Raw genomic sequence first — 57,671 nt, 5'->3', positions numbered from 1 at the left:
TACCTGCTCATTCCATTCCCCGGCAGTTAACCCCGGAATCCGTAGAAATGATCTTGAACCAAACCATAGATGCTGATGTTGTTGCATTTGATGAAGTACAATTTTTTAGCAGTGCCATTATGGAACTGGTCTCGGAGCTAGCCTATTGTGGCAAACATGTTATTGTGGACGGACTTAATATGGATTACCGTGGTAAGGAATTCGGATATGTCGGCGGTCTGCTCGCCATGGCAGATGACATTGAGAAACTCTCCGCTTTCTGTGCGGTATGTGGCAGCCCGGATGCTGCCTTTACACAACGTATCGTCAATGGTGAGCCCGTTACCTTGGGTCCGGTTGTCATGATCGGCGATTCAGAAGCTTACGAGCCTCGCTGTCGTTGCTGCTTCATTCCTCCTCACAAAGTTGAATGCTCTTCATAATTTCTAGGAGATCTCTGAGATCTGCAAAAAGCCCTTATGGGCTTTTTTTGTTGTAACTGAGCAATCGTACAAAAAAGCACCGCTTCTCAGCGATGCTTGCAGGGTCACTTCCCACTAATCCCGGGAAACAAAATATTTGTTGGTCATGTAGTAAGCGTCACCGCGTGACGTTTCCACCATTCCTTTTTTGGCATCCAAAAATACAATCTCTTTACACTTTGTGCAGTACCATTTCGTACGCTTATATGGAGATTCCGTCACGTAAGCCGTGCCGCATTTACAATCAATCTTCATTAATAACTCGGTTGATTTGTAAGCACTAGACAAGCGTTCCAGGTTATCCTGCTGCTGTGTAGGCATAATCGTCTGCTGATAATCCGATAAATGATTCTGAACCTTGAAATCTGCAACCAATCCTGCATTCAATCCAAAAAACTCCTTGCCAATTTCGGTCACGAAGCGCTTCTCATTTCTGTAGCAATCCAGCCACTCAATAATCTGCTTATTAGACAGTGGAACCGTACCCTTGATACCGCTGTTTAAGGTGTAGGTCATGATGTATAAAGTATCGTCTTGTCTACCTGAGTACATTAGAATCCTCCTTCGAATACATTTGCTAATGTACTACAAAAACGCGCATAAATCAAAGCAATGTTATTTCCTGAGCGCATCTCTTCTTATCAAATGGGGAACATTCCTCGTTCATCCGCCAAAGACTTACAAGAACTGCATACACCTGAAACATTTCCCTGTGGGGCCGCATAATGCACGACCGATTTAACATTTTTCTTGCATATGGAACAGTAGTGCCTCCTTTCCTTTTTTGGGGTGTAGTCCGATAGCTTCACTACGTTTTTGTTCAGTCGGAATCGGCGTAAGAAGCCCGGCCATTTCATCTCGCTTCACTCTTTCTTGTTCGCCTACTTTTGTAGTCGTTTTTTCGCTCTGGGCTAAAAATTATCGCGCCTTTTTTATGTATACGATTCCAAGTTGTGCATGTCTATCTCATAATCTATTCGACGTTTTGAGCGTTTTTCCTGTTTTTAATCTCTACACATATAAAAAAAAACCGACAGAACCTGCTCTCCTTATTATAGGGAGAACAGCATTGTAGTCGGTTTCCAACCTCATTTATAAAAAGTTCCCAAAACGTCCAGCTCTGGTGAGCGCTCAATTCGAAAAGGATAGATGTAGCCCTGCTTCATTCGGGTAAATTTGCGACTCCACAGGTCCAGTCCGGATGTAAACTGATAGGCCTGATATATAAACTTGGAACAGTAATTGCGCTCAATACTATGCAGATTGGTCTGCAAACGGTAGAATTTCACCTGCTTGTAATGGTCCTGTACCCACCCAGCTGCCTTCATGCCTGCCTCATTCAGTCTGGAACGGAATACAATGAACCGATCGCCTTCATAGAAGCGGGTGATATACCAATCCAGTGAATCAGCAAATACAGGCCCATAAGGGTGTACATGATATACTTTGCCGTCGAGCCCGATAATGCCCATATGTCCGGCGTAATACGTTGATTCCGAGCTTGGTGTATACACGATATCCCCTGGCTCCAACTTCATCTCGCCCAATGCGTTAATTGGCAAATCCTGATGTAACCGTTTGGCTGCTGAACGTTCACGCCGACCTTCAACCAACAGACGATGAAGCGCACCGGCAAGTGCGAGATAAATTTCAGACCATTTGATTTTTTTCTTATCAGGTTGTTTAAACCAACGCTGAATGAAGGTGAAACCTCGTTGTGGTTGTGAACCCTTTTTCATACGCCGCACTCCACTCTGATCTAGTTATTGTATCTATATAAGTGAATTAAAGATTATTTACACTGACACTACGATGACAGAACAATCTTCCAATCGCTGTTATCCCCAGATTTTTTCGATTCCCTTTTCCTAAGGGAAAATCCGGTGATAAAAGTGCCGCTTCGCTTTTTCAGATTTTTTCTGTCCTCTCCGTTATTGTGTAAATGATTATTTCAATTTATATAGTCGACATTCTACAGTTTCTCAGGCTTATTATAGACATTTGGTAGTGTATATTCAATTCGGTAACCATTGTATCTGTTGAAATTATGCCTTCTTATTACCCATTTTATGCAAAAAAAGATGACTTCGGAATGAATCCGAAGTCATCTTAATATAACCCATCGCAGACCTTTATTCTTCTACAACACCCAAGGCTTTATTTTTCTCCTTAAAGCGGCTGTTATGGGAAGAAACATAAGCCACTTTCTCCGCTTCAGGGTCCATGTAAAGCTTCGCACTGTTTACTGCGAGGGCTGCATCAGTGAAAGTACCCGCAATCAGGTACAGTTTGCTACCATAATCTACAAAATCACCTGCGGCAAATACGCCAGGAATATTGGTTTGCAATCTCTCTGTGGTAGTGACATGCCATTCCCCAAGATCAAGTCCCCAATCCCGGATTGGACCAAAATCACTCTTCATGCCGTGGTTTACAATGACAGCATCTACTTCAAGCAGTTCAGTTTCACCTGTGTCCACGTGTGAAATGGTCACCTGCTCAATCACATCGCCACTCAAACTATGCAGTGTCTCTACTGCATACGGTGTACGGACATCGACCGAGGATTCTCTCATGCGCAGTACATTACGCTCAAGCCCGCCGAAACGGTCACGTCGATGTACAACCGTAACTTGCTCTGCCAGTGCTTCCAGTTCATTCGCCCAATCCACAGCAGAGTCGCCTCCACCCGAGATCAGCACGCGTTTACCACGGAACGGCTCCAATTCCTGCACGGTATAGTGCAGATTGCTTACCTCGTAACGGTCTGCACCTTCAAGCTCGAGTTTGGCCATTTTATAAATACCATATCCGATTGCCAAAATGACGGTACGTGTCCAGTGTTGTTCACCTGTTGCAGAAGTTAACAGAATCGTGCCATCAGGTTGACGCTCGAATCCTTCGATCTGTTGTTCAAACACAAGGGTTGGCTCGAAAGTTCGAGCCTGTTCTTCCAATTGTTTGATCAGATCCTCACACAGAATTGGCGTCACACCTCCAACATCCCAGATCATTTTCTCCGGATAAAAGAGCATGCGACCGCCCAATCTGTCACGCGCCTCAATCAACTTGGTCTTCATATCCCGCATGCCGCTATAAAAGGCAGAGTACATGCCCGCAGGGCCACCGCCGATAATGGTTACATCATAAAGTTCCAACTGCTGATTCATATTAAAAATACCTCCGTTAATTCGATCCAGAACATCGAGTATTTGATATCGATTCTCATTATCACTTAAATCCTAGTTTAATGGTAATCTTATCAAATTACAATGACTAAAAAACAAACATTTCTTGTACAAAAATTCTGTCGAACATCTCCGCTCTTTTCTATTGCGCTCTTGGCGCCGCCAATAGCTTTTCTACGACAAAATCAAGTTGTTTATTGATTGAATAGATATCCGAATAATAGAAGAAATCGAAATCAATCTCAATCAGACGACCTTCTTTAATCGCTGGGATGCTGCTCCATATTGGATTATCCGTCAAGTTATCTGCCCCTTCATACACAGAGCGAAACACATAGTCTCCGATATATTCAGGAAGGACTTCCATGGAGATCGTGGAGCCTGCAGCGTCCGAAACTACATCAATTTTCTTCTGTACAACTTCAGGTGCTTTCATTCCCAAGTACTCATATACCGCCTGAGATCCCCGGCCAAATTGTTTACTCTCTACAATGACCATCCCTTTCAAACCACCCTCCACAATGGAGATTGTTTTGTCCAGTATGCCTGCATCTGCAAGAGTTTTCTTACTCTCTTCAACTTTGGTGTTGAGATTGGTGATTAACGTCTCGGCTTCCTGCTCTTTGCCAAAAATACTCGCTATACTATGGAGTCTTTCCTCTGTAGACAATTTCTCATACGGGATATATACCGTAGGTGCAATATCTTTTAATAACGTATACGTCTCTTCTGAAGGAACAATGATCAGATCCGGATCAAGATCAATGACAGCTTCGGGATTCGGTTCGAACCAGGTACCCAGTGCATTTACACCTTCAAGCTCACTCTTATATGCAGCCCCGTCGTATACATCTGAGGTAGCGATTGGTTTAACTCCAAGTGCAACGACATCCCCCTGGAGATACAATACAACAACCCGTTTGGGATTCGCTGGAACAACCACGTCACCTTTAACCGTTGAGACTGTGCGTGTTTCATTGTCTTTGTTCGTCTGGCTTCCTGTGTCCGATGACACGGCCGTACTGCTGCTATTGGAACTGGCACCCGTTCCTTCGCCAGCTGCTGGTGTTGTTGCTGTACCTGAAGAGCAGGCTGCAAGGAGCATCGTTATGCTCAATAATGCAACCATGATCATACTGGAACTTGTTTTTCTTCTTTTCATTGGTGTAGACCCTCCGTCTATATATTGATAATGATTCTCATAATCAATATATCCCGACTTCCATCTTCGGCCAATGGACGATTCAGAGATTTGCAATGGACGATCCTCTGTTCGAGCTTCTTCTCTCATCTTTCGCTGATACAGAATCGGAGAGATCCCCACATGTTTTTTGAAGATTCGACTAAAATAATACACATCCGAATAACCCACTTCGGCTGCAATTTCACTCAGCGTTGCATCCGATCGTACAAGCAGATTGCGCGCCTTGGCGATTCGAGTCTGAATTAAATAATCGATGGGACTGTAACCCGTCTGTCGTTTGAATTGCATGGATAAATGCCGGGAGCTATAGTTGAATTGTTCGGCCAGAAAATCAAGCGTGACCTGTTCCCTGTAATGCTTTAGTATATAACGAAGTGTTTGTTTCACCGGGTCAGCAAGCTCAGTTTTGATCTCCTGCTCTGCCAACTGAACCATCATTTCATGAATGAATTGGTAAAATAAACTTTTCGTATGAAGCAGATCCAGACTGCCAGACTGCACCCATGCATTCTCAAGCTCGTCAAGGTAACGTAACAGCCCAAGTGGACTACTTGGCGCAAAGCCATATTGCAATGAGAACGGTGTAACCTCAGGTTGTGCCATTAACCACTTTTTACGATAATTAGGAAAGGCAAGAAATGCTCTGTAATAGAGCAGAATATACTCGAAATCTTCGTTGGTTTGGATATCCAGTGAAGATCCTTTCGCCCCATGAAGCATGTAAAATCGCTCTGCCTTGTATGCTTGCCCATCCAATCGTAGTACAGCAGATCCTCGAATCGTATATATAAAACCATTTGCCGGAAGTATGTAGGACTCCAGTTGTGCCCCTGCCTCCATAACAATCCGGCGTATATCCAGGACCTTAACAGCGGCATGATTCCAGCATTTCATCTGTTCGTCTAATTGCATCGAATACTCTCCAATCCCAGCCTCACCCGCAACAAAGACCTTGCAAGGTCATCATTCTGCCACCCATCCTTGTAATACATGCGTAGTAGCAGAGGTTCACTAATATTCCTTACATTATAGATGATAATAATTTTCATTATCAACTGTAATTCTAGGCTGAAATTGCATTTCATCTTATCATACAGTACTCGTTACTTTATTGTTGTTCAGAGACCTTTGTAAACCACGCGGCCAATTCCTCCGTCTGATCTTAACGGCATCCAGTGAACTCCAGACCCGTTTGGAGTTCACATCTAGGCCTACGTAAATGAATCCATTCTAACGAAGCAATTGATCTTCAATTACTTCTCTTAACATCCGATATATGTAAATAGACTCACAATTAAGTGTATAAGGAGAACAGGATATGAATTCAATCTCATCTGTAACCAAAAGCAGTTTCACTCCCGGGAACCAAGTCCCCAATCGGGATAAAGAAATTCAGGGGCTCATGCAGCAGAAGATCAGACTTAATGAAGAAATCCAGAGTGTAAAAGCCAATGACGAGTTGGATACCAAAACCAAAGCTGAACGAATTAAATCCTTAACAAACTCCATATCCCAAGTCGACAGCCAAATTGCCCAAATTAAAGCAGAAGAATTGCAGGAAAAGAACAAATTAAAACAGCCCGAAAAGACTCCTCAGCAACAGCCCAAACCAACCGACGAGGCACAATCCCCTTCACTGGATCACCTGATCAAGAATAGTCAGACTTATGATCAATTGGGTAAGCTGGTCGGTATGCGTGATCGCATGCAGGGCTCCATACAGACTACCGAGGGAGAAACCCGCTTCGACCGACTTGTCCTGGAGATCAACCCTCCGGGAAATGATCTCGATCTCGGCAAATCAATGATGCTGGAAAATGCAGAGCGCACGGTCTTCCAGGCAAAACGAGAAGTAGTTCAGGACATCAACGCTCAGTTGAGCAAAGTCAATCAGAAGATTGGGGAACTGGTGGAAGAGATCCATCCATCCGCGCCTAAAGAAGCGGTCCAACCTCCCAGATCTGCAGCATCTGGGGAAGAAGATAATGAAGTAAACGAAGATAATAAAACTGGAAATACGGAGAAGCTACCGGATGGCGAAAACACAGATCAGGTATCCGGAAACCGGATGCAAACTCCGGCTGGTGCATCTCCTGCTGCTTCATATCCATCCGTTGATATTCGAATCTGAGTACGTACTGATCCTACATTCTTATATGTATACATAATGAGATTAAAGTGTTTTCGTTACACAACTTTCGACTCTTAGGCAAGGATAGAATAACCGCTATGACAGGTGACTAACGCCTGATACGTAGCGGTTTTCTTGCATCTTGCACGTTAGCTGCATCTATTATAGGTAATTCTTACTCTAGCATGGATTACTAGCGCTATCATTTGCACAGATGATACTGCCGACAATCGCTTTACAACTTTTTTTGATGCGTGTGGCCTCATCGATAATCTGATCTATGTTTTCATATTTTTGCTTCCTATTGGTCACAACAGCGATGGATACCGACACTAGAGGAATGGGCCGATTCAACCCGGAGCGTCCTTCCCCCAGAACATATTGATGACTCCAATCATGTTCGTTGTAGAACGTCCTCTTCATGTCCTCAAAGCCTGAAATGACTTCCTCACTAATATGCTGATAATTATGATGATTCAGGATTGCGATAAAATCATCACCCCCGATATGTCCAAGAAAAGCTTCCGGAAAAACAAAAAGCTTGCGAAGCAAGTTAGCTGTTGCCTGAATAAGCTGATCCCCCATCTTGAAACCATAGCTATCATTGTAGGATTTGAACTGATCGAGATCCACGTAAAGCACGCTAAAATGATCCATCTGAAGCGCCTGATATAACCGTTCGTTTATGATATGATTCCCTGGAAGACCTGTCAGCGGGTTCATAAAAATCGCCATTTCAGCCCGTACATCAGCTACAGCAAGCAGTAAACGGCGAATACTCACAGCACCAAAGAAACTGTCGCCCGAGGTGATCAGCACAAGGTCATATAAATCCCCTTCGTCTCGATCCATCGCAAGAACACTTACATCTGTAATCTGTTCCGAATAATCCACGACCAGTGCCCGCGTATTCATCACGAGTTCTACAGGACGTCCCATATACAGATTATAGCCATATTGTGTGCCAATCTGTTGGAAGAATCGGGCTCGCATCATCAATGACACACCCTTGTCCCCCATAACAGCTATACCTTCCAGACTGGGAGTAGACTTAAACAGATGATAGACGATATCGCATTTTGTATCAGATCGTACTACAGGAATTGGTTCAGCAATCTCACCTATTTGCGTAAACATACCACTCTACCCCTCTATTCGTAGCATCCAATCCAAGCGTTCTAATTATATAGTGGGTCTTTGTCAATGGTCACATCGTACCACTTTCTAACTAAAAAAGCGTTAACTCAAGGTAAAAAGTTTATAAAATATTTCCTTTTTCTAAAATGGTACTAAGAGGTAGGTTTTTCCTCAATGATCGGAAGTAACGCTGTAAAAATAGGTATCATCATCATCATCTCCGTTATTTCGTAATGCAAAATACCGTCATCTATTGGATGATCTTCAATCCAATAAATAACGGTATTCGTTAGCATATATCACCCAAGTTTATCGCCATAAAAAATTTGCAGGCTCACTACTCCTGACCCTTTCAGCTAACCTTGTGCTCAATTCTCAGCTTGTCAGCGACCATCGCGATGAATTCTGAGTTTGTCGGTTTAGACTTGCTGATGTTGATCGTATAGCCAAACAAGTGGCTGATGCTGTCGATGTTACCACGCGTCCAAGCTACCTCAATGGCATGACGGATCGCACGTTCGACGCGGGACGGCGTTGTTTTGAATTTTTCGGCAATGGCCGGATACAGTGTTTTGGTGATGGCTCCCAAAATTTCGATATTGTTGTACACCATCGTAATGGCTTCGCGCAAATACTGATATCCCTTAATATGCGCAGGAACGCCGATTTCATGTATGATGGACGTGATGCTGGCATCCAGATTTTTGTGTTTGCCCATTGGCACGACATTTGATTTCATGAACATGGATGATCCGCTGCTTGTGGACATCGCGGTCTGTGTTCCCACCAGTTGGCGTACACGATTCGCGAGCACTTCCATGTCAAACGGCTTAAGAATGTAGTAGGAAGCTCCGAGTTGCACGGCACGCTGTGTGATATTCTCTTGTCCGAATGCCGTAAGCATAATGACTTTAGGCTGTGGAGACAGGTTCAGGTTGCGCAAGCGCTCCAGCACACCCAGTCCATCCAGATGTGGCATGATGATATCCAGAATCAGTACATCCGGCACATCCCGGGTTTGCTCCAGCAATTGCAGTACTTCTTCTCCATTGTATGCAATACCGGTTACTTCCATATCTTCCTGTTCAGATATATATTCGGCAAGCAAATTCGTAAATTCACGATTATCATCGGCCAGCAATACCTCAATTTTTTGCAAAACGGTATCCTCCTTTAAATTAAACATCGTTTCGTACATTTCCTTACAGGTTAAATTTTCGACACAGCAGGTTAAATTCCTCCTGTCGAAAATTATTTTTCTTTATTTTTTTTTCTTGATCCTATATAATAAATAATTTATTTCATTATCCGATATATTATGTTTGCTTTCGACAAAAAAGAACCTCAGGGCTGTTTATCCAGCCTTGAGGTTCTTTGCGTTTTCCTTTTTCATCATAACGCCAGCATCCTGTAACATCCATTCAATGAAGCAACCATACCCTGATTTCGGATCGTTAACAAATACATGAGTCACTGCACCAATCAATTTACCATTTTGCACAATTGGGCTGCCACTCATACCTTGAACAATGCCTCCGGTCTTATCCAGCAGTTTTGGGTCTGTAATTCGAAGTACGAGACCTTTAGTCGCTGGCTCAGATTGATCTGCTACATGAACAATGTCAATGGAGAAGCGCTCAACTTGTTGACCGTCAACCACGGTAAGAATTTCGGCCGGGCCTTCCTTAACTTCATGAGAAAAAGCAACGGGAATGCCTTTGGAATACAGACTGTGCTCAGGATTTCCGGACATTTTACCAAAGATGCCAAAAGCCGTATTGCGTTCAATATTGCCCAAAATCTTACTTTCCTTGAGGAAATGAGCACGTTTTTCACCCGGATCACCGGTCTCGCTCTTCGAAATTGACGTAACGTTTGACTGAACGATCTGACCACTACCCACAACAATGGATGTCTGTGTATTCATATCTGTAATGACATGGCCCAGTGCGCCATATACGCCCTGATCGGGAGCATAGAAGGTAAGAGTACCTACACCAGCTGCAGAATCACGAATATACAAGCCAAGCCTCCACGCTTGATCCTCGGAGTCATACGCTGGAGTCAATCGTGTTTTGACCGTTTCCTTGCCACGTTTTAATACCACATCGATGCCTTTTTTACTTTTGCCTGCAAGTTCAACGGCTTCGGAGACACCTGCCACACCATCAAGACGTTTACCATCCATATGCGTGATCAGATCCCCAAGCTTAATGCCAGCGGTTTCTCCGGGCGATACGCGCTCATCTTGGCCAGAATGGACCAGATGATGTCCAACCACCAGAATACCTGCTGATTTAACTTTGACGCCAATCGTTTGACCCCCGGGTACAACACGCAAATCCGGTATCACATTTACCTGAACTGTTTTCACCGGAATTTTACCCCACAACTTCAACGTTAATTTAGCATGTCCCGTCTGTTGAGGGTGAAGATGCAAAGGTTGTTGCCTGGTAACATGCATCGCTGCCTGATCATCCAAACCAACGATATCAGGACGATCTACAACGGCGCTTGAAGCAGCAGGTACGGCGAGCCGGACATCCGCTTGCCTGCCAGCAAACACCTGTAATTCATCCGGCAGTGAAGCATAACTTTGCACAGGCTGAATGGCCTGGCTAATCACACAAAGAAAGAAGGCAAATAAAAGACCTAGCAATTTCTTCCTGAGGGGGGAATTCAATGGCTGTCACACTCCCTTTGCTTCTTTCGCTTGACGAAAGGTGGTCGCCAATTGCGTACCTTTAAGATAACCTCGCCCCCAGGCTTTTATTACTGTCAATCATTACGCCAGCCGTCCGTTTCACCCTTTTTTGGCTTCCGCCAAATTCAGCATTTCCTGTGCGTGATGCAGCGTTTTTTCTGTAATTTCCACGCCGCCCAGCATACGTGCCAATTCCTTCACTCTGCCTTCGTCTGACAGCGATTCCACCTGCGTCATCGTCCGTCCATCATAGACATGTTTCTCGATGAGATACTGATGATCTGCCATACAAGCCACTTGTGGTAAGTGAGTTATTGAGAATACCTGACAAGTCGAAGACAGCCGGAATAATTTTTCTGCAATGGATTGAGCTGCTCTCCCACTAACGCCGGTATCAACTTCATCAAAAATCAACACAGGTATCCGATCATGTCGTGCAAAGATACTCTTCATCGCGAGCATCATTCTCGACAGCTCTCCACCTGAAGCAATCTTGCCCAATGGTCGAAGTGGTTCACCGGGGTTCGGTGAGATCAGGAATTCGGCATTGTCCGCACCCTGACGATTCAGACGAATACGACGGCCATTCCATTCAATTCCCTTCGGATCTTCAAATGGAGTAATCTGAACACGCAGTGAAGTTCGCTCCATCTGCAGATCCTTAAGCTCACTTTCCACTTGCGCAGCGAGTTCCTCGGCACATTGTTTGCGAACCTTGCTGAGTTCCTCGGCAGACTCCATCACAAGATTAAGCATTTTATCACGTTCAGCTCGCAATTTCTCTAGACGTTCGTCCTTGTTCTCCAATTGGTCGGTTTCATGGCTAATCTGATCATAATAACTCAGAATAAGTTCCACGCTGTCCCCGTATTTCCGTCTGAGGCCAGAAATCAGATTCAACCTTTGCTCCACTTCTTCCAGCCTTGCCGGATTAAATTCAATCTTCTCCCGGTAATCCCTTAACTGGAATGTTGCATCTTCCAATTGATAAAATGCCGATTGCAGCTGCTCTACAATAGGTTGCAGACCTTTACTATCGTATCCGGATATATCTTCAATTCTTGAAAGAGCAATACTTACAGCTTCAAGTCCGCGTTGACCACTAAGCAAATCATATGCTCCGGCAACACTGTCCATCATTTTCTCACTATGGGATAGTTTGACCCGTTCTTCCCCGAGTAATTCATCCTCACCGCGTGTAAGGCTTGCGGCTGCGATCTCTTCAAGCTGAAAGCGATACATATCCAGAAGTTGATAAGCACGCTGACTGGACTCCTGAAGTGCACGCAATTCTTTTTCCGCTGTGATAAACTTGCTGTAGCGCTCCTGATATTTCGCTTTGATCGGTCCGATGACTTCAGAACCATAGGTGTCGAGAAGCCCCAGATGGCTCTCAGCGCGCAGCAAACTCTGATGTTCATGTTGACCATGGATATTGATCAGCTTCTCGCCTACTTCCCGCAGCATGGTGAGATTGACCAATTGCCCATTAATGCGGGACGTACTCTTCCCCTGGGTGTTCAGTTCACGTCGAATGACCAAATGCTCTTCCGGCTCACAATGGATACCCAGCTTCTCTAATGTCTGCCATACCGGATGACTCTGCTCCATCTCGAACAGGGCTTCCATCTCTGCCTTATCACAACCGTACCGGATCAAATCTGCTGAACTGCGTCCACCAGCAATTAAACCAAGTGCATCTATAATAATCGACTTCCCTGCACCCGTTTCCCCAGAAAGTACATGGAATCCCGGGTGGAATACAACATCCACTTCTTCCACCACAGCCAGATTACGAATCGATAACGTAACTAACATCTGCAAAAACACCTCCGGATGACTAACTCAGAAATTATGTTTTTGAACCATTTATTCAAGAAATGTAACCCATGATCCGCTCAATAACGGTCACACTGTTACCTTCAGTCCGGCAGATAATCAGGATGGTGTCATCTCCACAGATCGTGCCCATGACTTCATTCCACTCAATATTATCAAGTAAAGCAGCAATGGAATTCGCTGTTCCCGGCAAACATTTCATCACAACCAGGTTGTTCGTGTGATCAATATGCAGGAAGTTGTCAACGAGTGCACGCTTCAGCTTCTGAATCGGATTATATCGTTGATCTGTTGGCAAAGAATACTTGTACCGTCCGTCATCCATCGGAATCTTGATTAATAACAGTTCCTTGATATCCCGGGATACCGTCGCCTGAGTCACCTGAAAACCTGATTTGCGCAGTGCTTCAACCAGATCATCCTGAGTCTCAATTTCATTTTGACTAATAATTTCACGAATCTTGATGTGCCTTTGTCCTTTCATACATGCCTCCAGTTAAATGTATTGCAATAAAGCAGCAAGTGTAGTTCGCCGCAGATTTCGCCAAACCATGTTCATCCTACTATATTAGTCCAGATCATCCCCATCATACACATCTTCCTGATAGTCCATGAGCCTGATTAACTTAATATCGGAATCCTCCACGTCAACATACAGCAGTCCTTCACAACCAGGATATAATAACAGATAATTGAGGAAGCGATCCCGTAGCGCAGGACCAGTCAATTCAAGCGGCTGTCTGCGACGCGATGTTTTGACCAGGTATCTGAGATCCTCACGCTCTGCAACATAATCGATAAATAATCTGCTGTAAAATACGGATTCGTTGGCCTCAAAAGCCAGGGGGACTTTCATTTTACCCCCGATGACTTCGTACCCCTGCGCTTCAAGCAGATCTAATGCCGGGGAATCCTGAATCTTCACGTTTAGTTGCATTCCAGACAAGCTTACAGGCATCGGTCGGTTCACCCAATTACGCAGGCCGATGAACAGCCACAAGATCAGACAGACAGCAAGAACTCCTATAACGATTGTGTCATATTGACCATTCATTATCGCTCACCTCGAAGACATATTCGAGATTCAGTCATGATTTCCCTTTACATCAATCACCTTTCCAGCGAAAAGAAACCCATCTTTATGATGAGTTTCCCGTAAATGTATGCGCCGCTTCCTTCGCAACTTGCTCCGCAAGTGCATCAAGTGAAGCTGGATCGTTCTCTGGTTGTGTTGCCTCTGGTGCTTCCAGACGCCAATGAGCAAGAAATTCTATATTGCCTTCTCCACCGGTTATAGGGGAAAAAGTTAAACTCTGCAAATTCAAACCAAGTTGACTCGCAAAATGAAGCATGGTCTGTAATACATCCTTGTGTACCTTCGTATCACGCACTACACCGGACTTGCCTACTTTTTCACGCCCTGCCTCAAATTGAGGTTTAATCAATGCTACGATATCTGCAGGCTGTTTCAAAAGGGCCAGGAGTGGCGGCAATATGATGCGCAGTGAAATGAAAGACACATCAATACTCGCAAAATTTGGCACGGGTCCGGTCAGATCTTGGGGAGTCACATAGCGGAAATTGGTTCTTTCCATCACGGTAACCCGTTCATCATTACGCAAAGACCAGTCGAGCTGATTATAGCCCACATCAATGGCGTATACGTGGGACGCACCATGCTGTAGTGCACAATCCGTAAAGCCACCGGTGGATGAACCGATGTCGAGCATGACAAGTCCATTCATATCAAGGCCGAAATGACGGATCGCTTTTTCGAGCTTTAATCCGCCTCTGCCAACATAGGGATGTACCGAGCCTTTAACCTTCAGCTCGGCTTCCCGTGGAATTTTCATGCCCGCCTTTTCAATCGGCTCATTGTTGGCATACACCAGTCCAGCCATGATCGCTGCTTTCGCCTTCTCACGACTTTCATAATAGCCCTGCTCAACCAGCAGAACATCAATTCGTTCTTTCGGGAGTGACATGTCTTTCTCCTATCATGTAAATTTACGAAGGAAAACGAGTTTTGGGCATGCTGTAAGATGACTGAACAGCCATGTTGCGCAGTTCAGCACATACATTCTCAACGGTAAGACCCACTTCCTCACGTTGTTCCTTGATGCTGCCATGCTCGATAAAGCGATCCGGAATCCCCATCAGTTGCACATGTACATCATGCAATCCCTGTTCTGCGTAGAACTCCAGAACCGCACTGCCCATGCTTCCTGCTTGGGATGCTTCTTCAAGTACAATCAATTTGGTGCCTCGAACAGCCAAATCACGCAGCATTTGCTCATCCAGAGGTTTGAGGAAGCGAGCGTTGATTACACCTGCTGTAATGCCTTCCCGTTTTACCATCTCTGCTGCTTCTTCTGCAAGCTGAACCATCGATCCTGAAGCGATAACGGCATAGCCTTCCGATGGACGCAGTTGCTCCCATGTTCCAATCGGAATCGGAACAAGCTCATCATCCAGAGGTACACCCACCACATTGTTTCGTGGATAACGGTAAGCAATCGGACCTTCATTATAATCAAGCGCCGTTTTCATCATATGACGCAATTCATTTTCGTCTTTTGGCATCATCAGAACGATATTTGGAATATGGCGCATGAACGCCACATCGTACACCCCTTGATGTGTTTCGCCATCGGGACCTACAAAGCCTGCACGGTCAATGGCAAACATCACGTTGGCGTTATGACGACAAATATCATGTACAATCTGATCATAAGCACGTTGCATAAACGTTGAATACACGGCAAATACCGGCTTCAAGCCTTCCATGGCCAACGCAGCACACATCGTCGCCGCATGCTGTTCTGCGATACCTACGTCAATCATGCGATCCGGAAATTCCTTACTAAACGGAATGAGCCCTGACCCTGTAGGCATTGCTGGAGTTACAGCTACAATCCGCTTATCCTGCTTCGCAAGATCAATCAGCGTTTGACCGAACACTTCGGTGTACATCGGTTTTCCTACAGCTTTCAGCACTTGACCGGATTCAATTTTGTACGGAGAAATCCCGTGCCACTTGTGCGAATCGGCTTCAGCTGGCTGATAACCTTTTCCTTTGGTCGTGAGAACATGAACCATGACTGGACCATCCACATTGTCCGCCTGTTTGAACGTCTCGATCAATTTAGGAATGTCATGACCATCAATCGGTCCCAAGTACGTGAAGCCCAGTTCTTCAAAAAGAACCCCAGGTACCATCATATATTTGACACTGTCTTTGATCCAGCTTGCCGATTTGGCCAAACGGTCCCCAATAGCTGGGATTTTTTTGAGCATTCCCTCGACATCATCTTTCGCTTTCAGATAATGGCGATCCGAACGAATCTTGCTCAAATATTTATGCATAGCCCCAACGTTTGGAGCAATGGACATTTCATTATCATTCAAAATAACCATCAGTTTTCTCTGCTCATGACCAATATGATTGAGGGCCTCAAATGCCATACCACCTGTAAGCGCTCCATCACCAATCATTGCGATGACTTGATTATCTTCACCCTTCAGATCACGTGCAAGGGCCATCCCCATCGCAGCGGACAATGAAGTACTGCTGTGGCCAGCTTCCCATACATCATGTTCACTTTCGTTACGTTTGACAAATCCGCAGAGTCCGTTGTGTTGACGCAATGTATCAAAGCGATCCATACGCCCTGTAAGTATTTTGTGAACATAAGCCTGATGCCCTACATCGAAAATCATTTTGTCTGCTGGACTGTTATAGCAGTAATGCAGGGCTACCGTGAGCTCAACCACTCCTAAGTTGGGTGCAAGATGCCCACCTGTAACGGACAGTTTCTCAATTATAAACTGCCGGATCTCTGCCGACAAAAGCGCAAGATCATCCTGAGACATCGACTTTAGATCACTGGGTTGTTTAATTTGTGGAAGCAGCACGAGAATCTCCCCGCTTTCCTAGATTGTTTAATTATTTGTGTAAATCCCTATTTACATTATGAATCAAATGACATTAAATCATTATAACATAAAAGAACAAGAATCATAATTTACTGCACTTTACTCCCGATAACGAGCATTTTCGCCAGCAAGATAGATATGATCTGTCTCCGTATGTATTCCCGAATCTTTTCGGGACAGACTTTTTCCATCCACTCGGAAAAAGGACATTACATTCATTACACTGTTCTACAGGTTTTGAAACAGCGTGCTCTGTCAGAATCTAATGGTCTCGACTCATCAGATAATCTGCGATCTCCACCAATCTCGATGCATCAGGTAACTCGGCTCTTTCAAGTGCATCTTTTGCAGATTGTGTAAGGGACTTCACTTCATCCATAGAGGCATCCATCCCAATAAAATAAGGATATGTTACCTTTTGCTGATTCACATCGCTCTGTGTTTTCTTGCCCATCTTTTGCTCGTCGCCCGTCAGGTCGAGAATATCATCCTGAATCTGGAACGCCAGCCCCAGATCACGGCCGAACACACGCAGTGCTTCCAACTGTCCTTCTGTAGCTCCACCGATTCGTGCTCCAGCAATGAGGGAGAATACAATTAAGTCACCCGTTTTGTGCAAATGAATGTACTGGAGCTGCGCAAGATCAGTCATCCCTTGCTCGCCTTCCATATCCGCAACTTGACCACCGACCATGCCTCTTGCTCCAGCGAGTTCAGACATATCCTCTACGATGGACAGCAATGCTTCTGATGCCACCCCGCTGCGCCGACCCGCTTGAACAATACTATAAAAAGCATGCGTTAACAGTGCATCACCTGCCAAAATGGCTGTTGCTTCACCATATACCTTATGATTCGTTAATTTCCCCCTACGGTAATCATCATTATCCATAGCAGGCAGGTCGTCGTGGATCAGTGAATAGGTGTGAACCATCTCCACGGCGCAGGCTACCGGCATTGCAGCTTTACGCTGTGCACCGAAGGCTTCCGCCGCAGCAACGACCAGAAGAGGACGAAGGCGTTTGCCTCCGGCCATAAGTGAATATTGCATCGCATCCTTCAGCGATTGAGGTACATCCCAATGATCGGGAAGAGTGTGCTTCAACTCTTCAGTCACCTCAGCTGTGACTTCCTCAAGGTATGCTTGAAACGAAGGACGATTACTCATGGACTTCACCGCTCTCATCGTCAGCAGTTCCGAATGGCTTCTTGCGAAGCTCTCCATCTTCTTCTACGATCATCTCGATCTTGCGTTCCACTTGTTCCAGCTTCAGACCGCAAAGTTGCGAAAGTTTCATCCCGCGCTGAAACAGATCGATGGCTTGTTCCAACGGAACATCACCATGCTCAAGCTGACCTACGATGTCTTCCAATGCCGCCATTGCTTCTTCAAAATTCAATTCCGGTTCATTCGCCATGGGTATTGTCGTCCTCCTTCATTCCCCAAACCTGACAGTCCAGCTGCCCGTCTGTTAATTTAATCTTGATCGAATCTCCAGGTTGTACATCCTTCATCGACTTGATCAATCGTTGTTCCTGCTCGTCATAGACGAGGCTATATCCGCGTGACATGACTTTAAGCGGGCTAAGCGCATCCAGATGCCGCACAGATGACTTCCACTGTTGCTGTTTCGATCTGGTTATGGACCTGATCGCAAGTTCAAGTTGTCTGCGTGCTGCCGCGTTTTCACGGCGTGCTGCATTGACCTGATCACGAGGATTGAATCGTTGCAGTGCGGCCCGAAGACGTTCCTGCTTCTCTCCCGTCCATTTCATACGCGTATCCACAGTTCTCAAAAGCCGTTGGTGCATCATATCCAAACGTTCCGTGTGCTGCATTAAGGTACGTCTTGGATGAACAAGCACCGGCGAACGCTGTAATCTTGCGAGCCGTTCACGATTATGTACAGCACGCTGACGCAAGCTGTGCTGTAACTGGCGCTGACGTTGTCCGATCTGATCGAGCAACTCAGCCCGATTAGGTACAGCCAGTTCAGCAGCTGCTGTAGGTGTAGCCGCACGCAAATCAGCCGCAAAATCGGCAATGGTAAAGTCCGTTTCGTGTCCAACGGCAGAAATGACAGGAATATCCGAAGCGACAATTGCTCTTGCCACGATCTCCTCATTGAACACCCACAATTCCTCCAGTGAACCGCCTCCGCGTCCAACGATAAGTACATCGGCTTCTCCCATGCGGTTCAGGTTACCAATCGCTTTAACAATGGAAGGTGCTGCGCCTTTACCTTGGACCAGAACCGGATATAAAACGACTTTCGCAGAAGGATATCTGCGTTGGAGTGTAATCATAATGTCCCGCACCGCCGCTCCCGTCGGTGAAGTTACAACTCCGATCGTCTGTGGGTAACGAGGAATCTGTCTTTTTCTCGAAGGTGAAAATAAACCTTCATCCTCCAGCTTTTTCTTCAATTGTTCGTAAGCCAAGTACAGACTTCCAATTCCGTCCGGTTGCATATGGGTAGCATAGAATTGATACTGCCCGTCCCGTTCATATACCGAGACATTACCACGGGCAATAACCCTTGCACCCTCCTTCGGTACAAAGGGTAATCGCTGATTATGGGATGCAAACATAATCGACTTGATCCGGCTGTCCTTGTCCTTCAATGTAAAATACATGTGGCCACTGGAGTGATGTGTGAAATTCGAAATCTCCCCGCGCAGCCAGACGTCCGACAGGACCTGATCCGATTCCAGTTTCATTCGAATGTATCGGTTCAGATCTTTGATGGAGTAGATCTTTTGATCTGCCACAGACAGAACCCTAGGCCAATCCGTGAGCGCGTTTGGCAGCGATCAATGTATTTTGCATCAACATCGTAATTGTCATTGGACCAACACCACCAGGAACAGGTGTAATTGGACCAGATACTTCTTTCACGCTTTCGAAATCAACGTCTCCTGCCAGCTTGCCATTCTCCAAACGGTTCATGCCGACATCGATAACAACAGCACCCGGTTTCACAAAATCAGCATCCACAAAATTGGCACGGCCGATAGCTACAACCAAAATATCTGCCTGACGTGTGATTTCTTTCATGTTGGCGGTACGGGAGTGACACATCGTTACCGTCGCATTCTCACGTTGGAGCAACAGCGATACCGGTTTGCCGACAATGTTACTTCTTCCGATGACTACTGCATGTTTACCGGACATTTCGAGTCCAGTGCGCTTGATCAGTTCGATTACACCCGCTGGGGTACACGGAAGCAGACTATCGTCACCAATAACGAGATTACCTACATTCACCGGATGGAATCCGTCTACGTCTTTATCCACGGCAATCGCATCAATAACAGCTTTCTCTTCAATATGCTTCGGCAGCGGGAGCTGAACCAAAATTCCGTTAATGGATTTCTGATTGTTCAGCTTGTCCACCAGCGCAAGCAGATCTTCTTGGGACGTGTCTGCATCCAAGCGATGCACTTCTGAATAGAAGCCGAGGTCGTGACATGCTTTTTCTTTATTACGCACATATACTTGGGATGCCGGATCTTCCCCGACGAGCACAACAGCCAGACCAGGTACTACCCCCTGTTCGCTAAGCTGTTTTACTTCTGTTGTCATGCTTGCGCGGATCTCTTGGGATACTTCTTTACCGTTAATAATAGATGCTGTCATTGTACTCTCTCTCCCTTATGTGAATATAAATTTAGAGGTTGTTCAAATAGTTAATCATAACTTAAGATAATTTTGCTTTAATCGCGTCAACATCCTGAATCATACGTCCAAGTACACCATTGACGAACTTACCGGATTCTTCTGTACCAAAGTATTTGGACAGCTCGATTGCTTCATTGACCGATACCTTTGCCGGAATGTCATCACGGAATACCATTTCATACGTTGACAGTCGTAGAATCTGACGATCCACACGTGATAGACGGCTGATCTGCCAGCCTTTCAAATAATCCACAAGCAGCCCATCAATCGCTTCCTTATTGTTCCAGGCTCCCTGTACCATCTCAGTAACATAGGTACGCATTACATCTGCATCGCGGATAACCACTTCGGTTTCATTATCTTCAGCGGCTTCATTGATCAACATGTTCACAGCTTCCGCTGCACCTACCTCATTCATTTCCATCTGATACAGACTTTGTACTGCAATTTCCCTTGCCAAACGTCTTTTCATGTCCTGCCTCCTGCAGCGCTCCATCTGGAGCGTCATCATGCTTATTTTAAAATCATGCAGACATCGCATCATATCCTGTATCGGATAGATGGATGGCTTCCATGGTATTGTTATTGTTATCCCTTTTCACAAAAAAACCTGCAATACGTTTCCTCCAAAAAACGGGCAACCTAAACTACAGCTCTATTTTCGGAAGAAACATATTGCAGGGTTCAGGTAGGTCACTTAAACGGACGCCAGCGATCGCCAAGCCATTGTCCCCACTCCCTCCAGGGAATGGACGAACCCAGCTTTGAATCGCTTCGTCTGCCTAACGTATAACCGATGAACACCAAGAGTGCAAAGAACAACATATCCCAAAAACCGATCCATACATAAAGAAATCCAAAAAAGATGCCGCCGATAATCCCGGTAATTCGGCCTCTGTGACTATCCCAAATCTCTTTCCACAGCATCAGTGAAACTCACCTCATTCCACTCGACTCTTGTAGTTAGGCGACTGGGTTACATTAGCGATATACACCGTGACAAAAGATACCGGAATGCCCGTAATCTCTTGCACATGATCATGTATAGCCTTTTGCAGATCAGAAGTCAGCGCAGGAATAGGTGTCTCGCCATCCACTACTGCACGGATCATAATCTCCAGTCCTGACTCAACCACACGTATACGTGCCTTGACATCACGCACTCCCCGAAAACGGGAAGTCGCCTTCAAACAGAGATTCTCAATCGTCTCCATCGAAATCTGTACATCACCAAATTCTGTGCGTTGATCCACAGACGGCAACGAAGCACGCTCACGCCGAACCGAGATGTAGAAAAATCGCAAACTCAGGATAAACAAAATCGCTGCTGCAATAACCGAGGCAACAATAACGTTTTGTTCCTGCTGGTAATTCAATTCGTAAGGCAGCACACCGCTAATCAGAAGAATGACGGCTGCCGATATTGCTCCAACGCTTATGCTGTATATAAACAACAGAAGCCGATCCAGTATTTTAGCCACGAACTGCACAGCCTCCCTTGCTCACTAACATCACTTAACCTGTTCACTAGCAAAAATCAGATCCTCACCTAGCTTTCGCTATAATGAAGACCTGTCCAAGACGGGATAACCCCCGGCAGATGATGCCGGGGGAATCTGTCTTCTTTTATTTTACGCGCTGACTGTTCAGGTCAATTTCTTCCACTTTCTCAGTGCTCTTGAACTGAACGTCATGAATGTGAACATTCACTTCATTTACATTCAATCCTGTCATGTTCTCAATGGAACGTTTCACGTTCTGTTGAATCTCCGTAGCCACTTGTGGAAGACGGTATCCGTACTCGATAATGACGGAAACATCGACTGCAGCTTCACGTTGGCCTACTTCAACCTTAACGCCTTTGGAAAGGTTTTTGCGACCAAGCAATTCAGCAAATCCGCCTGCGAATCCGCCACTCATGCCTGCTACACCTTTCACTTCAAGAGTTGCCAATCCAGCAATCACTTCAATAACTTCAGGTGCGATCTGGATTTCACCGATATCCGTTCGTTCAAATTCAGTCGGTAGTGTACTCATAACTGTTCAACACACCTTTCGCGAGATAAGTTTGCGGCCATCCGTGAGGGCGCTGGACTCAGGTCAAACGACCTTCACAACCCTTCCGGTCCGGCTTTACCGGAACTCCTGCAAACATCCGCGAGGTGCGGGCTTATCCTTTGCAGGAGACATGCGCTCTTATTATTACATACTATATCATTTGGGCTACATTATGACAAACAAGCCCAATATACCTTTTAAATCTCGTTTTCCTCAAGAAATTTGATATCAAAGTCACCACGAATGAACGTTGGGTGCTCCAGCAATTTTTGATGGAAAGGGATTGTTGTGGATATGCCTTCAATCGCAAACTCCCCAAGTGCACGCTTCATCTTGGCAATCGCCTCTTCACGATTCGCTCCCCACACAATCAACTTCGCGATCATGGAGTCGTAGAAAGGTGAAATGGTATAACCGGGATAAGCAGCACTATCTACACGCACGCCCGGTCCTCCGGGTGCAAGGTAGAATCCGATTTTGCCTGGTGATGGCATGAAGTTACGATCCGGATCTTCTGCATTGATACGACATTCAATGGCCCAACCATTGATAACCACGTCTTCCTGACGGAACGAAAGTGGGTTGCCTTCAGCTACCGAGATCATCTCACGAATCAGATCCACGCCAGTAACCATCTCGGTTACCGGATGCTCTACCTGAATACGCGTATTCATCTCCATGAAATAGAACTCGCCATTCGGGCTAAGCAGGAACTCCAATGTGCCTGCTCCCGAGTAATCCACGGCCAGAGCTGCCCGTACTGCAGCTTCCCCCATCAGTGTACGCACATCTTCGGAGAGGATCGGACACGGAGCTTCTTCTACCAATTTCTGGCGACGACGCTGAACCGAGCAATCACGCTCTCCCAAATGCGCTGCATTTCCGTGTTTATCAGCAATGATCTGAATTTCCACGTGTTTCATGCCTGTCAGGAATTTCTCCAGATATACACCTGCATTGCCAAATGCCTTTTGAGCTTCCTGCTGAGCAGCTGTAATCTGCTTAATCAGCGTCTCTTCATCTTCGGCAATACGAATTCCCTTACCACCACCACCAGCAGTAGCTTTGATAATAATAGGATATCCGATATCTCTAGCAATCATGATTGCTTCATCCATATTTTCAACGAGGCCGTCTGATCCAGGAATAACAGGCACTCCTGCATCTTTCATCGTTTGTTTGGCAACAGCCTTGTCTCCCATTTTGGTAATGGCTTCCGGTGAAGGCCCGATAAATGTGATGTTGCAGGAACCACAGATTTCTGCAAAATCAGCATTCTCCGCCAAAAAACCGTAACCAGGGTGGATTGCATCACATTCTGTGAGTGTAGCTACACTCATCAGGTTCGTGAAGTTCAGATAACTGTCCTTGGACAGTGTCGGTCCAATGCAGTAAGCCTCATCTGCAAGACGAACATGCAGAGAATCCTTATCCGCTTCTGAATAGACGGCTACCGTTGAGATGCCGATTTCGCGGCAGGCACGAATAATACGTACCGCAATCTCTCCACGATTCGCAATCAGTATTTTTTGAAATTTCATTTCGTTTTGTCCTCCTTCGAAGCTCATGCGGTTAGCTGTTAACCAGCTATAACGGTTATTCCGGTTTCACCAGGAAAAGGGGCTGCCCGTACTCGACCAGCTGTCCGTTCTCAACCAGCACTTCAACGATTTCTCCCTTGATGTCCGCATCAAGCTCGTTCATCAGCTTCATCGCTTCGATGATACATACCGTTGTTTTCTCAACAACTTTATCACCTACGCTCACAAAAGGACCCACTTCCGGCGAGGAAGCTCTGTAAAAAGTACCTACCATCGGAGATACAATTTTATGTAAATGACTTGTAGTATCGACCTGCGGTGCAGCTTCACTTACTACTGCTGCCGGCTGTACTTGCGGAGCAGCAATCATTTGCGGTTGCACAGCAGCTGCCTGAACATACTCCGTTTTGCCCGGTTTACGGATCGATAACCGTGATCCTTCATTTTCAATTTCCAACTCTTGAACGGAACTTTCATCTACCAGTTTGATCAGTTCTTTGATCTCACTCAATTTAAACATTTCCATTATTCACTCCTTCGGCATCATGCCAGTCTCACTAGGACGGTCATATGGCTTTATGTATTATATCATAATCGTTAAAAATGGAAAGAGCCCGAGAGTACAACCAGCTCCCGGGACTGCATTTCCATGATTTGGATTACTGTTCTGTAACGTATTGCACGCTGATTTTGTTCTGTGAAACAGCCAATTCTTTCATGACCAGGTCCACAATGGATACCGCCTGTTTTACATCCAGTTTGTCACTGAGGACCACAACTTTATACTTGTCGGCATCTTCTTGAACAATCGCATTGGCGAACTGCTGGGAAAGTGTCTCCTCAATGCCTGTAATTTTGGCTTCTTTTTCTTCCAGTGTACGGAGTTGCTCCGTTGCTTTGGCATTCTCCTCTGGCGTTTTGCTCAGATCACCCGCCACGGTCATCAGTTCCTCATACTTGCGATTGTTGCTTTCCTCACGCTGCCACTGGTAGTTCTGGAACTGGCTGCTCGCAGATGCTGTCGTATTCTGCTCTTCCATTTCCTTGAGGACTTCCTCATCCGTCTTCGTTGCAGTGCCTTCTGTCTGACCGTCAGTCTCTGGTGTAGTTGCTGCCCCTTTATCCGCTTCTTTGTCGGCTTCTTTTCCTGCTTCACCCTTATTCTCGCCTGATTCGACAGCAGGTGTTTTCTCTGTATTTCCGGCCTCTTTACCTTCTGTAGCCGCCGGTTCTTCAACAGTACCAGTCGTACTTGGGTCACTCTCAACTTCTCCGCTATTCACCACTTCATTCACAACCAGACCTTGTGTAGGATCAAGAATGCCTGCTGTTTCCGTCGCTTCCCCTTGCTTGATTCCATCGACTTGCTGACTGTCAGCCACGGGTGCATTGACTGGACCAGAATCCTCAGTGAACAGATAATACGCGGACAAAATGACCATCAGACTCAGCATGGAAACGAGCCATACCGTTTGACGTTTGTTATTCATTAGAACTTCCTCCTCAAATTGGCTTCACTCTTATGAGAATTGAATCTTGCGATTCATCACACCAGATTAGTCTTGTTTGCGCGGTACAACCGAGATCCGGTAGGCAGCCACATTCAGTCCTTTTTCCACAGCATCGGTTATCAGTTCCTTCACAACCTTATTCTCTGCACCCCTGGCAACTACAAGTACACCACGGATCTGCGGTTTGAGCTTTTTGGTCACTATCGGTGTCTGATCCCCTGATATTTCGTACGTAATAATCTCGCCATCACGGGTATATTGCGTCATATGTCGCTTGCCCCCGTTAGCATCAGTTTCTTCGGTAAGTTGCTGAGAATCCTTCACGTTCCGCTGAACGACCAGTTCTTCTGTGGAATCCACGGTAACCATCACATCAACGGTCCCCACACCAACGATATTCTCCAGCACACCTTTGATCTTGTCCTCAAATGCAATTTCGATTGCCTGAAAAGGGTTCTGATCCATCGGATCACTCTGTATGGATGCCATGGATGTTGTCGGATCAGGTGGTTCCCGACCGATATTTTCGGAATCAATTTTTTTGACATTGACGAAGGAATTGAACAGCATGATTCCCACCCCGATCAAACCCAGGATAATCAACCAACGGAAAGTTTGGCTCCGCCTAGCCCCACCCTCACCGCCACCCATCCAGGTTTCCATCTTTTTGAACCATTGTTTCATCGGACACCCTCCTCCTCAGAGAACTTCAGCACTTCTCGGCTCTTTCACTTGGACGTTGTTCGCATCAACATCCCACTTTTCAGTCAACAATGTAATAATCTGCACCGCATGTTCAGACCGTGAAGATGTCTCACCTTGCTGCTTCGTCTCATCTACCTGATCACGTATAACAGGCTCGGAAGATGCTTCATTTCCATCATGTTGACTTTTATTCACATCAATCTGTACATCAGGCACTTCTATCTGACCAATCTGGATGGGCTGTTGTGTTTTCTGCGATTCATCCTTTTCTGACTCTGTATCTGTGCCGAATATGGGTTGTGTATTTGCAGCAACTTCTTGCTGCGTTGAATTCACTTCTCCTCCTGCATTCTCTCCTGCCATCTCAACCAACACACGCTGGATTACAGGCAGTTCGACTGACGAGGCTGCTTCCATTTCCGTTTCATATTTACTCATTGCCAGTTGCACCTCTACGGACTGAACCTTCGCTCCTGTTGTTTCTTCAATCTGGCCTTTCATGACATTAGCCAGTTCTTTGGCTGTCCATTGCAGGGATTGTTCCTGCTCATTCGCTTGCAGTCGCTTGCCCTGAGCCAGAATCTGTTCGAGCGTTGCATTCCCAGCCGATGGAGCATCCATGGCCGACATTGCCCGTTTCAGTTCACCAACCGGATCACTTCTGAGGAGCTTGGTTATGGGTGATAAAAGAGTCAGCAGGATGAGAAGGCTCAGCACAAGCTTCACATAACGTTCCATGGATCGATTGGGCAATAACATATCCACGAAAGTCGCCAGCAGAACGATCATGATCAATTCCTGGAGCCAGTTGCTCAGCCACCCCATCCTCTCCAACCCCTTTCTTGCAACCTGCACTCAGCGCATCATGACAGTCAGATTCCCTGCAGTCAGCAGGATGGTGATCGCCAGGAAAAACATCAACCCGACAGCTGCCAGCGCCGCAAATACGTATATCATGCTCTTGCCAATGGCCTGTAGACATCCTACGATCGGGGTGTCTCCGAGCGGTTGCATAATGGCACCGGTAACGTTGTATATCAAGGCAATAGCCAGGATCTTGAGTGCCGGAAAGGCACATAGAAACAGGATGATGATAACGCCAGTGAGTCCAATTGCATTTTTGACAAGTAGTGAAGCTGTAATTACCGTATCCGTCGCATCCGCAAATGTTCTGCCCACAACAGGGACAAAGTTGCCTGCGATGTATTTGGCGGCCTTCAGGCTGACTCCATCCGCTACGGAGCCCGATGCTCCCTGAACCGAGATTACGCCCAGAAACATCGTCAGCAGGATACCCAGCAGTGCCACACTAATATTGCGCAGGAGGTCTGCCAGCTGTGTCAGCTTGTACTTGTCAGACAATGAACTGACGAGATGCAGAACAGCTGAGAAGAAGAGTAGCGGGAATACGAGCATGTGAATTAATGTACTCACCAGATGGATCATGAAAATGATGAGTGGATGAGTCACAGAGACGGTGATGACGTTACCCATGGACGCGAGCAGTGTGAATAACAAGGGAACCATCGCCATCATGAAGTTGATCATGCCGGTTATGGCATCCTTGGCGTATCCAATCGCCACACTGAAGCTGTTAATGGCAATGATGATGATGACCATATAACAGATCGAATAGGCGATTTTGCTAATATTATTTTTCTCAAAGGCGGTTTGAAGGGTCTCCAGAATCATGCTCAGTACACTTAACATCACAATCGTGACCAGAAGCTTGCCATTATATAAAATTTCATGCAGCAAGAAGGTTCCTATGGCTACAAACACCGACTTCAGGCTGAACCCTTCATTGCCGGGGATTAACATATCCATGAAGGAAGGGGTTTTCCCATCCGGGAAGAAACCACCGTATTGTTGCATCAGTTGATCCCAGTATTTCTCCACCTGATCCTTGGGAAGCTGATCGGCCTGCTGCTCCATCCACTCGCCGGAAGGCGAGCTTGCAGTAACCTGTCCAAGAATACCGAACAGAAAACAGAGCATCAGCACAACCGTAAGGCGCCATTGCGGCTTATGATGAATCGATTTCATATGAAGTCCGCACGCCCCTTCTACACCGGCATCAGCTTCATGACGGTTTCGATAATAATGCTAATGATCGGTATAGCAAGAACGAGGATCAACACCTTGCCGGCCAGTTCAATCTTGGACGCAATGCTCTCCTGGCCTGCATCCCTGACGATCTGTGCACCAAATTCAGCAATGTACGCTATGCCAATGATTTTCAGCACCGTTTTTAGATAAATACTCTCCATGCCTGAATTCTCGGCAAGCCGCTTCAACACCTCGATGACTGCACCGATCTTGCCAATCAACAACATGAAGATCACAATGCCCGTCGCGGCAGCAATCAGAAAGGCAAACATCGGCTTCTGTTCCTTAATGACCAGAATGAGCACTGTTGCGATGAGCGCCAAACCTACAACTTGGATAATTTCCACAGGTCACCACCATCCGGCTTCATGACCGTTTTCATTGAAAAAGAAATATCGATTTGATCTCTTGTAGCAGGCTGTCCAGCATACGGACCACCATGAACAATACAACGACAAATCCGATTACGGTCACCCAGTGAGCCATATCTTCCTTTCCCATTTGTTTCAGTACCGTGTGAATCATGGCAATAATGATTCCGATACCCGCAATTTGAAAGATTGCGTTCACTTCTAGATTCATGACCTTGGCACCTCACTATCCCGGCTATTTCAGAAGATCAGAATGACGATTAACGCTCCGACAAGCATCCCGAGGCTTCGGCTCATTCGTTCATATTTCATTTGATCGGCCTGGGCACGGGATTCCTCATGCATTAGTTGTTGAATGGCTAACGATATATGTTTGGTCTGATCCTGACGGTCACTTGTGCCAAGGCTGAAGCTTAATTGCAGCATGACTTCCCGCTCGTCAGCCTTCATGGCCGATCTCCCCCAAGCCAGATCCACGCCGGACTGAAGACTCTCCCGGGCAGTGAGTCCATGAGGAGGTTCCATCTGTGTAGCTGCATGAAGGAACAGCGTCTTTACAGGTTCTTTGGTCTGGGCTCCCATCTTGCCCATGGCATCGGGAAGGGGAGTGAGCCCATAGTTAATCTCCGTCATTAGTCGCTGAAGGGCTGCAATGAGTTCTCGCAATTGTCTTGGTCTTAATGCATACTGTCTGGCCTTGTAAAATCCGGCGAGGGTGCTGGCTAACAGGATGATTACCGCACCAAGCATGTTAACCAAAGACTTCACCTCCTGCCCCGGTCTGCTGCAAACCACGCATTTTGCCATCAGCCAGCCGAAAGGTCATGCCCCGGCTCGTCCGTTGCAGCTGTACATACCGTTGGAACATCTGCTCTGCAATTAAGGTTCTGAGCGCGGGCCTGGCCGACAGCTCCGATAGGTCACGGCCATGAGCAGTCGCGATTACCGAGACTCCTGCATGCAGGGCTTCCATCACCGCCTCAGCGTCCTCCGGACGACCGATCTCGTCCACAATCAGGACATCGGGTGACATGGAGCGAAGCATCATCATCATGCCCTCAGCCTTCGGACAACCGTCCATCACATCTGTTCGTGGGCCCACGTCGAATCCAGGTACTCCTTTGTAGCTACCGGCGATTTCGGACCTCTCATCCACAATGCCCACTTTCAGGCGCGGACGGATCCCCTGTACCAGTTCACTGCCCACCGCAAGCTTCGTTCCGCTGCTAATTTGTCTCGCCAGATCTCGCAGCAACGTTGTTTTTCCTTGTTGAGGCGGTGAAAGAATCAACGTATGGAAGACCTGTCCGCTCTTCATATCGAGAAGATAAGGAAGGATACGGTCAGCCACTCCATGTACCTCACGTGCTACCCGGACGTTAAATCCGTTGATGTCGCGCAGGTATTCGACACGCCCACCACTTAGTACGGTTCGGCCAGCAAGTCCAATTCGATGTCCCCCGGGGATGGTGATGAACCCTTTGCGCAGTTCCTCTTCCAATGTATAAAGTGAATGGTTACTGATCAGATCGAGCAACCTGTGCGTCACTTCTTTCTGGGGAACATACGCTTCTTCAGGGTTCCCTGTCGGGCTGCCTTGAGGTGTCAGGAAGTGGTATGTGTTGCCTGCATTTATCTCCAGGGGTCTGCCTTCACGAATACGTACTTCCTCCACTTGTTCCAATAGAGCGGGTGGCATTCTTCCGAGAATGGTGCGGATCGGTTCCGGAAAAAGTTCCTTCCAGTTCACCTTCATGAGTAGGCTCCTCCAACCTTGAGATCATATGGTTCACGCTTCTGGCGCTTGTTCATATCTCAAGTTTATGCCTGTACTTTTAATTTATGACGCTGAAATCTATCATTTCTTCAGAATGCGGTTGAGAGTTGAAAACCATAGATCAACCTACTGCTCTAGGCACCCGTCTAGAAGCGCATGCATATGGTAATTGCAGATAGGTAAGTTCCATTCCAGTTCAAATAGAACTACCGATCCCCAGATACAGAAAGGAGTTGTGGGGAGTGCGAGTTGATGTGGTAGGCAATGTGAATGAGTTACGCACCATGGATGTTGCAGGGCGGAGTGCGGTTGTCATTGATGTATTGTGTACGACCAGTACGATTGTTACAGCCCTGACGTATGATGCTGCGGCTGTGATTGCCGTAGAGACGGTTCCACAAGCCAAACAAATGGAAATGAAAGATTGCATTCGGGGCGGGGAGCGTTTTGACAAAAAAATTACCGGATTCGAGGTGGGTAATTCCCCCTATGAATATATGACTGAAGGCGTTGCAGATAAAACCATCATATTAACTACAACCGATGGGACCCGGGCCTTGATCAAAGCTTCCAAGGCGAAACATGTACTCGCTGGATCATTTCTCAATGTGCAGGCTGTCGCAGCAGTTCTATGTGAACTGCAAAGAGATGTATTGTTGTTATGTGCGGGGACACAGGATGAATTTGCACTGGAGGATGGTTTGTGTGCTGGATGCATTATCGAAGAGTTACACCGACAATCCTATTCTCCCATTCAATTGAATGATCTCGGTATAGTACTTCATCAGGCGGTATCCCAATGTAGGGACAGCATCCCGGATATGATGAGAATATCGTCCGGTGGACGAAGGCTTGAAAAGTTAGGCAGGGTTCATGATATTTCGTATTGCTCTCAATTAAATCTGCTGGATTGTGTTCCCGAGATGGGAGAAGGGAACCGTATGGCGCCTTATCGGGGGATACGCGGGGAGAAGATATTCAAGTCACTCTGAGAATTGCTATGAGAAAAACAAAAAAAGGTGCACTGCTGCCCGTTGGCAACAGTACACCTTTGCTATGTTTACATGTGTAGAAACAACTTATCTGCGATCTTGTGGTCCGCCAATCACAGCTTGCTCAGCGGTATCGAGATCATATGCTGTATGCAACGCCTTAATAACGTCATGCAGCTTCTCTCCATCAATGACACAAGATACTTTGATCTCGGAAGTACTCACCATCTTGATGCTCACGCCTTCAGCAGAAATGACCTTGAACATCTTGGCAGCTACACCCGGGTGACTGACCATCCCAGCGCCAACAATGGAGATTTTAACGAGGTTCTCTTCCGATGTGACTTCACGGTAAGGCAAGCGGCTGTGAAGGCCTTCAATGACACGCAATGCGTTCTCACGATCAGATAGCGCAACAGAGAACGAGAAGTCCGCTTTGCCATCCATCACTCCGCTCTGAACGATAATGTCCACATCCAGCTGATTGGATGCAAGCGCACCAAATACTTCAGCCAGAACTCCTGGTACATCCGGCACACCCAGAATACTGATGCGAGCTACGTTTTTGTCATAGGCAATACCACTAACCACTACACCTTGTTCCATTGCTGCTTCCTCCTTCACAACCGTTCCTACATTATGGTTAAAGCTGGATCTTACAATCAAAGGCACACCGGAATGCTTCGCGTACTCAACTGCACGCGGATGCAGCACCGCTGCTCCCAAATTAGCGAGTTCCAGCATTTCGTCATACGATATTTCCTTCAGCTTGCGCGCAACCTTAACGATCCGCGGGTCTGTAGAATAGATTCCGTCCACATCCGTATAGATCTCGCACGCATCAGCCTTAATGGCTGCAGCCAGCGCTACAGCTGTTGTATCCGAACCACCACGACCCAGTGTTGTGATCTCGCCGTCTTCCGTCATGCCCTGGAAGCCTGCGACAATAACAATGTTGCCTTCGGCAAGTGCTGCATTCACACGGTCGGGATGAATATCATGAATACGTGCTTTTCCGTGAACCGGCTCTGTGCGGAATCCCGCTTGCCAGCCTGTAAACGATACTGCCTTGCGTCCAAGCGCTTGAATAGCCATCGATAACAAGGAGATCGAAATCTGTTCTCCTGTCGTTAAGAGCATATCCATCTCACGAGCAGGCAGATCACTATTCAGTTGTTTTGCCTGATCAATCAAATCATCCGTTGTATCCCCCATGGCCGAAACCACGACTACACACCGATGTCCTTCATCAGCTTTTTCTACAACACGTCCGGCTACACGCTTCATGCGCTCTGTATCTCCGACCGAGCTGCCCCCAAATTTCATGACGTACAATGACAACGCAAATCCACTCCCTACCTTGTGCAGTATGCATAATTGATGTCCATCGTCATTATTCTCTACGAGAAATGACTTTAACCCAGTATATTACGAAAGCGACTGATAGGCTAATCTTTTTTCGAAAAAACCCTCTGCCAAAGGAATGGCAAAGGGTTGTTAATAACCTTTCTTAGCTTACAGGCTGTGAAAGTTACGCACGGGAAGAGTATTTACCTTCACGTGTATCGATCAGGAGAACGTCACCTTCGTTAATGAACAAAGGAACCTGTACGTTCAAACCTGTTTCTACTTTTGCATTTTTGGTAGCACCTTGTGCAGTATTACCTTTAACGCTTGGCTCAGTCTCGATAACTTTCAACTCAACGCTTGTTGGCAAGTCGATTCCGAGGATTTCCCCTTGGTAGCTAACGATCTTAACGACCATGTTTTCTTTCAGGAAGTTCAATTCCCATTCCAGTTGATCACTAGTCAATGTGAACTGATCATATGTTTCGTTATCCATGAACGTGTGCTCTGTACCACTTGCATACAGGTAGGATACGCCACGGTTTTCGATGATGGCACGACCAATGGTTTCGCCTGCACGGAATGTTTTTTCAACGGTGTTACCATTACGCAGGTTTTTCAATTTGGAACGTACGAAGGCAGCGCCTTTACCTGGTTTAACATGTTGGAAATCAAGCACGGTATAGATATCGTTATCTACTTGCACGGTCAAGCCTGTTTTAAAATCGTTTACTGAAATCACAAAAAATCCCTCCTGATATGGTTGAAAAGTAGGTGATATAAGACGATGGGTTAATGTTATATGTAAAATGAATCCAAGAAAGGCCACCTTGTTCACTTCGATTGCAGTACCATCCTCTGATCGCTGTTATCCCCAGATTTTTTGATCCCATTATTAATGGGAAAATCCGGTGATAAAGGCGAACGCTTCTCTTCATCAGATTGCTTCTGCACTCTCCGTTATGGTTGAATTTCTTATTTTCAATTTATATAACACATTAAAAATCGTCTTATATCCCTGGTGGCTGTAATTTAGCCGATTACGGTGAACTTCTTGTCCGACTTCGTGAGAATATGAATACCCGTCTCGGTAATCACTACGTCATCCTCGATACGCACGCCGCCAAGTCCGTCAATATATATACCCGGTTCAACGGTAACAACCATACCCGGTTTCAATACATCGTCGCTAAGCTTGGACAAGCGAGGAGCTTCGTGAACTTCCATGCCCAGACCGTGGCCTGTGCTGTGTCCGAACTGATCTCCATATCCGTGACCTGCAATGATATCACGAGCCAGTGCATCTGCTTCCCGTCCGGTCATGCCCGGTTTCAGGTTCTCCAGCGTATGTAACTGAGCTTCCAGTACAATGTCATAAATTTTGCGCAGTTCAGGTACAGGTGTGCCTGTTGCAATGGTACGTGTCAGATCTGAACAGTATCCGTCCAAAAGTGCACCAAAGTCAAATGTAATTAACTCATTTTGACCGATGACCTTGCTGCTCGCTACACCGTGAGGCATAGCAGAACGTTCACCCGATGCTACAATCGTGTCGAACGAAGAGGACGTTGCTCCATGTTTACGCATGAAAAACTCCATCTCCAGATCCACTTCACGCTCCGTCATGCCTGGTTTTGCAAACTGCAACACGTGGCTGAACGTGGCATCCGCCAAATCTGCTGCTCTCTGCATAACCGCAATCTCGTCTTGATCCTTGAACATGCGAAGTTGTTCCACAATCCCGGATACAGCTTTCAGTTCGATAGATTGAAGTGCTTCAGCATAAGCGGAATGCGTGCCGAATGTGACACTATCCTGCTCGAAGCCGACTTCTTTGATATTCGCGGATGTCAGCAATTCGCGCACCGTATCCATCGGCTTAGCTCCATGCTCCACAACGGTAAATCCTTTGGCTTGCTGAGGCGCTTGTGACATATAACGGAAATCAGTCAGCAAATATGCATCCTGTTCCGTAATCAGCACATATCCCGCAGAGCCTGTAAAGCCCGTCATATAACGACGGTTAATCGGGTTTGTAATCAGCATTGCTGTGAGTTCACGCTCACGCATGGCTTCACGCAACTTATTTACTCGTTTGTTTTCCATCGGTAACCCTTCTTTCTCTCACATTCCCGGGTTCCCGGCTCAGGTTTGTTTGTCCAGATGACGCACAAGAGCCAGCAATCCCAGTTCATAGCTTACTTCGCCAAATCCGGCAATCTGCCCGATTGTTTCCGCTGCAATCACTGAATGATGTCTGAACGCTTCGCGTGCATGAATGTTGGATAGATGTACTTCCACTGTAGGGACTTTTACAGCATTGATTGCATCACGTATAGCATAGCTATAGTGGGTAAATGCTCCGGCATTCAATATCAGCCCGTCTGCTTCACCTAACGCTGCATGAATGCGGTCAATGATGCCCCCTTCATGGTTCGATTGATAAAAAGCGATGGAGACGCCAAGTTCATCAGCCTGTCTGCGAATTTTGTCCTCAATATCCTTCAGACTAAGCGTTCCATAGATGCCCGGCTCACGTACTCCAAGCATGTTCAGGTTCGGACCATTGATCACAATAATTCGTTTCATCGCTGCTCCACCCTCTCTGCAAATAACCATCTGCTATTTTAACACAGGCATTGCCGGATTGAGAAGCTTTTTTGCGCTATGCCCCCGCTTGCTCTGGCTCGCGTTTGCGTTCGTCCGTGTACTCCATGGCTACCGTGTAACCAATGAACAGCCCCCATAGCAAAAAGAAACAGAGTTCCGTGATGATCGAATCCCACGTTAAACCGTTCAGAGGCTTCATCATCCCGAGTTTCGGCCCTACCAGTACAAAGAGAATCAGCCACCAGACAATTCCATACACCATGCCGGGTAAAGGCCCTTTTAATTTTCTAATCGTGAACGTGTAGAGCAAAGAAGCCAAGATGGAAAAAACGATAAAAAACAACCAGCCTGTTAAATGCCCAGCTGCGGTATATATATATTCATGTTTGAAAAAAGGCTCGGCCAAAAATCCCACCGGCACAATCGTAAAATGCAGCAGATAGAATAGCCAGTGTAGCCCACCCCAGATAAACCCGGCAAAGAAGCCAAGCTCTAATGCAAAGGAAAATGGCTTGGTATAATAGTGCGCTTGACCTTGTCGCTGAGTAGGGCGCCTGCCCTTATCTTTTTGCTGACGCTCATTCGGTCGTTGACCTTCATCATGTGATGTATCATCATGCTTACGTTCTGTCATCGATATTCTCCTTCATTTCAGTTGATAACCCCGTATTATGACTCGATTTTTGTGCCTCATTCTACGAGGTAGTATGTTCAAAACAGGACAATCTTAACAACATCCTTCAAGGATTGACTCACAAACTAGAAATTGCTCTTAAAATTCGATACAATAGGGTTATTAAACTGCCTTTGATCGCGAAGGCCTAGAACAGAATAGGAAGGTGAATAATTTGCCTCAACAATCCAAGCCTGTCAGCTATGGGGGGCAAGCTGTCATTGAAGGCGTAATGTTCGGTGGGAAACATGTCAACGTTACAGCTGTTCGTAGAAAAGACGGCGAAATTACGTATCTGGAAGTTCCCAAGCAAGACAAGTCCTGGGTCACGAAATTGCGGCGGATTCCTTTATTACGCGGAATTGTCAGCATTATAGATTCAAGTGTCAAAGGTAGCAGACATCTCAATTACTCTGCTGACGCCTATGCTGATGATGAACTGGAACCGGAAGAGAAAGCCAAGCAAAAAGAGAAAGAAGGTTCAGGCTGGAGCCTTAGCATGATCATTGGTGTGACTGCGGTAGCTATCCTTTCATTCCTTTTCGGTAAAGTTGTGCTTACATTACTTCCTGTTGTCATCGAGAATTTTCTATTTAAAAATGCATTCGACAATCAATTTTTGCATAATTTACTGGAAGGCGGCATCAAGCTGATCCTGTTGCTCGCTTACTTGTGGTTAATCTCACAGACGCCGATGATCAAACGTCTCTTCCAGTATCATGGAGCGGAACACAAAGTAATCAGCGCACATGAAGCTGGTGAAGAATTGACACCGGAGAACGTGCAAAAATACAGCCGGCTGCACTACCGTTGTGGAAGCAGCTTTATTATGTTGACTGTCATTATTGGAGTGTTTCTGTACTCCCTCTTCACGTACGATAACCTATGGGAACGGATGGGTCAGCGTCTGCTGTTGTTGCCTGTCGTATTGGGTATATCTTTTGAGCTGTTAAAGCTTACGAATTCGGTACGTGATATTCCTGTACTGCGTTATCTCGGATACCCGGGATTATGGTTGCAATTGTTGACAACAAAAGAACCGACCAACGAACAGGTTGAAGTATCGATTGCTTCGTTTAACCGTATGCGTGAGTTGGATGCCAAGCTCGCCAATGTCTCCGCTAGATCAGAAGTACCTGTTGCAACACTCGATCCTGTGAAAGGGTGAATGATATGAACAAGCAGGCAATCTTATTTTGGACGTTCATCGCACTAGCTGCTGTTGGAGTATTGACTTGGTTGGGGAGCGCTAGTCCCTCCAGAATCATTATTCCTCTGGTCGTGTTCGGAGCTGTATTCCTGCTGTATAAGTATCCGCCTCGTCGCTGGGCACAAAAAGCCAAATCACCGAAAATTAAGCCATCGGCACGTACCATGGCGAAAGTAAATGCACAGTCCAGTGCCAGAAAGAGCAGCGGCTCTTCGAAGAAACGCAAGGATTATCCTTTCCAAGTGATTCAGGGACAAAAAGGTAAAAGCGATGAAGATATACCGAAATTTCACTAAAAGTTATTGAACATACAAAAAAGCAATTCTTCCAACAAGCGGAGAATTGCTTTTTTCGTGTTATACAGGAATCAGAGGCGGAGCTTCAGCTTGTTTCTTGCTGAGCTCTTTTCTTTGTTTGTCCAGCTGATTATCATACATTTTCGTGTTCCATCCATTGAAAAATTCGGTTCCCGCGTTCGCACCGGATCGATACAAAGCCGTACTGTCTTGTACCGATAGATGAAACTGTGTCGGTTTAATCCCCAGTGTTGGTATTTTCACTGTACGGAACCGGTTAATCTGTTCAATATAGCGCTCATCGTGGGCTGTGAGCATCGTCTCCACAAGAGCCTGAAGCATGCTTAGCGGTCCTTTAATCCGTGCAGGTTCCACCTCTGTCTTACCCACCATTTTGAATCCGACAACCGGAATCATGTCTCCCCCTCGTTCCGAACGATCACCATCGAAGAGCCACAGCGGAAAATTGCTAAGCAATCCACCATCCACAACATAAACGAACTGATCTTGAAAAGGCAGGCCTTTGGAGAATACCGGCGATTTGCGTATCACGACCGGATCGAAAAAATACGGAATACTGCAACTCATGCGTACCGCTTTCGCAACATCCAGCTTGGCAGGATCAATTCCGAAGCGCCGAATATCATCTGGCAGCACCAGAATGGTCCCATTGGATATATCTGATGCTGTAATGAGCAGCTTGCCTTGCGGCAAGTCGGCAAAAGTGCGAATCCCTTTCTGCTCCAGCATCTTGCGAATCCATGATTCCAGCGCTTCCCCCGAATACAAACCTTTCTTCAAGAACAGCCTCGCTGCGGGGCCGATCCATCGGGTATTAAATATGGGGGAACGACGCAGCAATGAAGCAAACGGCGTATTCTCAATAATGACTTTCATCTCTTCGGCCCTGTAACCAGCCGCTAGTAGAGCAGCTACAATAGAACCCGATGACGTCCCAGCCACCCGATTAAACTGAATGCCGCAGTCTTGAGCACCCTGCACAGCTCCCGCAAGCGAAATTCCCTTCACGCCTCCACCTTCAAACACTGCGTTAATTAACACAACAAAACCCCCGTTCTCCAGGCAGCCACGTTTCTACTGCCACTCTATGAGAACAAGGGTTTGTCTTATAACCGTATTGTTAAATTGTTTTAGAGACCATAATAAGCTTTTAATTTGGCAATTAGGCCGAGAGGGTTTTTCGTCAGGTACTGTGAACTAAAGAATATATCCCCTTTAACCGAAGAATACTTCTTGTTGTAGTTCAGCTGATCGATGATCTCCTGTGATGTCTGCCAGCCAATCTCTGGCGTACCTAACTTATAAGGTGAGTGGCCAATATACAATTTTACATTCGTGTTAGCCACTTCATTCGCCCACCAGTCCACGACTTTGTCGTATCGGGCTGCGTTCAATGTCATACTCCAATACACCTGAGGGGCAACATAGTCGATCCACTCCTGATTAATCCATGTCCGCACATCCGCATTCATGCTATCATAAGCGGTTACTCCTGCTTTGGTATCAGAACCTGTCAGATCAACGGATTTGTTACGCCATACTCCAAATGGGCTAATTCCATATTCAACGTTAGCTTTCACGCTGTGAATGCTCTGTCCAAGCTGCTTGACGAATTGATTAATATTGTCACGACGCCATTCAGCACGGTCCTTGGTATTCAATGTGTTGTAAGTTTTGAAGGCTGCATCATCATTAAAGGTCACATTGGAAGGGTAGAAGTAATCATCCAGATGTACACCATCAATATCATACTGATTGACCACTTCCATGATCGTATCAATAATATGCTGTCTGGCTTCCGGGATACCCGGGTTAATGTACATTTTGCCGGACGCATTCACAATCCAGTCCGGATGAAGCTTGGAAATGTGATTTGCAGCCAGATTGGATGTACTCGCCGAATTCGTTGCTCTAAACGGATTGAACCAGGCATGGAACTCCAGACCACGTTTGTGTGCTTCCTCCACCATGAATGCAAGGGGATCATAGCCGGGATCTTTACCTTGTGTTCCTGTCAATACGCTGTTCCACGGTACCAGACCTGAAGGATAGACGGCATCCCCATTAGCTCTCACTTGAACGAATACGGCATTAATGCCCATCCCTTGTAAAGTGTCGAGCTGTTTCGTGTACTCCTGCTTTTGCTTCTCTACATTTCCCTTGGCACCGGATGAAGGCCAGTCTCCATTCACAGTGGAGATCCAGGCTCCCCGCATCTCTTCCGAAGCTGGTACAGTCCCTGTGCCTCCAGGCTCTGCTGGGGTTGCCGGAGTTGGTTCAGGAGTCGGTACTGATTCGTCTCCTGTGTACAGATCAATGGTCTGAGCCGCCTGATTCCAGTTTACCCGAATACCAAGGTTCTCACTGACGAATCGGATGGGTACCATGACCCGACCTTGCTTCAATTCTACGGATGCATCCAGACCAACTACAGTGTTATCCACGGTAGCCTGCTGGCGTCCGCTCGTCATCGTGATGACAGAATCCGATTTCTGAATAGTCACGGTACGTGTAGCCTGAGACCATAGAACAGACGCTCCCAGTCCTTCACTAATAACTCGCAGAGGCACCATCGTTACATTAACCTTAGGCAGGATGTAAGGTGATACATCCGATTCCAAGCGGTTACCATCTAGAAAAATAGCGATATTCTTCTGTCCGGCTGCTTGTGCTGTCATACCTGCTGTCTGTAATCCAAGTACAAAAATGAGCAGCAGCATCAATCCTTTACGAAACTTCATCAGTGCAATCCTCCAAAATCATTATAAATTTGCGGTAAATTCTACTAGTTTAATAGACGCTCCTAACGGCTGTTTAGTTGCGAATATCACCAAATTATGGTGTGGATGCACAAAAAAATGCTTCCTGCCATTGAAACGGCAAGAAGCATCCTTTGATCACAGGATACGATTCATTGTATATCACCATGTTGAAATTAACTGTTGAAAATCAAGACTCCGTATTACTCATAACGTCCTGAAGATTTTTGAGGTCACGTAACCGACTCTCATCCTGACGGAAGTATTCGACCAAAGACTCAATGCAAGTAATAGAATCCCAGCTCAAGTGATGTTCAATACCCTCAACATCATTATAGATGTTCTCTTCCTGAACACCAATCGTCGTCAAAAACTGTTCAAGCAGATGATGGCGCTCCATCAACCGTTTGCCCATCTTTTTGCCTTTTGGCGTAAGTACCAATCCGCGGTACTTCTCATAGATCAGGTACTCGTCTTTGTCCAGCTTTTGGATCATCTTGGTCACCGATGAAGGATGTACTTCCAGTCCTTCAGCTATATCAGACACACGAGCATAGCCCTTTTCATCAATTAATTTGTATATACGCTCCAAATAATCTTCCATACTGGGCGTTGGCATCTGCTTCCCTCTCTTCTCTCTGACCGGCCCCTATTCGTGCCAGGTCCCTATCTTATAATGATACATGTTATCAATACGCATTGGCAAGTCCTGCACAATTCGGAGTGTACGGTTACGCAAGTAATTGGCAGGCTTGACTTTTCCTCGAACGAGGCAAACTAATTAAAGTTCCGCATCGAAAGGAGTGATTTCGTGAGTACAAGTGTAGCCCAACCGCCTGCTCGAAAAGCAAAAGGCACTAAACCCTTTATTCCCGATTTGGTGTATTTTGAACCCGGTGCGCTGGAATATGATAAAGGCAAACGAATTATGGAATGGGTGACATCCAAAAACATCCCTTATCAGATGACCACATCCCATAACCGGATCATGAACCTGCCGGGTGAAACCGAACAAGAAAAGTACCGGATGGCGAAGCGTACTCTGGTTGTCGGTGTACGCAAAACACTCAAGTTCGACCAGTCGAAACCTTCAGCGGAATATGCCATTCCCATCTCTACAGGCTGTATGGGGCACTGCCATTATTGTTATCTTCAAACTACACTTGGCGCCAAACCTTATGTCCGTGTCTACGTTAATACCGAGGAGATCATTCAGGCTGCAAAAGGATACATCGAAGAACGCGCGCCAGAAATCACACGATTTGAAGCTGCCTGTACATCCGATCCCGTAGGACTTGAGCATATCACGGAAAATTTAAGTGACTTGATCCGTTTTATGGCGGAAGAAGAATATGGACGCTTGCGATTCGTAACTAAATATCATCACGTTGATCCGTTATTAAACATTAAGCATAATGGCCACACCCGTATCCGGTTTAGCGTCAATTCGGATTATGTCATCAAAAACTTTGAACCGGCTACTTCTAGATTTGAAGAACGCATTGAAGCCGCAGGCAAAATTGCACACGCCGGTTATCCTCTGGGATTCATTATCGCTCCGATTATGTGGTATGAAGGCTGGGAAGAAGGATACTCGGATCTGTTGCAGAAGCTGGCAGATACACTTCCAGAGGAAGCAACCAAGGATCTTACGTTTGAGATGATTCAGCACCGATTTACCAAAACGGCCAAAGCAACCATTGAGAAGCGTTATCCCAAGACCAAGCTTGAGATGGATATTGAGAAACGCAAGATGAAATGGGGCCGCTGGGGTCAGTACAAGTATGTGTATAAAGATGACCAGCAGGATGCACTTCGCGAATTCATTACGGAGCGAATTTTTGAGCATTTCCCATTAGCCAATATTGATTACTTCACCTAAACGAAAACAGCCCAACATCATATGCTGATATTAGTATTCCTAACAAACGATTAAAAAGCAGGTTACATGACCAGAATAATTCTGGTTTTATGTAGCCTGCTTTGCCATACTTTTTTAAATTAAAATTTAGTTTATACGCTTAAATAATCATCCATTCTGGTGTAATCTGCTGCAACCAGATGGTAATCTTCGTCATCTGATCTGTAAAAAGTAATACGCCAAGGAACAACATTAATGCTCCTCCGACTTTCATCATGACATTGGAATACCGTAAGATCCAGCGTGTCGAGCCGATGAAGAATGCCAAAATAAAGAAAGGTATTGCAAACCCTGCGGTATATCCTGTAATAAGCGCAAGCCAGGTTGTAGGCTCACTTGCAGCCATAGCTATGATCGCTGTTAGAATGGGGCCAATACAGGGCGACCAACCTGCTGAGAAACCGATACCAAATATAAATGATCCCAGATAGCCTGCAGGTTTCCATTTCATATTCAGCTTGCGTTCCTTCATCAGAAACTGCGGCTTGAACACACCCAGCAAAAACAAACCCATAAGCATAATCAGAATCGCAGACAATTGTCGGATCAGCTCACGGTTATCATTGAAAAACTGGCCAAACAGTCCTGCACCAAGACCAAGCGAATAAAATACAGCCGAGAAGCCCAATATAAACGCCAGCGTATGCGTCATAGTCTTAAAGCGGACTTCTCGCTGATTGCGGTCATCCTTCAATTGCTGCACCGTCATACCTGTGATATAAGAAAGGTATGATGGATACAGCGGAAGACAACATGGTGATATAAATGAGACCAAGCCTGCTACAAAAGCCATCCATACATTAACATCAGGCATGAAGCGGATGTCTCCCTTCCCTGGGCTCACGTGCTTGCTCGTTCAGTCGTCAGGCTCGGAACCCTTTTTTTCCAATCATCGTCAGAATCAGCATCATGATCAGCAATAATACGATCGTTGCTCCAGGTGCGAGGTTCCAGATGCCTGCTACGACCAGTCCAAGGACTACGGCAATTTCACCGATAACCACGGACAAAATAATGGCGGACTTGAAACTTCGGGCCATCAACAGGCTGACCGCTACCGGAATGGTCAATAACGCCGATACTAGAAGCGCACCTACAATCTTGATCGCCGTACTAATGACGAGGGCTGTCATCACAGTAATTAACATGTTCAGAATTCTCACAGGTAATCCTGTGACAGCTGCCGCATCTTCCTCAAAGCTCAAAAGGAAAAATTCCTTATGTAACAACGCCACTACGATCACCACGATCAGCGTAACCACACCTACCAGCTTCAGATCCGTCGCATCCAATGTATATATGCTGCCGAACAAATAACTCATGACATCTGCATTATATCCTTTGCCCAGCGTGAAGAACAATGATGCCAGCGCCACGCCTCCGGACATGATAATGGCAATCGATAATTCGGCATAACTCTTGTACGCTTTGCGTAATTTCTCTATTGCAAATGAAGCAAGAACGGCAAATATCAAACCTACCGCAATGGGATACACTTCAATCAGGAATCCGAGTGCAACGCCGGCGATGGTCACATGAGACAAGGTATCTCCAATCATGGATAACCGCCGTAACACCAGGAACAGTCCGATCAGCGGAGCGGTGATACCAATTAACAGTCCACCCGCCAGCGCACGCTGAAAAAAATCACTCATTAATATTTCCAAAACAAACACGACTCCTTCGGCCTTGCTCTAATCTAATGGGCCATAAATACGGCTAGCGCACCTGTGCAGTAGTATGTTGCAGGTTGGTCTCGGCACAATCTTGCAACTCATGCGAATGACGGACATGGAAATTAATTTTGCCATTCGTTACCGCAGCTTCGGAACCCAGATAATTCTCCATCCGGTCCATATCATGAGACACCATTAGAAAAGTCATCCGGTGATGTTCATGCATATGCGTAATCAGTTCAAAGAAACTGGCCTGTGATTCAGCATCAATACCTACCGTTGGTTCATCCAAAATCAGTAGATCCGGGTGATTGATAAGCGCTCGTGCCAAAAATACACGTTGCTGCTGTCCACCGGACAACTGACCAATACGTTTGTTCGCCAGATCCTCGATCCGCATGACCTGCATGGCATCCGTACACTGTTGCTGACATTTGCGAGACATACGACGGAACATGTTTTTGTTATTGTACAAGCCGGACATGACCACTTCACGTACGGTCGCAGGGAACAACGGGTTAAACGCATTCTTTTGTGGCACATACCCAATTCGGTCCCAGTCTTTGAACCTGTGGATCGACTGTCCGAAAAGTTTGATATCTCCCTGCGCAGGAGGCAACAATCCTACCAGCATGCGCAGCAACGTCGTTTTACCCGCGCCATTGGAACCGATAATCCCGACAAAGTCTCGTTCCTGGGCCATAAAATCGAGATTCTCAATCACTCGCTGGTCCCCGTAGGAAAATGATAGTTTCTCGATCTCTATAATTGGATCATGACATAATGGCATGATTTGCTGCATGGCAAAGCCGCCCTTCATTATAAATAAGGATCTCATAGCGTCCTAAGAGCCTTCACCGCGAACGGTAAAGACTCTTAGGTCTGAATCCTTCATTCTATCTTATTTTAATGCGATCAGCAGATTTTGCAAATTTTTCTCCATCAGGGTGAAATAATCATCCCCGTTTGTTGCTTGCTCTTTGGTCAATCCCTCAACAGGATTAAGGACCATGGTTTCCACACCTGCTTCGCTTGCCAGTGTTTTCGCCAATTTGTCAGATACCAGCTCTTCGAAGAAAATGTATTTGATACCTTCATCTTTAACCAATTTCGCAAGCTTCACAATATCCTGTCCTGTCGGTTCAGCATCCGGGGAGAGTCCCATAATGGCATGCTGGGTTAATCCATAATCACGCGTAAGGTAGCCAAACGCTTGGTGCGAGACAACAATTTCCTTGTTCGGTACCGTAGCCAGTTCATCCGTAAAACGCTGATCTAGCGTCTCAAGCTTGGTACGAAGCGCTTCATACCGTTGTTCGTAACCTGCTTTGTGATCAGGATCTGATTCGACCAGACTATTTTTTATATTTTCAGCCATGATCATGGCTGATTTCGGACTAACCCACGTATGTGGATCAATATGATGATCAGCGACATCTTCACTGCTCGCCTCATCTGCGTGTTCATCTGCATGCTCGTCTTCGTGTTCTTCGCCATGACCATGCCCATCATCACCCTCAGCGGTTAACAGCTTAACGCCTTCGCTGACAGCAACAGACTTCACCTGTGTATCACTGTTCAGCGACTTCAGGAAATTCGGTACCCATCCTTCGAGTCCAGCTCCATTATAAAAGAAGAGCTGTGCCTTGGACGTATTGACAATATCCTGACTTTTCGGAGTCCAGTCATGTGGCTCTACTCCCGTTGGCAGGAGATTAATGACATTGGCATCTTCACCACCGATTGCAGCTGTAAAAGCATATACAGGATAAAATGTCGTCACGACGTTTACTTTACCTTCCACCATCTTGGCATTATCGGAACTATTCTGCCCACACGCAGATAATACCAGTAAGCTGAGAATAAGCAGACCCGCCCATAGCATCTTCATGTTGCCTCTTTTGTTCATCTTCCCTGTCCGGTTAACCTGAACTTGATGTTGCACTTTATAAAATGTCATTATGATTCACTCCGCATCTCTTAATCGTAAACATTACTGAAAGAATTATAGGTAACCTGAACCCAGTTGTCAAGCGATCTCGTCCTATTCATTCTCTCCCGAAGTACGAAGTTCATAACAGTATATGCTTGTTCTCTTCCCTTAAGATGCGATTTATATCAACAAAAAAAGGGGCCCGAATTACATCGGGCCACCTTGTGTCATTTTTATGACAGGATTTATATATTCTTATTTCACTTGTGCGCCATTAGGCATGTTGTCCGGTACTGTAGCCAGTGTTAGTTGGTCGCCGTGCGACGCTGCCAGAATCATGCCCTGGGACAGTTCACCACGGAGTTTCACTGGTTTGAGGTTGGTCACACAGATGACTTTACGTCCAATCATCTCTTCTGGCGAATAAAACTTCGCAATTCCCGATACAACCTGGCGCTGCTCATAACCCAGATCCAGCTGCAATTTCAGCAACTTATCTGCTTTTTTGACCGGTTCGCAGGCAATGACTTGTGCGACACGCAGTTCAACTTTGGCAAAATCCTCAATACCGATCTCTTCCGTACCCTCAGGTGCAGTCACCGGTTCAACAACTGCCGTAGCTCCAGCTTCTGCTTGATTTGCTTCAGGCTGTGCCGCTTTTTGGCCGCCAGTCATTGCTTCCGAGATATAAGCAATTTCCTGTTCGGAATCCAAACGCGGGAAGATTGGATCACCTTTTTGCAAGGCATTTCCAGCTGGAACCAGACCCCATTGCTTGGCTGAATCCCAAGCCGTGAGTTCACCTTCCTGAATGCCGAGCTGTGCCCAGATTTTATGAGGAGCACGTGTCAGGAACGGTTGCAACAGAATCGAAGCAATCCGCAAGCTTTCGATCAGGTGAGACATCACGGATGCCAATTCATCGCGTTTTGCTTCATCACGAGCCAGCGCCCATGGCTGCGTCTCATCAATATATTTGTTGGTGCGGCTGACAAACTGGCTGATCGCCGTCAGTGCAACGGAAAACTGCAGGTTTTCCATCGCCTGTTCCACTTTTTCCACCGTAGCATGGCCTGCATCTTCCAGCGAAGCATCAAATTCCGTTACATTCGAAGCAAACGCAGGGGCTTTGCCTTCAAAATATTTGTCTACCATGGCAACTGTACGATTCAACAGGTTACCCAGATCGTTCGCGAGGTCAGAGTTGACACGCTCGACGAAGCTCTCCGGTGTAAATGTACCATCAGAACCAAACGGCACTTCACGCAGCAGGTAATAACGCAATGCATCCAGACCGTAGCGGTCGATCAGGGTCACCGGATCAACGACATTGCCTTTTGATTTGGACATTTTGCCATCCTTCATCAACAACCAGCCATGTGCGAAGACTTTCTTCGGCAAAGGCAAATCCAGCGCCATCAACATGATCGGCCAGTAAATCGTATGGAAACGAACAATTTCTTTACCTACCAGATGTACATCTGCAGGCCAGAACTTGTTATACAGGGATGTATCAGACGAACCGTAGCCCAGAGCTGTAATATAGTTGGACAACGCATCAATCCACACATAGACCACGTGTTTTGGATCGCCTTTGACTTTGACACCCCATTCAAATGTGGTACGTGATACGGCCAAGTCCTCAAGACCTGGCTTGATGAAGTTGTTGATCATCTCGTTCTTGCGGGACTCCGGTTGAATAAAGCCCGGGTTCTCTTCATAATATTGGAGCAGACGATCTGCATATTTGCTCATGCGGAAGAAGTAAGATTCTTCTTTGACCAGTTCCACGGGATGCCCGCTATCCGGACTCTTGGCTGAAATAATCTCGCCTTTTTCATTCTTTTCCACATCAACCAATTGTGTCTCCGTGTAATAAGTCTCATCGGGAATACTGTACCAGCCTTCGTACTCGCCTTTGTAGATATCTCCCTGCTTCAGCAAACGGTCAAAGATATCCTGAACTACGGTTTTGTGGCGCTCTTCTGTTGTACGAATAAAGTCGTCATTGGAAATGTCCAACTTGTTCCACAGTTCCTTAATGCCCACGACGATATCGTCGATAAAAGCTTGCGGTGATTGTCCTTTCTCTTGTGCCTTGCGCTCAATCTTCTGGCCATGTTCATCGGTTCCTGTCAGATAGTGAGCATCATAACCGCGTAGACGCTTGTAACGAACCATCGCATCTCCCGCCACCGTTGTATACGCATGCCCAATATGCAATTTGTCACTCGGATAATAAATCGGGGTTGTCAGATAAAATGTTTTTTGGTCAGCCATGAATGACTTCTCCTCCTTCAAATGTCCCTGCTTCTTGTGCTCCCTCTCGTCTAAAAACACTAAAAGAGAACACAAAAAACTCCCGTCCCTATGGGACGAGAGTTGCTCTCACGTGTTACCACCCAAATTCCCCGTGTTTTTCACAAAACACAGGCTCTGTCGGTCCTTCGACCGCCCATTAACGCTGGATCACGCCTCAGCCTTACGACAGCAGCTCTTAAATCACTGTCTGCACGCTCGAAAGAGGTTCCTCCGGGACCATGTTCCATCCTCCTCCCAGACCGGTTCTCAGCTCATCCGGCTCTCTGCACTGGGGGTGTGTCTGTACTTATCCCTTCACTGGAAATCATATAGAAGTTGTTCAAAAAGTAAAACCAGACTTTTAGAACCCGCATATATAGGAAAATATACTGAAATGCGGCCACCTTTGTCAAGTGGACAGCTTACTCAACTTCAACCCTGGCCTGCTTCCAGACTACACTATTACTTCAGGCGATATTGTTTACTCCGATACCATCATAGACTTCTCCGCCTTCGGCGGCACCAGATCCACGCCACCTGGATGAAATGGGTGACATTTGGCTATGCGTTTCGCTGTTAGCAACGAGCCCTTGAGAGCACCGTGTACTTCAATCGCCTCCATGGCGTAAGCCGAACAACTCGGATAGAACCGACAAGTCGGCGGCGTTAATGGAGAGATATAGTTGCGGTACACCCGAATGGGTGCCTGAGCAATTCTGCGAGATAACTTCATGGTCAGTGCTTCCCGTGAGCGTGTTGATGTCCAGACGCCGCTTTGGCCGGAGCATGCTCAACACAGTCCTTGCAATATCCAAATACCTCGAACTTGTGATCTACAACCTGAAATTGCTCAGGCGCATCCGCAAGCTGCATCGGGCAAAAAACAATGGGATATGTCTTCTGACACTTCAGGCAGATCATATGATGGTGATGATGATCTTCACTACAATGTGCTCTGAATTTGACGCCATCTTCGAAGATGACCTGTTCCAGTACACCCAGTTCCTGCATCACACGCAAATTCCGATATACCGTGTCAAAACTCAGTCCGCTATAAGTCTTACCCATATATTCATAGACGTCCTTGGGTGTAAGATACCCGGGCGACTCGGCAAATAACCGGGCCAATGTTTTCCGCTGATCGGTAATGCGGAGCCCCTGTGAGGACATGGTCGAAATAATCTGTTCTGTCGACAGCATGATCTAAAGCACCTCCTGTCATACGAGCATTTTGCATTATTCATAGAGCGACAGTTATTCGGCAAAAGCGAAAACTTTTGCTTTCTTGTATACCTCTAATAATGCATCAAATTACGATTAGAGTCAACGAAGACACCGGGTCATATCATTCCAACAACACATAAAAAGGACTCCATTCACATGCATTGTCATTACGTTTAGCTTGGAGCTAATGACATTGCATTTTGATGGAGTCCCTTCCTGACGGTTCAGATGATCAATCGTTCGGGCGACTTTTGGGGTGAACGGGTATATATGATATAAGCTTTCACTCCAAACCGTCCGTGCATGTTCCTGATATTACTTTTCAGCCGGAAGCGGTGTGAACAGCAGGTTAACAGGCAGGTTACTACCTGGTGCCGCCGAGAAGAGAATGGTTACACTCTCGCCGTACGAACCTGTGCGATACATAACGCTTTGCTCATTTGGTGCAGTAACAGATTTACCCGTGGAAATCTGAACGACCTGTCCATTCACGAGTGCCACACCTGAGTATCTGCCCCCACGAGGGTTGAAAGAAATCAACGTGCGCGGAGCAACGTTATTCAATGTAATTTTGTACAGTACACCGAAGTTACCTGCGTTGGAAGCTTCTGTATACGCCATAGGATCCGTTCCTACAAGGTTTGGATCACTTGCATTATCTCCAAGTGGAAGACGTGCAGGCTTCGACCCTACTTCTTGATCGTACGTAATAATCCGTGTTGCATTTGGATACGTTCCACGGTTGTGAACCCCATCACGATCGAGAACCGGCAGGCTCGACAACACTTCCATCGGGTCCTTGTTCTCTTCGATCATGATAATGTTGTAATCCAATTCATAATCACTGAATACATCCGAATACAAGGAGATGACTTGTCCCTGTTTCATCGGAAGAACGCTCAGATCATTGAGAATCAGCTTGCTTTCTCCTGGCTGGATGTACACTTTCTTTTGTCCGGTACCATTCTGCATGGATTGGAACCAACGGTCAATCGACAACTTTCCAGCTACCGTTGCAAAAGGAGACGGTCCTGCAAAGCCCATGTTTTGCTGTTCAATGGACGCCGTGTAAGCATTGTTGTTTGTTGCTACAACGTACATTTTCACGTTTTTGCCTGTGTTGTTCACATGGTGAATCATGAAGCGTGTCTGTCCGAAAGAAGATTCCTTGTACACAATGCCTTCTGTATTCACGGTTTCCGGGCTGTTACTGCGGATCAGCAGACTTGGTTCATCATAATATGTGAAAGGAACTTTCTCCAATGCCGGCACACCGCCACCGTCGAAGGTAAACTTCTCACCTACGGGTGTGAACAATTGGTTGAAGTCGGTCAAACTGTATAGCGTTTCGCCCGTAATATTGATCATCTTGGTATAGCTGTCGCTAGCACCATGTTTATCGGTAACTGTAATCGTTACGGTCTTCGGTCCTGGAACAAAGAATGCCAGTGCATTGTTATCCCATTCTGTTTTTACAATCGCATTTTCATCATCTGTACTTTGATCAATATAGGTGATTTTCTCACCCATTTTGTATTCTTCCTTATCCGTCGTAAACATCGCAACTGGTGGCAGATTCGGTCTTTCAACCTTAATCGTAACCGAGTATGGATCACTCCATTGACCACTTGAATCCTGGACCGCATAGGTTACCGTATATGTACCTGGTTGGTCGAATGAATCCTGACGGCCAGTCCAACGCTCATCAACAATGCTGAGCCCTTTGGGTGAACTGGATCTGGTTGTATAGGTTACCTGGTCACCAGCAAATACTTCTTTTTGTACCGTGAAGCTGGCTACCGGTTTGGTACTCAGATTCAATACAACCGTTTTGGCCGGTTGATTGACTTTATATGTGATGTTCAGGGCCTGCGTAATCGACGTCAGTGGCACCATGAACGTATTCTTTTGTTGATAAGCAGGACCCTTCATCGATCTGGATACACCATTAACGGTATAGATTGTGCTGTTTGTTTTGAAACGCAGCTCATCTTCACCACTAATTATGATCGTTTCTTTGGTTGTGTTATCGTATTTAACATCATAGCCAACCCGATCTACCAGAGCACGGATGGCTACATAGGATACACCTTTTTTAACAGCCATCGGCTGTCCGGCAAGATATGTTTTGCCATCTTGCATCATTTTGTTGCTGTTCATATACAGCGTGAGGTCTCCACCCCCGCCTCCAGCAGTCGAATTCCCTGTAGACGGTTGCTCCACTTCTACCGGTGCAGGTGCTGGTGTTTCCTCAGCTGTACCTTCTTCGTCCGTAGGTTCCGTTACCGGCTCAACAGGAGTCGCGTCTGTTCCTGTAGGAACATCTGTCTCAGGATTCACTTCTTCAGTTGTTTCATTATTTGATGTTGGAGTGTCTGTTCCGGATTTCACTTCGGATTCCGCGATGGTTTGTTCTTTCTTCACAACCTCCACGGATTTAACTTTGGCTGTATTCACTGATGTAGTATCGCTCTGATCTGCTGATTGTGCATTGGCAGGAATCACTGCAAACGCTTGAAAAACAGCAAAAGCGGTAAGTATGGACAATTTCTTCTTCAAATTCATTCTTTGTCTTTGGCTCCTTCTGCTCCCATTTTATAAATATCCCCCTCAAAAAGTCATATTATTAGACGCTTGGGACCGGGAAAAGTTGCTAAAAAGTTAAGAGGAGAATTGTAAACTTTTAATAGAAGGAAAATACTATGAAAATAGTTATCTATCAATAATCTTTTTTAGCATCTACTCCCAAATTAACCCAATAGCAAATCCCAACAAAAAATCTCTCCAGGAAATGGTCGATGAGCACCATGTCTTAGAGAGATAAAAGGATTGAATATGTCTAACGTAAACGAACAGGTAAACTTCCTGTAGGCTCCAACTCACCGGTTAACACGAGAGAGAGTGCCCGGACGACTGTAGGCGAATTTTCATAGGTACACACATAACTTCCCGGCATCGAAAACTCCAGCAGATCATATGGATTACGCAGAGCAATCACAATTAGCGAATGGTTTTCACTAAGCTTTTCAACTAAATACCGCTGCCCTTTCGGAAGATGACCTGCAGATGTGTAAGTACATACGATGACCTGCTCAGCCTCCAACACATCCTTCAAAATCCGATCCGCTTCATCATACGATGGCTGAGTCGTTATTTTACGCTCACGAACTCTGCCTCGCAGCTGCAATAGCGCCACGCCAAGGGAATCTGTATGGGACCATGGTTCATCCACTTCTGTCCGTTGCACAACTTCGGGCCAGATGACATACACGTCCTGCTCTGGATTCAGCGGCAGCAACCCTTCATTATGAACCACGGTAATACTGCTCGAAGCGATCTTGAACAAGGTCGATTCAATGGATTCATTGGAAGGCAAGGGTTCATTATCTACTGCTTTGGCAGTCTCATTCGTTTTTGGTGAAATCAGACTAGTGTCCCGGTAACCGCAACGTGCTGCCTTCCATGTAATAATACGTTCCAGTGACTTGTTAATGACCTCTTCCGTTATCCGCCCCGTTCGGACTGCTCCAACCACCGCTTCCACAGCAGCGACCTGGTCTTGCAAAGTGTGACTCACCAGAATCAGATCCGCTCCTGCCTCCACAGCACGAATAGCAGCCTCAGCTACCCCATATGGCTTGGATATCGCATGCATTTCAAGACAGTCAGTAATAATAATGCCCTTAAAGCCCATTTCTTCGCGCAACAGCCCGGTTAACACTTTACGTGATAATGTTGCCGGAATAGGCTCGGGTTCAATCGCCGGAAAGATAACATGAGCTGTCATAATGGCATCGACCCCTGCCTCAATAGCTTGGCGGAACGGTAACAGCTCTATCTGTTCCAACCTGTTTCGATCATGGGGTACCGTAACCATACCGAGGTGAGAATCTACCATGGTATCTCCATGTCCGGGAAAATGTTTCGCTGTTGCAGCTATGCCCTGTGATTGATATCCGGTAATAGCTGCTGCTCCATGCTCGGCCACACTCTCGGCATTTTCACCATATGATCGTACGCCAATTACCGGGTTAAGAGCATTGTTATTCACGTCCACCACGGGCGCAAGGTTCATGTCAATACCGATGTTTTTCAACTCACGACCGAGAATTTGTGCACATTCAAGCGTATACTCCGGATTGCCTGTCGCACCTAGCGCCATGTTACCTGGCACTTGGGTCACTCCATCTTTGTCGATCCGTGCGACCATACCACCTTCCTGATCCACCGATATCATGAGTGGTATTTCCCTCACTTCAGCAGCAATCCCTTGCAGTTCAGTGGACAGTCGCGTCAATTGATCTAGACTTTCTACATTACGCCGGAAATAGATGACGCCCCCAACGTGGTATTCCCGGATCAAGCGAGTAATCTGTTCATCTGCGTGCTGACCGTGAAATCCACACATGAACAATTGGCCTACCTTTTGCTCCAACGTCAAATTATTCAATGGTTTCATACAACCCTATCCCTCCGTTTCCTTAGGAGACTACGAACCCAACCGTTTACTCTGCCTATACTCCGATGGTTTCATATGAAAGTGTTTATGAAACACTTTGGAGAAATAACGGCGCTCCTTGAATCCCGTTGCTTCTCCAATCGCTGTAATGCTCCATTCGGTGGTACTCAATAACAAGGCGGCATTTTCCATACGTCTCTGAGTCATATATTCAACAAACGTAATCCCCATATGGGTTTTGAATAGCTGGCAAAAGTAACCCGGGCTGATTCCAAGCCAATCCGAGACTTCATCTATACCCAAGTCCTGCTGCAGTCTGGCGTTCATGTAATCACATGCAGATCGAATTAATTCCGATATGGAAGGACGCGGCTGAGATTGTTTACCCTGACAGGAATGGGTGATGACCTCTGCGAGTTCGATCAGTTCTCTCACGGACACAGCCTGTTGCAGCGCATCCCAGAAATTCGCTTCATCCTGTTCGGCCACGACATTGACTTCGCGCAGTTCCCGAAGCATGTGTACAAGCATATAGCGAACATGGGTCTCATCGATGCTGCCTAATGATTGTTCAGCGATCCTCATTCGCTGTTTAAGCGTATCTATTACATCGAGTAATCCCTTCTTATTCCATTGCCGAATGAAGCGTGTGACAAGCTCCAGATCGTCTCTTGTTATCCATGTGCCCGCCTTTTTGGAAGTCTCAAGCCCATATGATAAAGAAGATGACGAGAATTCAGGTTTCAGCACCCTGTCTGCACTTTCCGGATGTGTCATTAGAATTCGTTGACAATGCTTATACCGCTCAAGGATTTGCTGTTCCAGTTTCACGGGTACATCATCCTGAACAACCCTTGCTCTTACGTTTGAATCCATGGTCAATATCGCATTCAATTCCAACAAAAGTTGATGTGCCAATTCTTCTGACTGAAATTTCCACTCACCCGATGCCTCGAGCAAGATGCACCACTCTCCTTTGCGGGTACGCAGAACCTGGCAGCCATTAGAGATTCTGTCCGTAACTTCCCTAAGCCTGGAACTCATCGCCTCATGCCATCTTTGGTGCTGGTTCTCGGACCAACCAATGGAATGCCGAAAATAACCGACTGCATCTACCAGCAGCAATGTATAGCCTACAGTAGGAAGCATGATTTGAGGCACAGAGACAGGATCAGAAATCTTCAACGGTGCTTCTCCTCGCAACAGGTCAATCAACTGTTTTTGTCTGATCCAACTTGCCATCTCCATACTTTGATATCGCTCCGACTCGTTCTCCTGACGTCTCTTCTGGATCTGCTCTGCAAGCTCACGCAGTTTATGTTCCAGATTCAGATAATCAATGGGCTTGCATATGTATTCATGTACGTTATATCGGATAGCGGTCCGAGCATACTCAAACTGCTGGTATCCCGTCAGTAAAATAATTTCACACGTTTCACCCTGCTCTCGCAGCAGTCGAATAAGTTCCAATCCATCCATGGACGGCATCCGAATATCGCATAAGATAATGTCTGGATGACTTTCAGTCACTTTATCCAGCGCTTCTGCGCCACTTCTTGCTGTAGCCGTTATTTCGATCCCCATCTCTTCCCAGGGTAGAATGTAACTTAGATTTTCCAGAATCGGCAGTTCATCATCAACCAGCATTGCAGTCAGATTCATTCGACTTCCTCCTGCTCATATAATGGAATGATACATTGAATGACTGTGCCATACCCCGGTGCTGAACATATAAATATGCCATACCCGGCCCCATACTGAATACGAATGCGATCTGCCACACTTCGTAATCCCAACCCTCGGCGTTCCGTAATGGCGGACAACGATTCCCTTTCTTCAGTTAACATATGTTCCGGTGTATCTGCTGCCATGTACTCAAATCGTGCAAGCATTTCCTGGGGAATACCGATACCATTATCCTCAACCTGTAGCACCAAATGATCACGTTCTTCATAGGCGCTTATCCGCAGCACACCTGGATATGTGATCCCTTCAAACCCATGTTGAATACTATTTTCCACCAGTGGCTGAAGTGTGAGCTTAAGCACGATTGAGGTATATAGATCAGGTGGAATATCAATTTCATACCTAAACAAATCACTGAACCTGTACTGTTGAATCTCCAGATAACTCTGCAAATGCCTTACCTCCTCACCCAGGGGAATCTCCTCCTGATCCTGAATGCTAATGCGAAGCATATTGCCAAGTCTGGTGACCATCTCGCTTACTTTGCGACCCTCACCACGTAGTGCCAAACCATTAATGGATTCCAGGGTATTGAACAGAAAATGGGGTTTGATCTGAGCTTGCAGTACACGTAGTTCCGCTTGAGCCTTCTGCTGTTGCTCGGCCTGAACACGACGGAATAATCCGCCAATACGGTCCAACAGTTCATTGAACCCCTGCGCAAGCAGCTGCATCTCGTCAAATCCTTTTCCTTCCACCCTCGCATTAAAATCTCCATCATCCACACGACGCATAAACCTTACAAGCACAGCAATGTTGCCCGTAATACGATTCATGAAAAAAAGATTGAAGATCATGGCGGCGAACAGGCATAACAGAATAATGATGACCGACCAACCTGCAAAGGCATTTGTTTCAGCAGATAAGGCTTCCCATGAAGTGACACTAACGAGACTCCAGTTATAATTCTTTAGGTGATATTGTGAAATGATACTCTCCGTACCGTCAAAGACCGTTCTGACACTGCTAAAACCTGGACCATAACCGCCGGATTTCGATCCCAGATTTTCCATGTTCTCACCATTGTAACGTCCGGAGGGATCGTAGACGATCAGTCCTTCCTCATTAATTAACAGGAATGACGTATCCTGTGCCGAATCGCTGATTTGCAGGTGACGGAAGATCCGGTCAATCTCTCCTTTTTTGATCTGAACAACAAGCACGCCGATATTTTGAAAATAACTGAGTTCCTTGACCAGCCTGATCTGGGTAAAGACAGGTTCTACACCCGTTAATTCGGAATATTCCAGAGGCGCGAGCCATTTGGGGACGCCATTAAGTTTCTGAATTTCATTGAATAAGGGATGTACTTTAAATTGCTGAAAAGGGAGGGCTTGAAAATTTTCTTTGGTGAAAATGGAGACAATCTGATTATTTTCGGACGAACGCAAATCATATAAAAAGGCATAACTGATGAACGGATAATTATATAGAAGGGAACGGAAATTGCGCTGGCTGGCATTCAGGGATAACTGATTTCCGGTTCCCAGATCCTGCTTGGTCGGATCTTTGGCGTTCAATGCCATTTGAAAAACCGATGTCGCTATCCCGTTGTCGGTCACATTGTTAATCTGCTGAAATACATTCTCGATATTGTAGCTAATGGCCTGAAGCGCATATTCGGCCTGTTGATTGTACTTTTTCTCAATCGTATGTGACGTGACCAGAAACATGCCAATGCCCAGCGCACACATCGGTACAATGATCAGCAGCAGAAATGCCAAGGCCAGCTTCATTCGCAAGTTCATATCCCGTTCTCCCTATTCACTGGTTCTTGGTATTAACCTTTGACACCACCTGCAGTTACTCCTTCAATAATTTTCTCCTGCAGTATGGCGTAGATCACAAGTACAGGTACAACGCTGTACACAATGCCTGCCGACATCTGGGCGTAGTTCATCTGATATTGATCCCGAAACTGGACCATGCCCACAGGCAGCGTACGCAATTTATCAGTGGATAAGAAATAGTTGGCGAGCAAAAATTCGTTCCAGTTGCCGAGGAAATTAACGATAAAAACCGTAACGATGGCTGGAACTGTAAGAGGTATCACTATTTTAGCAAAGATACCCGGGGCCCTCAAGCCATCCATGACAGCAGCTTCCTCAATTTCTCCAGGCAGAGAACGCATGAATGCGGCCAGTATAAT

Annotated in this window: 56 protein-coding genes (2 of these 56 running past the window's edge); 6 read left to right on the top strand and 50 right to left on the bottom strand. The window is 46.2% G+C overall.

Features of this window, described 5'->3' with window-relative positions; all coding sequences use genetic code 11:
* Positions 1 to 422, top strand: partial view of a thymidine kinase gene (locus tag WFI24_RS20625; RefSeq protein WP_062835251.1) — the 3' portion only. Its footprint begins 178 nt before the window's first position; only the last 422 of its 600 coding nucleotides appear in the window; the start codon falls outside the window, past its left edge; it ends in the stop codon at positions 420 to 422.
* Positions 423 to 536: 114 nt separating this feature from the next.
* Here the strand turns inward: WFI24_RS20625 and WFI24_RS20620 are convergent, their stop codons facing one another.
* The 4 genes from WFI24_RS20620 to WFI24_RS20605 all read right to left on the bottom strand — a co-directional run bounded on the left by WFI24_RS20620 (position 537) and on the right by WFI24_RS20605 (position 5,765).
* Positions 537 to 1,013, bottom strand: coding sequence for a hypothetical protein (locus WFI24_RS20620; RefSeq protein ID WP_017687614.1), 477 nt, complete (start codon positions 1,011 to 1,013; stop codon positions 537 to 539).
* 536 nt (positions 1,014 to 1,549) lie between these two features.
* Entirely contained in the window at positions 1,550 to 2,200 is a 651-nt protein-coding gene (locus WFI24_RS20615) for a hypothetical protein (RefSeq protein WP_336763788.1), read from the bottom strand.
* A gap of 393 nt (positions 2,201 to 2,593) precedes the next feature.
* Entirely contained in the window at positions 2,594 to 3,631 is a 1,038-nt protein-coding gene (locus WFI24_RS20610) for an NAD(P)/FAD-dependent oxidoreductase (RefSeq protein WP_062835253.1), read from the bottom strand.
* A gap of 160 nt (positions 3,632 to 3,791) precedes the next feature.
* Positions 3,792 to 5,765 (bottom strand): AraC family transcriptional regulator, encoded by a 1,974-nt coding sequence (locus WFI24_RS20605; RefSeq protein ID WP_336763786.1) that lies wholly within the window; start codon positions 5,763 to 5,765, stop codon positions 3,792 to 3,794.
* A 406-nt stretch (positions 5,766 to 6,171) separates the two neighbouring features.
* Here WFI24_RS20605 and WFI24_RS20600 point away from each other — a divergent pair, with 406 nt between their 5' ends.
* Positions 6,172 to 6,984 carry a FlxA-like family protein gene (locus tag WFI24_RS20600; RefSeq protein WP_336763784.1) on the top strand — a complete coding sequence of 271 codons (813 nt, stop codon included), beginning with the start codon at positions 6,172 to 6,174 and terminating at the stop codon, positions 6,982 to 6,984.
* Positions 6,985 to 7,164: 180 nt separating this feature from the next.
* Here WFI24_RS20600 and WFI24_RS20595 read toward each other — a convergent pair whose 3' ends face one another.
* The 26 genes from WFI24_RS20595 to spoIIIAA all read right to left on the bottom strand — a co-directional run bounded on the left by WFI24_RS20595 (position 7,165) and on the right by spoIIIAA (position 30,333).
* Positions 7,165 to 8,121, bottom strand: a complete 957-nt coding sequence (locus WFI24_RS20595) for a GGDEF domain-containing protein (protein ID WP_336763782.1) — start codon at positions 8,119 to 8,121, stop codon at positions 7,165 to 7,167.
* Between the two features lie 352 nt (positions 8,122 to 8,473).
* Positions 8,474 to 9,280 (bottom strand): sporulation transcription factor Spo0A, encoded by an 807-nt coding sequence (gene spo0A, locus WFI24_RS20590; protein WP_062835258.1) that lies wholly within the window; start codon positions 9,278 to 9,280, stop codon positions 8,474 to 8,476.
* A 195-nt stretch (positions 9,281 to 9,475) separates the two neighbouring features.
* Positions 9,476 to 10,804, bottom strand: a complete 1,329-nt coding sequence (gene spoIVB / locus WFI24_RS20585) for a SpoIVB peptidase (RefSeq protein ID WP_336763779.1) — start codon at positions 10,802 to 10,804, stop codon at positions 9,476 to 9,478.
* A 120-nt stretch (positions 10,805 to 10,924) separates the two neighbouring features.
* Entirely contained in the window at positions 10,925 to 12,643 is a 1,719-nt protein-coding gene (gene recN / locus WFI24_RS20580) for a DNA repair protein RecN (protein WP_145322613.1), read from the bottom strand.
* 55 nt (positions 12,644 to 12,698) lie between these two features.
* Positions 12,699 to 13,148, bottom strand: coding sequence for a transcriptional regulator AhrC/ArgR (gene ahrC / locus WFI24_RS20575; RefSeq protein WP_145322615.1), 450 nt, complete (start codon positions 13,146 to 13,148; stop codon positions 12,699 to 12,701).
* 84 nt (positions 13,149 to 13,232) lie between these two features.
* Complete coding sequence (locus WFI24_RS20570; protein ID WP_145322617.1) at positions 13,233 to 13,718, bottom strand: hypothetical protein; 486 nt, start codon at positions 13,716 to 13,718, stop codon at positions 13,233 to 13,235.
* An 85-nt stretch (positions 13,719 to 13,803) separates the two neighbouring features.
* Complete coding sequence (locus WFI24_RS20565) at positions 13,804 to 14,649, bottom strand: TlyA family RNA methyltransferase (RefSeq protein WP_336763777.1); 846 nt, start codon at positions 14,647 to 14,649, stop codon at positions 13,804 to 13,806.
* A gap of 22 nt (positions 14,650 to 14,671) precedes the next feature.
* On the bottom strand, positions 14,672 to 16,579 hold the full coding sequence (dxs, locus tag WFI24_RS20560) for a 1-deoxy-D-xylulose-5-phosphate synthase (RefSeq protein WP_336763776.1): 1,908 nt from the start codon (positions 16,577 to 16,579) through the stop codon (positions 14,672 to 14,674).
* Between the two features lie 283 nt (positions 16,580 to 16,862).
* A complete protein-coding gene (locus tag WFI24_RS20555) occupies positions 16,863 to 17,768 on the bottom strand; it encodes a polyprenyl synthetase family protein (RefSeq protein WP_442956244.1) in 906 nt (301 codons plus the stop codon).
* Complete coding sequence (gene xseB / locus WFI24_RS20550) at positions 17,761 to 18,018, bottom strand: exodeoxyribonuclease VII small subunit (protein WP_017687599.1); 258 nt, start codon at positions 18,016 to 18,018, stop codon at positions 17,761 to 17,763. The genes WFI24_RS20555 and xseB overlap by 8 nt, the downstream gene beginning before the upstream one ends.
* Positions 18,008 to 19,372, bottom strand: a complete 1,365-nt coding sequence (gene xseA / locus WFI24_RS20545; RefSeq protein WP_336763772.1) for an exodeoxyribonuclease VII large subunit — start codon at positions 19,370 to 19,372, stop codon at positions 18,008 to 18,010. Before xseA ends, xseB begins: the two co-directional genes overlap by 11 nt.
* 10 nt (positions 19,373 to 19,382) lie before the next feature.
* Positions 19,383 to 20,240, bottom strand: a complete 858-nt coding sequence (gene folD / locus WFI24_RS20540; protein ID WP_336763770.1) for a bifunctional methylenetetrahydrofolate dehydrogenase/methenyltetrahydrofolate cyclohydrolase FolD — start codon at positions 20,238 to 20,240, stop codon at positions 19,383 to 19,385.
* A gap of 61 nt (positions 20,241 to 20,301) precedes the next feature.
* A complete protein-coding gene (gene nusB / locus WFI24_RS20535) occupies positions 20,302 to 20,754 on the bottom strand; it encodes a transcription antitermination factor NusB (protein WP_336763768.1) in 453 nt (150 codons plus the stop codon).
* A gap of 221 nt (positions 20,755 to 20,975) precedes the next feature.
* Positions 20,976 to 21,209 (bottom strand): DUF2273 domain-containing protein, encoded by a 234-nt coding sequence (locus tag WFI24_RS20530; protein WP_017687595.1) that lies wholly within the window; start codon positions 21,207 to 21,209, stop codon positions 20,976 to 20,978.
* A 14-nt stretch (positions 21,210 to 21,223) separates the two neighbouring features.
* The gene (amaP, locus tag WFI24_RS20525; RefSeq protein WP_017687594.1) at positions 21,224 to 21,763 is read right to left on the bottom strand and encodes an alkaline shock response membrane anchor protein AmaP; all 540 of its coding nucleotides are present in this window, start codon (positions 21,761 to 21,763) and stop codon (positions 21,224 to 21,226) included.
* A 145-nt stretch (positions 21,764 to 21,908) separates the two neighbouring features.
* Positions 21,909 to 22,319, bottom strand: coding sequence for an Asp23/Gls24 family envelope stress response protein (locus WFI24_RS20520; protein WP_017687593.1), 411 nt, complete (start codon positions 22,317 to 22,319; stop codon positions 21,909 to 21,911).
* A 218-nt stretch (positions 22,320 to 22,537) separates the two neighbouring features.
* Positions 22,538 to 23,881: an acetyl-CoA carboxylase biotin carboxylase subunit gene (gene accC / locus WFI24_RS20515; RefSeq protein ID WP_062835268.1), complete on the bottom strand. Its 1,344-nt coding sequence runs from the start codon at positions 23,879 to 23,881 to the stop codon at positions 22,538 to 22,540.
* Between the two features lie 55 nt (positions 23,882 to 23,936).
* Positions 23,937 to 24,401 (bottom strand): acetyl-CoA carboxylase biotin carboxyl carrier protein, encoded by a 465-nt coding sequence (gene accB, locus WFI24_RS20510; RefSeq protein ID WP_264928823.1) that lies wholly within the window; start codon positions 24,399 to 24,401, stop codon positions 23,937 to 23,939.
* Positions 24,402 to 24,540: 139 nt separating this feature from the next.
* A complete protein-coding gene (locus tag WFI24_RS20505; protein WP_336763764.1) occupies positions 24,541 to 25,371 on the bottom strand; it encodes a SpoIIIAH-like family protein in 831 nt (276 codons plus the stop codon).
* Positions 25,372 to 25,437: 66 nt separating this feature from the next.
* Positions 25,438 to 26,076, bottom strand: coding sequence for a stage III sporulation protein AG (gene spoIIIAG / locus WFI24_RS20500; RefSeq protein ID WP_145322633.1), 639 nt, complete (start codon positions 26,074 to 26,076; stop codon positions 25,438 to 25,440).
* 15 nt (positions 26,077 to 26,091) lie between these two features.
* A complete protein-coding gene (spoIIIAF, locus tag WFI24_RS20495) occupies positions 26,092 to 26,922 on the bottom strand; it encodes a stage III sporulation protein AF (RefSeq protein ID WP_336763762.1) in 831 nt (276 codons plus the stop codon).
* Positions 26,923 to 26,952: 30 nt separating this feature from the next.
* On the bottom strand, positions 26,953 to 28,143 hold the full coding sequence (gene spoIIIAE / locus WFI24_RS20490) for a stage III sporulation protein AE (RefSeq protein WP_336763760.1): 1,191 nt from the start codon (positions 28,141 to 28,143) through the stop codon (positions 26,953 to 26,955).
* A gap of 20 nt (positions 28,144 to 28,163) precedes the next feature.
* Complete coding sequence (gene spoIIIAD / locus WFI24_RS20485; protein ID WP_017687586.1) at positions 28,164 to 28,553, bottom strand: stage III sporulation protein AD; 390 nt, start codon at positions 28,551 to 28,553, stop codon at positions 28,164 to 28,166.
* 31 nt (positions 28,554 to 28,584) lie between these two features.
* The gene (gene spoIIIAC / locus WFI24_RS20480; protein ID WP_017687585.1) at positions 28,585 to 28,788 is read right to left on the bottom strand and encodes a stage III sporulation protein AC; all 204 of its coding nucleotides are present in this window, start codon (positions 28,786 to 28,788) and stop codon (positions 28,585 to 28,587) included.
* A 29-nt stretch (positions 28,789 to 28,817) separates the two neighbouring features.
* Positions 28,818 to 29,336, bottom strand: coding sequence for a stage III sporulation protein SpoIIIAB (gene spoIIIAB, locus WFI24_RS20475; RefSeq protein ID WP_145322639.1), 519 nt, complete (start codon positions 29,334 to 29,336; stop codon positions 28,818 to 28,820).
* Entirely contained in the window at positions 29,329 to 30,333 is a 1,005-nt protein-coding gene (gene spoIIIAA / locus WFI24_RS20470) for a stage III sporulation protein AA (protein ID WP_336763752.1), read from the bottom strand. The genes spoIIIAB and spoIIIAA overlap by 8 nt, the downstream gene beginning before the upstream one ends.
* A 263-nt stretch (positions 30,334 to 30,596) precedes the next feature.
* Between spoIIIAA and WFI24_RS20465 the strand changes: the two genes are divergently transcribed.
* Positions 30,597 to 31,346, top strand: coding sequence for a 2-phosphosulfolactate phosphatase (locus tag WFI24_RS20465; RefSeq protein WP_336763750.1), 750 nt, complete (start codon positions 30,597 to 30,599; stop codon positions 31,344 to 31,346).
* An 87-nt stretch (positions 31,347 to 31,433) separates the two neighbouring features.
* On the opposite strand, the gene WFI24_RS20460 is transcribed toward WFI24_RS20465, so the two are convergent.
* The 5 genes from WFI24_RS20460 to WFI24_RS20440 form a co-directional block, all read right to left on the bottom strand.
* Complete coding sequence (locus tag WFI24_RS20460; RefSeq protein WP_336763748.1) at positions 31,434 to 32,687, bottom strand: aspartate kinase; 1,254 nt, start codon at positions 32,685 to 32,687, stop codon at positions 31,434 to 31,436.
* A gap of 190 nt (positions 32,688 to 32,877) precedes the next feature.
* The gene (gene efp / locus WFI24_RS20455) at positions 32,878 to 33,435 is read right to left on the bottom strand and encodes an elongation factor P (protein ID WP_017687580.1); all 558 of its coding nucleotides are present in this window, start codon (positions 33,433 to 33,435) and stop codon (positions 32,878 to 32,880) included.
* Between the two features lie 290 nt (positions 33,436 to 33,725).
* A complete protein-coding gene (locus WFI24_RS20450) occupies positions 33,726 to 34,799 on the bottom strand; it encodes a M24 family metallopeptidase (protein ID WP_145322647.1) in 1,074 nt (357 codons plus the stop codon).
* Between the two features lie 39 nt (positions 34,800 to 34,838).
* Positions 34,839 to 35,282 (bottom strand): type II 3-dehydroquinate dehydratase, encoded by a 444-nt coding sequence (aroQ, locus tag WFI24_RS20445; RefSeq protein WP_336763744.1) that lies wholly within the window; start codon positions 35,280 to 35,282, stop codon positions 34,839 to 34,841.
* 76 nt (positions 35,283 to 35,358) lie between these two features.
* Positions 35,359 to 35,937 carry a YqhR family membrane protein gene (locus WFI24_RS20440; RefSeq protein ID WP_145322651.1) on the bottom strand — a complete coding sequence of 193 codons (579 nt, stop codon included), beginning with the start codon at positions 35,935 to 35,937 and terminating at the stop codon, positions 35,359 to 35,361.
* Positions 35,938 to 36,151: 214 nt separating this feature from the next.
* Between WFI24_RS20440 and WFI24_RS20435 the strand changes: the two genes are divergently transcribed.
* Together WFI24_RS20435 and WFI24_RS20430 are read left to right on the top strand one after the other, a co-directional pair.
* Entirely contained in the window at positions 36,152 to 37,144 is a 993-nt protein-coding gene (locus WFI24_RS20435; RefSeq protein ID WP_145322653.1) for a DUF1385 domain-containing protein, read from the top strand.
* A gap of 5 nt (positions 37,145 to 37,149) precedes the next feature.
* Positions 37,150 to 37,482: a hypothetical protein gene (locus tag WFI24_RS20430; RefSeq protein ID WP_145322656.1), complete on the top strand. Its 333-nt coding sequence runs from the start codon at positions 37,150 to 37,152 to the stop codon at positions 37,480 to 37,482.
* A 60-nt stretch (positions 37,483 to 37,542) separates the two neighbouring features.
* Here WFI24_RS20430 and WFI24_RS20425 read toward each other — a convergent pair whose 3' ends face one another.
* The 3 genes from WFI24_RS20425 to mntR form a co-directional block, all read right to left on the bottom strand.
* Positions 37,543 to 38,544 (bottom strand): patatin-like phospholipase family protein, encoded by a 1,002-nt coding sequence (locus tag WFI24_RS20425; RefSeq protein ID WP_336763742.1) that lies wholly within the window; start codon positions 38,542 to 38,544, stop codon positions 37,543 to 37,545.
* Positions 38,545 to 38,633: 89 nt separating this feature from the next.
* On the bottom strand, positions 38,634 to 40,244 hold the full coding sequence (locus WFI24_RS20420; protein WP_336763740.1) for a family 10 glycosylhydrolase: 1,611 nt from the start codon (positions 40,242 to 40,244) through the stop codon (positions 38,634 to 38,636).
* A 208-nt stretch (positions 40,245 to 40,452) separates the two neighbouring features.
* Positions 40,453 to 40,881: a transcriptional regulator MntR gene (gene mntR, locus WFI24_RS20415; RefSeq protein WP_062835284.1), complete on the bottom strand. Its 429-nt coding sequence runs from the start codon at positions 40,879 to 40,881 to the stop codon at positions 40,453 to 40,455.
* Between the two features lie 192 nt (positions 40,882 to 41,073).
* Between mntR and splB the strand changes: the two genes are divergently transcribed.
* Complete coding sequence (gene splB, locus WFI24_RS20410) at positions 41,074 to 42,144, top strand: spore photoproduct lyase (RefSeq protein ID WP_336763738.1); 1,071 nt, start codon at positions 41,074 to 41,076, stop codon at positions 42,142 to 42,144.
* Between the two features lie 139 nt (positions 42,145 to 42,283).
* Here splB and WFI24_RS20405 read toward each other — a convergent pair whose 3' ends face one another.
* The 12 genes from WFI24_RS20405 to WFI24_RS20350 form a co-directional block, all read right to left on the bottom strand.
* Positions 42,284 to 42,997, bottom strand: a complete 714-nt coding sequence (locus tag WFI24_RS20405; protein WP_336763736.1) for a cytochrome c biogenesis CcdA family protein — start codon at positions 42,995 to 42,997, stop codon at positions 42,284 to 42,286.
* A gap of 49 nt (positions 42,998 to 43,046) precedes the next feature.
* Positions 43,047 to 43,850: a metal ABC transporter permease gene (locus WFI24_RS20400; protein ID WP_017687569.1), complete on the bottom strand. Its 804-nt coding sequence runs from the start codon at positions 43,848 to 43,850 to the stop codon at positions 43,047 to 43,049.
* Between the two features lie 52 nt (positions 43,851 to 43,902).
* A complete protein-coding gene (locus WFI24_RS20395) occupies positions 43,903 to 44,661 on the bottom strand; it encodes a metal ABC transporter ATP-binding protein (RefSeq protein WP_336763733.1) in 759 nt (252 codons plus the stop codon).
* Positions 44,662 to 44,760: 99 nt separating this feature from the next.
* Positions 44,761 to 45,768 carry a metal ABC transporter solute-binding protein, Zn/Mn family gene (locus tag WFI24_RS20390; RefSeq protein WP_336763874.1) on the bottom strand — a complete coding sequence of 336 codons (1,008 nt, stop codon included), beginning with the start codon at positions 45,766 to 45,768 and terminating at the stop codon, positions 44,761 to 44,763.
* Between the two features lie 279 nt (positions 45,769 to 46,047).
* Positions 46,048 to 48,093, bottom strand: coding sequence for a methionine--tRNA ligase (gene metG / locus WFI24_RS20385; protein WP_336763731.1), 2,046 nt, complete (start codon positions 48,091 to 48,093; stop codon positions 46,048 to 46,050).
* Between the two features lie 481 nt (positions 48,094 to 48,574).
* Positions 48,575 to 48,826 (bottom strand): membrane protein insertion efficiency factor YidD, encoded by a 252-nt coding sequence (gene yidD, locus WFI24_RS20380; protein WP_017687565.1) that lies wholly within the window; start codon positions 48,824 to 48,826, stop codon positions 48,575 to 48,577.
* A 2-nt stretch (positions 48,827 to 48,828) separates the two neighbouring features.
* The gene (locus WFI24_RS20375) at positions 48,829 to 49,293 is read right to left on the bottom strand and encodes a Fur family transcriptional regulator (RefSeq protein ID WP_336763729.1); all 465 of its coding nucleotides are present in this window, start codon (positions 49,291 to 49,293) and stop codon (positions 48,829 to 48,831) included.
* 339 nt (positions 49,294 to 49,632) lie between these two features.
* On the bottom strand, positions 49,633 to 51,882 hold the full coding sequence (locus tag WFI24_RS20370; protein ID WP_336763727.1) for a stalk domain-containing protein: 2,250 nt from the start codon (positions 51,880 to 51,882) through the stop codon (positions 49,633 to 49,635).
* Positions 51,883 to 52,156: 274 nt separating this feature from the next.
* Positions 52,157 to 53,776 carry a beta-N-acetylhexosaminidase gene (gene nagZ, locus WFI24_RS20365; protein ID WP_336763725.1) on the bottom strand — a complete coding sequence of 540 codons (1,620 nt, stop codon included), beginning with the start codon at positions 53,774 to 53,776 and terminating at the stop codon, positions 52,157 to 52,159.
* Between the two features lie 30 nt (positions 53,777 to 53,806).
* Positions 53,807 to 55,438, bottom strand: a complete 1,632-nt coding sequence (locus WFI24_RS20360) for a response regulator transcription factor (protein WP_336763723.1) — start codon at positions 55,436 to 55,438, stop codon at positions 53,807 to 53,809.
* Positions 55,435 to 57,270, bottom strand: a complete 1,836-nt coding sequence (locus tag WFI24_RS20355) for a cache domain-containing sensor histidine kinase (RefSeq protein ID WP_336763722.1) — start codon at positions 57,268 to 57,270, stop codon at positions 55,435 to 55,437. The genes WFI24_RS20360 and WFI24_RS20355 overlap by 4 nt, the downstream gene beginning before the upstream one ends.
* A gap of 32 nt (positions 57,271 to 57,302) precedes the next feature.
* On the bottom strand, positions 57,303 to 57,671 hold the 3' end of the coding sequence (locus tag WFI24_RS20350) for a carbohydrate ABC transporter permease (protein WP_336763720.1). 462 nt of this gene lie beyond the right edge of the window; 369 of the gene's 831 nt are visible here — the last part of the coding sequence; the start codon falls outside the window, past its right edge; its stop codon occupies positions 57,303 to 57,305.

Origin of the sequence: Paenibacillus sp. USHLN196 (assembly GCF_037144955.1) — a bacterium.
Lineage (GTDB): Bacteria > Bacillota > Bacilli > Paenibacillales > Paenibacillaceae > Paenibacillus > Paenibacillus xylanexedens_C.
This window is presented reverse-complemented; position numbering and strand designations above follow the sequence as displayed.

Bases quoted from the DNA above. Each gene is read 5' to 3' on its own strand.
- WFI24_RS20505 (WP_336763764.1), bottom strand. From the start codon at position 25,371: ATGAATAACAAACGTCAAACGGTATGGCTCGTTTCCATGCTGAGTCTG.
- folD (WP_336763770.1), bottom strand. From the start codon at position 20,240: ATGACAGCATCTATTATTAACGGTAAAGAAGTATCCCAAGAGATCCGC.
- WFI24_RS20615 (WP_336763788.1), bottom strand. From the start codon at position 2,200: ATGAAAAAGGGTTCACAACCACAACGAGGTTTCACCTTCATTCAGCGT.
- WFI24_RS20375 (WP_336763729.1), bottom strand. From the start codon at position 49,293: ATGCTGTCGACAGAACAGATTATTTCGACCATGTCCTCACAGGGGCTC.
- nagZ (WP_336763725.1), bottom strand. From the start codon at position 53,776: ATGAAACCATTGAATAATTTGACGTTGGAGCAAAAGGTAGGCCAATTG.
- WFI24_RS20565 (WP_336763777.1), bottom strand. From the start codon at position 14,649: ATGTCACTCCCGAAAGAACGAATTGATGTTCTGCTGGTTGAGCAGGGC.
- aroQ (WP_336763744.1), bottom strand. From the start codon at position 35,282: ATGAAACGAATTATTGTGATCAATGGTCCGAACCTGAACATGCTTGGA.
- WFI24_RS20390 (WP_336763874.1), bottom strand. From the start codon at position 45,768: ATGAACAAAAGAGGCAACATGAAGATGCTATGGGCGGGTCTGCTTATT.
- WFI24_RS20370 (WP_336763727.1), bottom strand. From the start codon at position 51,882: ATGAATTTGAAGAAGAAATTGTCCATACTTACCGCTTTTGCTGTTTTT.
- WFI24_RS20530 (WP_017687595.1), bottom strand. From the start codon at position 21,209: ATGCTGTGGAAAGAGATTTGGGATAGTCACAGAGGCCGAATTACCGGG.
- spoIIIAA (WP_336763752.1), bottom strand. From the start codon at position 30,333: ATGAAGGTGAACTGGAAGGAACTTTTTCCGGAACCGATCCGCACCATT.
- WFI24_RS20405 (WP_336763736.1), bottom strand. From the start codon at position 42,997: ATGCCTGATGTTAATGTATGGATGGCTTTTGTAGCAGGCTTGGTCTCA.
- WFI24_RS20620 (WP_017687614.1), bottom strand. From the start codon at position 1,013: ATGTACTCAGGTAGACAAGACGATACTTTATACATCATGACCTACACC.
- nusB (WP_336763768.1), bottom strand. From the start codon at position 20,754: ATGAAAAGACGTTTGGCAAGGGAAATTGCAGTACAAAGTCTGTATCAG.
- spoIIIAE (WP_336763760.1), bottom strand. From the start codon at position 28,143: ATGAAATCGATTCATCATAAGCCGCAATGGCGCCTTACGGTTGTGCTG.
- spoIIIAC (WP_017687585.1), bottom strand. From the start codon at position 28,788: ATGAATCTAGAAGTGAACGCAATCTTTCAAATTGCGGGTATCGGAATC.
- WFI24_RS20420 (WP_336763740.1), bottom strand. From the start codon at position 40,244: ATGAAGTTTCGTAAAGGATTGATGCTGCTGCTCATTTTTGTACTTGGA.
- WFI24_RS20605 (WP_336763786.1), bottom strand. From the start codon at position 5,765: ATGCAATTAGACGAACAGATGAAATGCTGGAATCATGCCGCTGTTAAG.
- WFI24_RS20600 (WP_336763784.1), top strand. From the start codon at position 6,172: ATGAATTCAATCTCATCTGTAACCAAAAGCAGTTTCACTCCCGGGAAC.
- yidD (WP_017687565.1), bottom strand. From the start codon at position 48,826: ATGAAGTTATCTCGCAGAATTGCTCAGGCACCCATTCGGGTGTACCGC.
- WFI24_RS20570 (WP_145322617.1), bottom strand. From the start codon at position 13,718: ATGAATGGTCAATATGACACAATCGTTATAGGAGTTCTTGCTGTCTGT.
- spoIIIAF (WP_336763762.1), bottom strand. From the start codon at position 26,922: ATGGGGTGGCTGAGCAACTGGCTCCAGGAATTGATCATGATCGTTCTG.
- mntR (WP_062835284.1), bottom strand. From the start codon at position 40,881: ATGCCAACGCCCAGTATGGAAGATTATTTGGAGCGTATATACAAATTA.
- accB (WP_264928823.1), bottom strand. From the start codon at position 24,401: ATGTTTAAATTGAGTGAGATCAAAGAACTGATCAAACTGGTAGATGAA.
- accC (WP_062835268.1), bottom strand. From the start codon at position 23,881: ATGAAATTTCAAAAAATACTGATTGCGAATCGTGGAGAGATTGCGGTA.
- WFI24_RS20355 (WP_336763722.1), bottom strand. From the start codon at position 57,270: ATGAACTTGCGAATGAAGCTGGCCTTGGCATTTCTGCTGCTGATCATT.
- ahrC (WP_145322615.1), bottom strand. From the start codon at position 13,148: ATGAAAGGACAAAGGCACATCAAGATTCGTGAAATTATTAGTCAAAAT.
- WFI24_RS20430 (WP_145322656.1), top strand. From the start codon at position 37,150: ATGAACAAGCAGGCAATCTTATTTTGGACGTTCATCGCACTAGCTGCT.
- WFI24_RS20395 (WP_336763733.1), bottom strand. From the start codon at position 44,661: ATGCAGCAAATCATGCCATTATGTCATGATCCAATTATAGAGATCGAG.
- spoIIIAG (WP_145322633.1), bottom strand. From the start codon at position 26,076: ATGAAACAATGGTTCAAAAAGATGGAAACCTGGATGGGTGGCGGTGAG.
- WFI24_RS20520 (WP_017687593.1), bottom strand. From the start codon at position 22,319: ATGAGTACACTACCGACTGAATTTGAACGAACGGATATCGGTGAAATC.
- WFI24_RS20440 (WP_145322651.1), bottom strand. From the start codon at position 35,937: ATGACAGAACGTAAGCATGATGATACATCACATGATGAAGGTCAACGA.
- WFI24_RS20555 (WP_442956244.1), bottom strand. From the start codon at position 17,768: ATGAGTAATCGTCCTTCGTTTCAAGCATACCTTGAGGAAGTCACAGCT.
- xseB (WP_017687599.1), bottom strand. From the start codon at position 18,018: ATGGCGAATGAACCGGAATTGAATTTTGAAGAAGCAATGGCGGCATTG.
- WFI24_RS20595 (WP_336763782.1), bottom strand. From the start codon at position 8,121: ATGTTTACGCAAATAGGTGAGATTGCTGAACCAATTCCTGTAGTACGA.
- WFI24_RS20360 (WP_336763723.1), bottom strand. From the start codon at position 55,438: ATGAATCTGACTGCAATGCTGGTTGATGATGAACTGCCGATTCTGGAA.
- WFI24_RS20450 (WP_145322647.1), bottom strand. From the start codon at position 34,799: ATGGAAAACAAACGAGTAAATAAGTTGCGTGAAGCCATGCGTGAGCGT.
- recN (WP_145322613.1), bottom strand. From the start codon at position 12,643: ATGTTAGTTACGTTATCGATTCGTAATCTGGCTGTGGTGGAAGAAGTG.
- WFI24_RS20610 (WP_062835253.1), bottom strand. From the start codon at position 3,631: ATGAATCAGCAGTTGGAACTTTATGATGTAACCATTATCGGCGGTGGC.